Here is a 57,671-nt window from a genome sequence, read left to right on the forward strand (position 1 = left end):
CCAAGATCGCAAGATCGACGGCACCCAGACAATCCGAATGCGGGGTCAAGACCCAAACCTTGATCCCCCCCCCTTTGTCTGACGACCATAGCAGAGTGGAACCACCCCTTCCCATCCCGAACAGGACGGTGAAACGCTCCCGCGCCAATGATAGTAGGCACCTCGCCTGTGAAAGTAGGTCATCGTCAGACTCCTTATCCGTATCCCTCAGCCGAGGGATACAACAAAACCCCCTCAACTCTTGAGGGGGTTTTTTATTGCACGGAAATCCGTTTCATGTGCGGACGTCACAATTATTTATTTATTAAAATCAATAAATTAGACTGAATCTACAACTTTAGTTGTATAGCACATCCTCATTGTTGAAGGTAAGTTTGCCGCGTGGGAATAGGCCCACGGTTAAAAACTTCAGGAGGATGTATGAACAAGCTTGCTATGGTTGCATTGGTTCTGGGTGGTCTGATGGGACTTCCCGCTTATGCGGCAGTGAATATCAATACTGCTACCCAGTCGGAGCTTGAGGCGGTCAAGGGGCTGGGGCCGGCCAAGGCGAAGGCAATCATCACGTATCGCGAAGCGCATGGCAGTTTCAAGAGCCTGGACGAGCTGGATAATGTCAAAGGTTTTGGCAGTAGCAGCGTCGAGAAACTGAAGGGGGAGCTGTCGGTCGGGCCGGAAAAAGCCAAGAAATAGCCGCGCTACTTTAGACCGGAGCCGTTTTGGCTTCGATGTGTTGCTGGCGTATTCCGTAGTCTGTTAGGGCTGCGGAATACGCGACGGAATTGATCCGCAAGGGGACGGACAGGCACGATCCCCCATTCATGAGGTAATCCGGGAGGTGGATTTGCTCCCGGCCATCAGTCTCGATGCCTTCCACCGGTATAATCCCTTCCTTTCTTGGTGGTTTGTCATTCCATGTCTACCCTTGCAGTCATTCTGGTCGCAACTGCCGCGGGCAGCGTGCTGAGTTTGTTGCTGGCTGCACTACTGGCCTTTTCTGCACGGCCCAGTTGGGTGCCTGTGCTGGTGAGCTATGCCATTGGCGCCTTGCTGGGAGCCTCCTTGCTGGAAGTCCTGCCGGAAGCGATTGAAATGGGCGGAGACGTCAAGACGGTTGCCAATGCCGTACTGGGCGGCATCCTGTTGTTCTTCCTGCTGGAAAAGCTGGTGTTATGGCGCCATTGCCACGACGAGATATGCGAAGCCCACAGCAGCCATGATCATGGCCATGATCATGGGCGATCGGGCATGATGATCACGGTAGGCGATACCTTCCATAATTTTGTCGACGGTATCATCATTGCCGGCGCCTTCCTAGTCGATTTCCGCTTGGGTGCAATCACGGCGCTGGCCATCATCGCGCATGAAATCCCGCAGGAAATCGGCGATTTTCTGATCCTTTTGCATTCAGGTTATACCCGCACACAGGCGTTGGCGCTCAATTTCCTGACCGGTGTGGCAACCATGGTGGGTGCGTTGGTGGGGTATTACGCCCTGTCGATGCTGCAGGGATGGATGCCGGTGCTGCTCGGGTTGGCAGGGGCCAGCATGTTGTATGTGGCCTTGTCGGATCTGATTCCCGGTTTGCACAAGCGTGCGGAAATCGGTGCAACCCTGCAGCAGCTCACGCTAATCGGATTGGGTGTCGCGACCGTCGCTCTGGCGGGCTACTTTATCGGCGAGGGCCATTGAACGCCGGCGTCGCCGTGGCCCATCCGCGACATAGATGAACAAGGCCAGCGGCAGTATGCCCAGGAAAAACAGGACGGCCAAGGCCTTGCCGATACTGCTGGCGGTGATCGCCATCATCAGTATCACATAGGCCCAGCCAATCGCTACGATATACATCTTATTGCTCCATCAGGACTGAACGTCATGGTAACCAAAGCCAAACCCGCCCGCACGCCGACTGTCGGATTCGTTTCCCTCGGATGTCCGAAGGCGACGGTCGATTCCGAGCGGATTCTTACCCAGCTGCGCGCCGAGGGCTACGGCATTGTAGGGAGCTATGACGACGCCGACGTGGTCGTGGTCAATACCTGCGGCTTTATCGACGCAGCGGTACAGGAATCGCTCGAGGCGATCGGCGAGGCGCTGGCGGAAAACGGCAAGGTCATTGTCACCGGCTGCCTCGGTGCCAAGAGTGATGTGATACGTGAAGCGCATCCCAAGGTGCTGGCAGTGTCCGGCCCTCATGCGCTGGACGAGGTGATGGAAGCAGTGCATACCGCGCTGCCCAAACCACATGATCCGTTCGAGGATCTGATTCCGCCGGGCGGCATCAAGCTGACGCCGCGCCATTATGCCTACCTGAAGATTTCCGAGGGCTGCAACCACCGTTGTACCTTCTGCATCATTCCGTCGATGCGCGGCGATCTGGTGAGCCGCCCGATCGGCGACGTGATGCACGAGGCGGAAGCCTTGGTCAAGGCAGGGGTGCAGGAGTTGCTGGTGGTGTCGCAGGACACCAGCGCCTATGGGGTCGACGTGAAGTATCGCCCCGGGTTCTGGGATGGCCGCCCACTGAAAACACGCATGACCGAACTCGCCGCTGGGCTTGGCAGCCTCGGTGCCTGGGTGCGCCTGCATTACGTCTACCCCTACCCCAGCGTGGATGACGTGATTCCGCTGATGGCCGACGGCATCATCCTGCCTTATCTCGATATCCCGTTTCAGCATGCCAGTCCGCGCATACTGAAATTGATGAAGCGGCCCGGCGCGGTCGAGAAGACGCTGGACCGCATCCAGTCATGGCGCGCTGCCGTGCCCGATCTCACGCTGCGCTCGACGTTCATTGTCGGCTTTCCCGGCGAGACGGAGGCCGAGTTCGAGGAATTACTGGCTTTTCTCAAGGAGGCGCAGCTCGACCGCGTCGGCTGTTTCAAGTATTCGCCGGTGGAAGGGGCTGCGGCGAACGCGCTGCCCGACGCTGTTCCGGAGGCGCTCAAAGAGGAGCGCCTGGAGCGCTTCATGGACGTGCAGGCAGACATATCGGCGGCACGGCTCGATGCCAAGATAGGACGCGAGATCGAGGTGATCGTCGACGAGCAGGATGACGTTGGCACGCTTGCGCGTAGCCATGCCGACGCGCCGGAAATCGACGGGGTGGTATATCTCGAAGGTGTGTTCGATCTGAAGCCTGGGACACGCCTCAAGGTACGCGTAGAGGAAGCCGACGAACACGATCTGTGGGCGACGCCGATCTGACGTGACGGCCACAGCGGCGCGGGGCCTTTAGATTCAGGCGAGCATCGAGATCAGATCCCGGGGGCGACACCAGAATTTCCACGCATCGCTGGCCTGAAGCCGCAGCATCTTTCCGTTGACCGGATCATTCAGGCTCAGCCCCTGCGGACCACTCCTGTGCAGTGCACCCCGCAACGGAACGAACCAGTCGAGTTCCAGGCCGCGCAAGGCCTCACGCCAGCCATAGGCATCGCCGTACTGCCCCGCGTGCGTCAAATTGTCCAGCAGCATCACGCCTCCACTTTCGAGCAGGGAGATGTCCATCTGCTCAGGAAGAGGCTGTACGCGCATGGCGCAGAACGCGCCGAGTGCACGTGCATCGGCGTTCCGGGCATACAGCGGAGCGGTCGGGGTGGGAGGGGCAGGCAGACATCCGCCCCCCCACAGCCACAGTGCATTGATCGGCAACTCGCCGCGCGCCTCGCGTGCCAGATTGACCGGATGGTCGTGCAGCAGCATTTGCACTTCGTTCAACCACGCGCGGAATTGCATGGCATCGTCGCCATGCGGCAGCAAGGGATCGATATCGCAGCCAACTGCGACGGACCGTGCGCAAGTGGTCAGGCGTGGCACACGGTCGAGCCGCAGATACCAGCGTGTGGGGTGACATGCTATCGGGCTTGGATCTGCGCCAAAATGCTGACCGATTGTGGCGGTCAACGCATCGGCCTCAGGTTGCGTCAGTTCCAACGTATCGTTGTCGGCCAGGACGATGCGGTCGCGCATGACCCGAAGGTGTACCGGATCGGCACGCAGCCAGTAGGCCTCGCCGGCCGTGCCGCCATCCGCCTCAAGGCTGATCGGTGCAACTGGCCAGTCCTGCTGGCGGGTGATACCCAGCGTCTCGCACAGGGCGGCTTCCGCGCCCCCGGCCGGGCTGGGCTGGCAATGGCCACGCGCCAGCAGGGCCTGCAATGCAGGCAGATACAGATCCTGCGCCGCGGCTTCCAGCAGCCGGGCAGAGGGGAAGAGATGGGGGATGAGGAACAGCATGCGTCGAGTGTAGCAAAGCAGACTCCCGAGAAGATGTTGTCCCGCACGCACATCGCCGAGCGGGGCAATCTCTTTGAGCGCAATTCAACGCGACCTTTGCGGCCGCCTTGAGTTCGGGCCGAGATCGACACATCTCCATGAAATCAATGATGAGTTCGGCAATCTCCCTTAAGCGTCGGCCCATATATGAGGTTGCCGATTCCTCGGTGTGAAATCTTAAATGCGGGCCCCACCCTCCCCGGCTGTACTGATTTAAATGGATTTTCGGCTTATTTAGTGGGCATTTCAGCTGTGTCGTCCATCACAGACAAAAAACTCCGTGTCTTTACAGTGGGTTACTTATATGCCGGAAATTTATGTCGTCATGAAGCGACGCTGTGAGCCTCGCTAGCAGGGTGTGCTTTCCCCAACCATATGAAAAATAAAGACTTATTGTTTTGGCACGGCATCTGCTAAAGAGGGAGGGTCGCATGTCGAAAGCAGCACGCTAAAACTCCAATGCACAACATGATGAAAGAAGCCGAACAGGTGCGTATCAAGCTGACGCGCTTGGCCGGTGCCCTCCAACTCGGATTCGCTACGATCAGCCAGCTCGCGGCCGATCGCGCCGCCTGTGCCCATAACGCGGTGTGCGTGCATCGCCCTTTCAAGTCCGCCAACAGTATCAACAGTGATGGATGGCGGCACGATCCGGATCACGACGCGCGCCGTGAAACATATGAACCAAGGAGGGGTGAGTTCGAAGTGCAACTGGACGGCCCTGTAAGCCGAACGAAAAAGCAGAGTCCTCGGGTGCGTGCTGAAGAATCTCCCTCAGGGTATTCCATTGCTACCCGGGTCACGACCTGCATGTATTCATGCAGGCGAGATCCAGCACCAACGATATAAAAGCGCCCAATGTTTGGTTGCTACGAACATCCGGCTCTAAGCCTGGCCAGGCGGCTGATGAATCCCCTGATAATTTTCTTTTCTCTGATCATGGTAGTTGTATTGGAGGAACAGAAATTCGATGGCTTGTATTTGCTGTTGGGCAGCTTCGCCTTCCTGATCACTTCTCAGGTTTTCGATAATTTCGAATTTTTTGAGCCTGCGGTTTCCGACCCGGATGCTCAACGTAAACATGCATTCAGCTTGCTGATCGCTTGGCTGATCGTGCTGCTTCTACTGGGGATGGTCGGCGTACTCAGCGGCATGCTGGGTGCGTACAACACGCAGGTCTTGGTGTGGTGGAGTCTGATAACCCCCTTATTGTTGTTGTTCGGACATTCGGTTGTGCGCGGCTATCTCGAGTTTTTGCGTAGGCGTGGAAACATCCGACGTTCGGTCATCGTGGGCGCCAACGAGCTTGGTTACAAGCTGGCTCAACGGATACATCACCAGCGCAGTCTGATGATCCGGGTGGAGGCGTTCTTCGATGATCGTTGCGGTGATCGGTGCGAAACAGAACTGAAGAACGTGGTGTGCGGCGGCATAGACGATGTGACTGCTTATGTGGCGCGGCATGAAATCGACTTGGTCTACATTACGTTCCCGTTATTCAGGCATCCGCGTGTGGTCGATTTGGTCAACGCCCTTCGGGACACTACGGCGTCGATTTATTTTGTCCCGGATGTATTTGTATTCGATCTGGTTCAGGCGCGTCTGGATAACGTAAACGGAATTCCTGTGATTTCGGTGTTCGAAACGCCGCTGACGGGTATCAATGCAGTCAACAAACGTATTTTCGACATAACCGCAGCCAGTCTTATTCTGATGGCGATCACGCCGTTGTTGCTGCTCATCGCGCTGTCGGTGAAGCTTACATCCAAGGGTCCGGTCATTTTCAAACAACGTCGCTATGGCATGGACGGCGATGAGATTCAAGTTTACAAATTCCGCTCGATGAGCGTTTGCGAAGATAGCCAGACTGTCACTCAGGCTACAAAAAATGATGCGCGAGTGACCAGGGTCGGTGCCATTTTACGCCGAACGTCGCTCGACGAACTTCCGCAGTTCTTCAACGTATTGCAGGGAACGATGAGTATCGTCGGGCCACGCCCCCATGCGGTTGCTCACAATGAACACTACCGAAAGCTCATCCATGGATACATGTGGCGCCACAAGGTCAAGCCGGGCATTACCGGGTGGGCGCAAATCCATGGCTACCGAGGCGAAACCGACACGATCGACAAGATGGAAGGCCGCGTGATTTACGACATCGCGTATTTGAAGAGATGGTCGCTGAGGATGGATATAGCCATTATTTTAAAGACCTTGAAACTGGTCATCAAAGACTCTCGGGCTTATTAACGCGAGGCTATTGCTTACCTAATCGAAGCCCAAATCCTTGAGCTCGAATTTCGGGAATTCGCTATGCACATGAAAATACATCGCACTATTAGAGTCGTAGTTTGGTCGACAGCGATCCTCGCGGGGCCATCGCTGGTCGATGCGCTTGCATCCGAGATCCGGATGACTGAGTTGGGCGGAAAGTATGAAGCCTCGACTGCCGTAGCCATCTACCGCATGTCTGCAAACGCGCCCGATACGCGCTATGTCGCCCATGGTAGGGCGATGTCACCTCACGTATCTGAAGTGAATGGCTGGGCGCTCGTTTCGACGCTCCTGGGTTTGATAAACATGCGGCTATGGTACGCAGGCAAGAAACGCTTGCCGACGCTCAATTAAGGAATCCCATTCAATGCGAGTGGATTCGGATTCCATGATGAGCAATCTCCTAACCAGAGTAGGAAATACTGGATGCGGATGGAAGTGCGCCGTGCCGTTCGATGTCGCGCCGGGCGCGCGGGAGCACGAGCAAGCGTTCGATCTGGTACAGGCCGCACTACGTCGTGAAAAACTCTTGACCTACATCTTGTCCTCGCAACAACTGACGGCCACTGAAATAGGCATTTTCCTGGCGATGCTGGGCATGGTCGCGGGCCCCGCATGGGCAGCAGACACAACCGATCAGCGGCCAGACGAGACGTTCACGCCTTATGTGCGTGCGCTCTATGGCTACGACAGCAATCTGTTCCGTTTGCAAAATGATCAGGAAGCTCGCGCTGTACTGCGAACATCCAACACGGCCGAATCCTATCTGACGCTGGGAGCCGGCATGGATGCGAATTTAAAAATGAGCCGCCAGGCAATCCAGGCACACGTCGAACTCAATCAGACACGATTCAATACCTACGGCCAGCTCGATAATGATGGCCACGATGCCTACCTGAAATGGGATTGGCGGATCGGAAGCCGAGCAACGGGTGATATCAGCGCGGCGGACACGCTTACGCAGGCAAGCTATACCAATGTCAAGCAACCAGTCAAAAACCAGATACGAACACGTCGGGGGGGGGTAAATAGCGCAATCCAGCTGACCCATCCATGGCAAGTACAGTTCGGCATGGAAAGTGTGCGTACAAGCAACGATGCGGCAGCGCAGCTGCCGCAGGACGCGACGGTGGATACCTTTAATGCCGGCCTGCAGTATCGGACCGATAAGGGTTCGACCGTGGCCTGGGTCAGCCGCCGCAGTGAGGGGCGTTATCCCAACCTGCAGTTGATTGGTTTGGTGCGTGTCGACAATGATTATCAGCAGTGGGACAACGGCGTAGCCGCCGTATGGAAGCTGAGCGAGAAAACATCGATGACCGGCAAGCTGAATTTCACACAGCGCGGTTATACCGACGTTCCTCAACGCGACTTTTCCGGATTGACGGGACTATCGTCACTGGACTGGAGCGCCACCGACAAAACGACTTTGAACGCGTCGATCTATCGCAATATTGGTGCGATAGAGAACACTGCGATTGAGAACACGACGGCAAGTTACGCCCTGAATCAAGGCGTTGCTGTGGGCGCGGACTGGAAGCCTACCGCGAAGTTGACTTTCAATACGCGTCTCAGCCACGACCACATCGAGTACACCGGCGACCCAGGATTTGTCCTGTCAACGCAAGCGGTTCGAGAAGACCGACTCACGATGGCGCAGGTGGGATTGCAATACACCGTACTGCGCAATACGCAGCTTGGATTGATGCTGCGGCGCGGCGTACGTCATTCCAACGAGGCGCTCGAAAGTTACCGCTACGGCAGCGCCCTGATCAACTTGAGCAGTCAGTTCTGATGAGTATCTCCGGAATCGAGGCTGGAAAGCCTATGTGCCTATGCGACGTGATTTTTAAATTCCAGGCAAAGGTTTTGATGAGAACGATCTTGCATATGGGGCTTTTGTTGTGGGCCGCTTTCCCCTTGCCGGCTACGGCGATGGATTACCAGTTGGGGAACGGTGACATTGTTCACATCACAGTGTATGACCATCCGGAATTGCTGACGGATACGCGCGTGGATGAGCAAGGCAGGATCAGCTTTCCGTTGATAGGGGGCGTATCGGTAGCGGGGAAAACCGCCGCGGCCGCGCAGAATCTCATTGCTGATGCCTTGGAAAAAGGCGATTTCATCAAAAAACCGCAAGTTAATCTAATCGTCACGGAATACCGGAGCAAGCAGGTCTCGGTGCTGGGGCAGGTCAACAAGCCTGGAAAATATCCTCTCGATAGCGCGAGCACGGTATCCGATCTGCTCGCGCTGGCCGGCGGCGCAACGTTAGATAGCGCCGACGAGATCATCCTGATCCGTAATCAGGATGGCAAGTCGCAGCAATTCAAGATCGACACCAAGTCTTTGTTTCAGGACGGGCGAGTCGACCTGAACCATCAGGTCAAGGGCGGTGACGTTATTTTTGTTCCTCGCGCCGCTGTTTTTTACATCTACGGCGAGGTACAAAAACCGGGCGCTTATCGGCTCGCGGGAAATCTGAATGTGATGCAGGCCCTGTCGCTGGGTGGGGGAATCACGCCGCGCGGCACGCAGCGAGGCATTCAGATTCGTAGACAGGGCGCGGATGGGCAACCAGTCAAGATTCAAGCCGCGTTGACCGACCCGGTGCGGGAGAACGATGTGGTGTATGTCAAAGAAAGCCTTTTTTAATCGTGATTTCAACGGGAGGCCAATGGATATCCTGCAATTTCTGTTGATACTCAAAGCGCACAAGAAGCTGATGCTCGTGACGTTGACGCTCAGCGTTGCGCTGGTCGGCGTCGTCAGCCTGGTGTTCCCCAAGACATACAGCGCGACGGCTTCGCTGGTGGTAAACGTGAATGGCGCCGACCCGGTCACCGGGCAAGTGATGCAAAGCCAACTCGTCTCCCGTTATCTGACTACGCAGGCAGACGTCATCGGCAGCCACAACGTGGCATTGAAAGTAGTCGACAATCTGAAACTCATACAGGACGCAACGTACCGTGAAGCATTCCAGCGCAAGGCCGGTACCGTAGCATCCTTTCGCGACTGGTTGGCCGATCAGCTGCTGCGGAATCTGGATGTCAAACCATCAAATGAGAGCAACGTTTTCTACGTTACTTTCAAGGCCGACGATCCGCAACGCGCTGCGCAGTTGGCGAATTCCTTTGTACAAGCCTATATCCAGACCAATCTGGAGCTCAAGACGCAACCCGCGAGTCAGACGGCAGCTTGGTATAACACCCAATTGGGCGCGCTACGCAGCAATCTGGAAAAGAGTCAGGCCAAGTTGTCCCGTTATCGGCAAAACAACGAGATCGTCTCGTTAGACGAGAAGCTCGATGTCGAATCCACGCGCCTTGCCGAGCTTTCCAGCCAGCTGGTTGCCGCGCAGGGGCAAACCTACAACAGCCTATCGATCCAGAATCATGCCGGCAATGCGTCCGCTGGCGTCGTTAACAACCCGGTGATCCAGGAGCTCAAGGAAGAACTGGCAAAAAGCGAGACCAAACTCAGCCAACAGTCCGAACGCGTTGGCAAGAATCATCCGGATTACCAACTTGCCAAGGCAGAAGTTGACAGCTTGCGCAACAAGCTCGCAAGCGAGGTCCATACCGTACGGCAGAGCATCGATAACGATCTGAGCGTGTCGCGCCAACGCGAAAGTGCATTGCATGCGGCGCTGACTGCGCAAAAAGCGAAGGTATTGGAACTCAATGCAGAGCGCGACGTCGGGACGGTTCTGGCCGGAGAAGTCGAGAGTGCGCAGCGTATCTACGATCAGGCGCTCGAACGCTTCAACCAGACACGGATGGAAAGCCACTCGGATCAAACCGCCGTATCCGTATTGAGTGCTGCCGTCGTTCCGTTGTCGCCATCAACGCCGAATCTGCCTCTGAATACGGCGTTGTCGGTGATCCTTGGCACGCTGCTCGGCATCGGTCTTGCCCTGATCAAGGAAATGTCGAATCCGCGCGTGCGCTCTGGACGCGACGCGTTAACGGTATTAGGCGTGCCGGTGTTAGGCGTTATGGCCGCTGACAATAAAGCGTTGCCGCCGTTGCGGCGCAGATTCGGCTTGCCCGCGCCCCGGCCTGTGTGACTTTGGGTAGCAACAAGGAGTCCGGTATGTCCTATTCCCCGAAAGTTGCGAAACTCATGAGCGATTTATCGCCTGTGAATGAAGAACCCAAGAAGGTGGGCCGCTTGTTGCAAGAGGCCGGAAAGCTGACTGTCGCGGATGCAGGCCGCGTGTTGCACGCGCAAAAAACGGAGAATCTGCGGTTCGGTGAAATCGCTCTCAAGCTCGGGTTGATTAACGAAATCGACCTTCAACAGGCGCTTTCGCAACAGTTTTCCATTCCCGGCTTCGCGCCTGACGACGCACATTTCAGTGCCGACTTGGTTGCCGCTTATCAGCCTGTAGGTAGGCAGATAGAGCAATTGCGTGCTTTGCGCGGTCAGCTGATGCTACGTTGGTTTTCGAACGGGCATAAGGCTTTGGTTATTGCGGGAATCGATGCCGGCGATGGGGCGAGCTATCTGGCCGCCAATCTGGCTGTCGTGTTTTCCCAACTCGGCGTACGGACTTTGTTGATCGACGCGGATCTGCGCAGGCCGCGTCAGCATGTCCTGTTTAATCTCGGTGATCGCCCTGGGCTATCCGATTTTCTGGCGGGGCGCAACGACTCCGCCGTAACGGCTCGCATTCCCGCTTTCCCTCAGCTTACCGTACTGACCGCGGGCGCTGTGCCGCGGAACTCGGCGGAGTTGCTGGCGCGTCCCGCTACTGCTCAGCAATTGGAGGGTTTGTCGAAAAATTACGACGTAGTGTTGATCGATACGGCCGCGGCAGCCGACGGCGCCGATGGCGTGATGCTTGCGGCGCGTACTGGCGGGGCGTTGCTGGTGCTGCGCCAAGACCATACCCGGCTGGCTGCCGCAGCAGCATTCCGGGCCGACTTAGAGAGTAGCGGCACGGTGTTGATAGGTACCGTGCTGAATCAGCACTAGCGGCCTCATGCGATTCTTCCCACACTTTCCCAGCCTCTCGTTGCCTGATACCGACAGGGTGAATTCGACCAAACTGGTGTCGATGATTCTGATCGCCAGCGTGATTTACCAGGCGGTGCTCGCGCTGATCCACACCCATGTTCATCACACCTCTGCACAGGTTGTCGCACTTGCGGAATTTTTGATCTATCTCGCTTGTGTCCTTGTCTTGGCTAGACGCATCAGGCTTGAATTTGTCGCGATCGTGGCGCTGGTTTTTGCCTATCTCGTCCTCTTGTCCATTTTACGGAATGCACTGGAGCTCAAAGGGTTCAGGGATATCGTCATTCCGCTACTCTTTTTCTGGCTTGGCCGCCATGTGGCCGACATCCGGTATACAGACCGGATATTGAAAATTCTGGTCATCACCGTGGTGCTAGTGGGGCTCTTCGAATTATTTTTCCTGCCTCAATATACCCGTTTGCTGAATATCTTTTCCTATTACGTCAGTACCGGCACGGTCACCATCGACACCAATTTCATCAGCGATAGCGCGCTCAACCTGAACGGCTTGCGGCCGGAAGGCATAGGCCGCACGATTTTCCCTTCTCTACTAGGCTCCCATCGTATTTCTTCAGTGTTCTTAGAGCCGGTGTCCTTGGGCAACTTTGCAGTCATTGTGGCCGCGTGGGGCCTGTCCAAATCGACAGCTGACTACAAAAACATGTTGTTTTTTCTATTGTCCGCAATCAGCCTGGTCGCACTCAGCGATTCCCGCTACGGGCTGATCGTGGTGACGTTATTGATCGCCATGCGCATCTTCGCGAAAGGACGTTCCAATCGGGTCGTCATTGTCTTGCCGCTCATTTCGATCGCAGCGCTGCTGCTGATCGGATTGTTTTATAAGGGGGGACTTGCAGACAACGTTATGGGCCGTCTTTTCTGGACAGGCGATACCTTGTTGACCTTCGATGTTGCAAAGCTATTAGGCGTACAAGGGTTCGATATTCCTTATGGCGACATGGGCTACGCCTATCTCCTGTCTCGGTGGGGCGTGCTGCTGTGTCTGACGCTGTGGGGCGCCTTATGGATGATCAAGATGACAGGTGCGTGCGGAGAACGTTTCCGGGCCTACGCAGCCTTGTATATCTCTCTGATTCTCACGGTAAGCGGAACTTCCTTTTTCGCTCTGAAAACGGCCGGGCTGTTGTGGTTCCTGGTCGGCAGCTGTGCGGACGGATGCGCGAAGAAAGTGCCGCGTGTCTACCGAGCCGATACGCGGAAAACCGCTGAAAGCGGGCTGAACTATGCCAGTTAAAGTCGTGCACGTGGTGCGCCAATATCATCCGTCGGTGGGCGGGATGGAGGATGTGGTGCAGAACATTGCGCAACACCAAATGAAACGGCATGGCCAGTTGCCGGTCATCGTGACGCTAGATCGCTTGTTTCGCAACGCCGCCCAGCCGCTCGCCGGCGAAGAAGTGATAAACGGGATTCAAGTGGTCCGTTTGCCCTATCGGGGTTCCAGCCGATATCCCTTATGTCCTGGCGTTCTCGATCACGTGTGCGATGCGGATGTGATCCATGTACACGGCATCGATTTCTTTTTCGATTTCCTGGCGGCAACGCGGCCGATCCATCGGCGCCCCATGGTGGTCTCCACGCATGGCGGATTCTTTCACACCCGTTTTGCCTCCACGCTCAAAAAAGTTTATTTCAATACGGCTACCCGGTTGTCGTCTACTGCATACGACCGGGTTGTCGCGACCAGCGAAAACGATGGGAGGATTTTCAATGCCATTGTCCAATCGCCCAAAAAAATCGTAATCGAAAATGGAGTCAATATTGAGAAATATGCGGATCGATCAGCGCGCGAGCTGACACCGACGCTGATCTATTTCGGCCGCTGGTCGGAAAATAAAGGACTGCTGGAAACCATCGAGTTCTTCCGCCGGCTGGTATCCCGGCAACCTGCATGGAAGCTGATTATCGCGGGACGCGAATACGACCATACCCGAGCTGTGCTTGCAGATCGGATACGTCAACATCGGCTTGGCGATTCCGTTCAATTGGCCGCCAATCCTTCCGATCAGGAATTGGCATTCCTGATCGGGCAATCCAGTTATTTCATTTGTCTGTCGCATCACGAAGGTTTCGGCATCGCGCCGATTGAAGCGATGAGCGCCGGATTGACGCCCGTGTTAAGCGATATTCCCCCATTCCGGAACCTGATCGAACAAGCGAGCCAAGGGGTGCTGCTCGACAAGCGCCAGATTGAGTATGGCGTTACTGCCCTGCTGGCGCTTCACGAGCAGGGAGAACACGACTATCTGCGCAGACGGGCATTCGCCCAGTCTTTTGTCCAGCGTTACAGCTGGAAATACATCGTCGACCAATACATTGATATCTACCTATCCCTGGTTGACCCAAACCTGAGGAAAGCCGTATGCCCATGAAGACCGCATGCACGATCAAGCGAACCGTATGTTTGTTGGGCGCGCTTGCCACCATCGGGTGGGCCGCGCCGGGCGCGGCGGCAAGTTGCGATTCGAATAGGGTACTCAAGGGCGTGAATTTGGCGGGCCCGGAGTTCAATGGCGCCAAGCTGCCGGGCACGCTTTATAAGGACTATATCTATCCCAACCAGGCGGAGTTTGCGTACTTCTCCTCCATCGGGATGAATGCGATTCGCTTGCCGTTCCGCTGGGAGAGGATTCAGCCAGCTCTCTTCGGCGAGCTCGACGCCGCTGAACTGAAAAATATCGCCGCTGCCGTGGCGTTGGCCAAGGCACAGGGCATGTGCATCATTCTCGACGTACATAACTACGGTGCCTATCGCGGCAATGCCATAGGCACGAAAGACGTGCCTGTCGAGGCATTCATCGATCTGTGGACGCGACTGGCGGCTCAATTCACCGACGCTGCCACCGTCGCGTTCGGCCTGATGAACGAGCCTGCCAAGCTGCCCATCGAACAATGGGCCAATACGGCGCAACGCACGATTGTCGCAATTCGAAAAACGGGTGCGAAAAACCTCCTGCTGGCTTCAGGCGGGCGCTGGAGCGGCGTACACGAGTGGGAAAAGACAATCGGAATAACCTCGAATGCGGCGGCTTTTGCGAATTTCAAGGATCCACTGAGTCGTACCTTGCTTGAAGTCCATCAATACGCCAGCGCCGGCTACGCCGGCACTGGAAAGACGTGCGTGTCGGCCGAAAAATTGCCGCCCATGTTCGACAACATCACGCAATGGGCAAAGGCCAACAAACAGAAGCTTTTTCTGGGTGAGTTCGGCGCGTCTTCCAGCCCGGAGTGCCTGGCCGCGCTGGATACGATCCTCGGACATATGCAAGACACGAGCGTTTGGCGTGGGTGGACCTACTGGGCGGCGGGCAGCTGGTGGGGTCCATATCCTTTCAGCATCGAACCGCGAGACGGACAGGATGCGCCGCAAACCGCCATATTGAAAAAATACTTATGAAGCCGCGTGCCATGAAAATCCCACATCTCTCTTCGCCCCACTGGGCCGGCCCGACCGGCACACCGGATCGACGCGCCATCGAAGCAGGTTCGAATGGGTTGACACCGTCTTCCAAAGGGTGCCGCCATGCTCGTTGAAGATACCCATGCCTGGCAACCGCTGAGGGCCGTGCTCGAGGCCTTGGAGGCGGAGGCCTCAGGGGCGCTCAAGTATGTTCCCAACCAGGGAAATGCCGGGGATGCATTGATTGCCGCTGGAACCTGGCAATTTTTCGAAGACTGCCAGATCGCGCCCCGGTTCGCGTCCACGCGCGACATCGTGGCCGGCGACACGGCAATCTACAGCGGGGGCGGCAATCTGGTTCCCGAATACGATAATTGCCGCGATTTTCTGCTGCACTGTCTGCAGGTTGGCGTAGCGCGTGCGCTCGTGTTGCCGCACTCCATTCGCGGTCATCAGGATCTGCTCCGGCGCCTGGATGCGCGTTTCACACTGGTATGCCGCGACCTCGAATCCCTGGAGCGCGTGAAAGCCGCGGGAACACGGGCTGAGGTGATGTTCGCGCCCGACATGGCCCTCTATATCGATCCGCAACGACTCTTCGCGCAATGCAGCCGCTATGGCGGTCTACGCCTCTGGGCCCGGTTTGCGCGCCACGGTCAGCTGCACACTTATTTCGGATGGCGGATGGCGCTGCGGCGCCTACGTCCTGCGCTGGGGGGGGCCCTGTGCGTGATACGGGCCGATGCGGAAGCCACGTTCGCCGAACCCGGCGATCCGCGTCGAGATGTCCCTAGTTTTTACGGTTCACAGTACCGTTTCCGCGAGGAATCGGATCTGGTGAGCCGCGACCTGCTGGCGTTTGTGAAACCTGCTTATTTCGTATGGACCAATCGTTTGCACATCGGGCTGGCCGCCGCGCTGATGGGCTGCAACGTACGTTATCTGGATAACGTCTACGGGAAGATCCGTGCGCTTTACGACGCATGGCTCAGTCATCTACCGTCGGTGCGCTTCGAAGGCGAAAAGCAACGCACGCCGAAGTTCTCGCTGGTCATGGGCACTCTGGGCCGTACGGAAGAAGTCAGTCGCTTTCTGGCGTCGCTGAAGAGACAAGACTATCCCGCCGTCGAACTTGTCATCGTCGATCAGAATCCCGACGACAGACTGTTACCCTTGATCGAGGCGTATCGCCCGTATTTTCCTATCGAACGCGTTGTCTCACCCAAGGGGCTGTCGCGCGCACGGAATGCGGGACTGCGGCGCATTACCGGTGATCTTGTGGCTTTTCCCGACGACGACTGCTGGTATCCCGACGGATTACTGTCCTATGTCGCGTCCCGCTTTGAGTTGGACGCGGGCCTCGACGGCCTGACAGGGCACTTCGTTGACGAGAACGGCCGTGCCGAGGGGCGCTGGCTTGGACGTTCGCAAATTCTCAACCGCTATACCGTGTGGCGCGGTGCCATTTCGTTCAGCATTTTTCTTCGTCGCGGGCTGGTCGAGAGCATCGGGCCTTTCGATGAGACGCTGGGCGTGGGTGCCGGCACAGCCTGGGGCGCGGGCGAGGAAACGGATTATCTTTTGCGCGGCCTGCAGGCGGGCGGCCGGATCATCTTCGATCGCGAACTGGTTCTGCGACATCCGGTGAAAATCAGCACGTTCGACGAAGCCGCGCGTGAACGGCAAGGCCGCTACGAAAGCGGATTTGGGCGTGTGATTCGTCGCTCCGGATTTCCATCCTGGTATTTCCCTTGGGTCTGCGTGCGCACCTTGATCGGTTCGCTCGTTGCCTTGTTCGCGGGACGGCCGGCTCAGGCGCGTTTCAAGTGGCATAGCGTGCAATCCCGCATTCGGGGATGGCTTGCCGGGGCGGATCCGATCGCATGAAGATTTTCGTCTACACCGCATCTTGCTTTCGATCGATGGCTCCGCGCTTTCCCTCCGACCCGGCCGTCCGCGAAATCGCAGCGACCGCTCCTATCCAGCCTCGCGCCGCGAGGGTGCAACCATGAATGCATGGAAGGGGCAATCGGCCTGGTCTATCGCGGATAACTTCGCGCAACAGGCGCTGTCCTTCGTGATCTTCGCCGTGCTCGCCCACTGGTTGACGCCACATGAATTCGGCCTGCTCGCCATTGCCCACCTGATGGTGCAGTTTGTTCGCGTGACGCTGCTTGATGCGATCGCGATGCCGGTCGTGCGCGGCGTCGACTCGAGCGATGCATTGTTCAATTGGCTCTTCACCTTGTGCACTGTCGTGTCGTTGGTGCTAGCGGCTGCGATGGCGCTCGCGTCGCCTGTGCTGGTGCACTTCTTCGGAACTCCCGAAATGATGCCGGTACTGCTGGGCATGAGCCTCGTCATCGTGTTGTTTGGTTTGGTTCGAGCCCATGAGGCCAGATTGCTGCGCGAAGGTAACTTTCGTCTGCTGGCTATCCGCTCCCTCTGCTCGCTTAGCGCAGGGGGAGCGGTGGCGTTGTTGATGGTCTACCAGGGCGCGGGGGCGATGGCGCTCGTGGCGCAACAGCTTGCCGCGGGCGTCGTCGCGCTTTTGATTGCGGTCGCCGCCGAATGGCGTATCTGGCGGCCGCGTTGGGCGTGGTCGACCGCGCTGATCCGCAGACATGCCAGCGAGATGAACAAAGTGAGTACCTCGGCATTGTTGAACTACGCCAATACGAGCGGAGATGCCGCACTCATCAGTGTGCTGCTCGGTCCCTACGCAACCGGTTTATACAATCTGGCCAAACGTGTGCTATCGGCAGCTTATCTTGTTATCGGCGCGTCGCTGGGGCGCGTCGGCGTGACTTTGTTTGTACAGCAACAACGCGATCCAACCGCCTTGCGCCACATTTATTCACGCATGCTGGCCATGACGCTTTTGTTGCTGGCGCCGGTTTATACCATTGTCACCGCCTTGGCCGAACCGATGGTCGTCATCGTCTTTGGGGAGAAATGGCGCGCCAGCGCGCCATTGTTCGGCTGGTTGTCGGTCGCTTATATGGGGCAGGCGGTTTTCGCGCTCGGCCAGAATCTTTCGTTTGCGACGGGTCAAAGCGCACGCGTTCCCAAGCTCGCACTCGCGCAGATGTTGTTGGCGACGGCTCTGGCATGCGTGCTGGCGCGTACGAACGGCGCTATGGGTGTCGCCACCGGTTTTGCACTGGGCAGCGTGGCTGGAATGGTGGCAATGAAGTTCGCGATCGGCCGACAACTAGGCATGTCCTTGCGCAGCTTCGCGCTGACGATACTCCCCGCGGGCGCGGGCGCCGCACTTGGCGCCATCCTGATACGCCTTTTGCCGTTGACGGGAATGGAAGTCACGGAATGGCCTTCGTTGATCGTTGCCGGCATGGCCGGCTTGTTCGCCTATGGCGCCGGCGTCGCCGCAGTTCGGTGGCTGGCCGAGCGCGGACGAGGCTTGCCCAGATTCACTATGCGTTGCGGGCTGGAATACCGCGCTGCCCGCGAGGATGAGCGCACAGGGAAAGCCTTGAGGCACCCCTTGTAAAGGGGTTGAAAGCGATGATCAACGCAAACTTGAATCCGGAATTGGTTTCTGAAACGCGGGCGGAAAGATTCACGCATGTGGACACCATGAAAGCCATCGGGATTGTGTTGGTCGTCGTCGGGCATTCCCCAGGTTTGAATCCGTTCATCAAGCATGTGATCTACAGCTTTCACATGCCGTTGTTCTTCTTTATTTCCGGGCTGCTTCTGACTGAAATCAAGCTGGCCCTGTCCTATAGAGCATACTTTTTCGCCTTATGGAAAGGACTTGCGGTTCCTTACCTGTTCTTTTTCGTACTGTCCTATCTATATTGGCTGCCGACGCATGACATGGCTGCGAGTGCAGCCAAATACGTTGGGGTGAGCTGGCAAGAATCCCTAATGGGCGTTTTGGTCGGGAATGGCGACGCGCTATTCGTCAATGTGGTGTTGTGGTTTTTCACGTGTCTTTTCGCGACCTCGTTGATTTTTTTTGCTGCGAGGAAATACTTCTCGGCAGCCTTTCTGCTGGTCGCGCTGAATGGCCTGGGTTTTATTTTTACCCTTCTCTATGATCGGTCCTGGCCGCGTCTGCCTTGGGGACTGGATAACGCGGTCGTGGCTATCGCATTTTATTCGACTGGCTACTTTTTTCGCGGATATCAGAAGGCGACGTTAGATAGCGTTTCCAATACCGGCGCGGGAGTTCTTGCATTCCTGATGTTGGCCGCTGTTGCATTTCTCGCGAACATCAATGGCGATGTGGATTTGAATACGCTCCGTTTCGGCAGCCACCGGGCTCTATTTTTTCTAAGCGCTTATCTGGGGATTTTTGCGCTGCTTTACTTTTCCATCGTGTTGCCAGCCATGCGTGTTTTCCGATGGCTATCGCAAAACACCATCATTATTTTCCCCACCCATTTGCTGATGTTCAGCGTATTCACCGGCATCTCTGTCGTGGTGTTCGGCTTTCCTCGAGACTTCAAGGAATCTTCTTTTATCTGGACGTTGCTATTCCCCGCAGCAGCGTTGTTGTCGAGCTATCCAGCTTCAGTGTTCATACGGCGTTTTTTTCCTTTTGTTATAGGCAAAGGACGAACGTATCACGCCCTTCCGAAAGACATCCACAGCATCGAATTCGGGAACCTGCCCGGGACCCGTTAACGAGGATGTCCGAGCCGCTGAAAGCGGCAATCTGAAATTCCGGGCCATGCGCAATGCGCGCATGTTCACGATGGAAATTCGACCATGCCAACACAAGAGAATGTTCGAATAGGCGGTTTCGCCATTCGCAAAACCACGTCAGCCAACCTGGCAGCGCATTTACTCATGCGACGGCAGCAAGGCGAGCAGGTTGCGTTATTTTTTGCAAATACCAACTTCGTTGTGCAGTGTCGAGATTTGCGCGTGCGAATGGCGCAGGACGGGGTTGTCATTGTCAATGATGGTGTAGGCATGGATATCGCCGCTCGCTTGATGCAGGGCGAACGCTTCAAGGAAAACCTGAATGGTACGGATTTTGTGCCGTTCCTGTTCCGCCAGTCGACTACGCCGCTCAGGGTATTCATGGTGGGCGGCAAACCTGCGGTGTTGCGGCAGGCAGCGTTGTACGCAACGCGGCAACTGGGTCAGGCAGTGGTGGGAACCTGCGATGGTTACCAGTGCATTAAAACCAAGCCGAATCTGATGGACACGATCAACAGGGCACAGGCCGATATTTTGCTGGTAGCGCTAGGCAATCCGACCCAGGAAAAATGGATACTAGATCATCGTCGGCGCTTGAATGTTCCCATTCTAGCCGGGGTGGGCGCATTGTTCGATTTTTGGGCTGGTGATAAACCCCGGGCGCCGATTCTTGTACAAAAGATGCGAATGGAATGGTTTTTCCGTTTATGCCTGGAACCGAAACGGCTGGCGCAACGCTATACGGTGGATTTCGCGAAATTCCTGAAGTATTGTTATCAATATCGTTTGGACAGCCGGCGGCGGGGGTAGGCTGACGGGCAAGAAACCAGCTATGGCATACTCCGGAAATTCTTTCCGCGAGTCATGCTTTGCTTCCTTTTGAGCTTTTGATCGGCCTGCGCTATACCCACGCCAAGCGCAGCAACCATTTCATCTCCTTCATTTCCATCGTGTCCATGGCCGGGATCGCGTTGGGCGTGATGGCGCTGATCGTGGTGCTCTCGGTGATGAACGGTTTTCAGGAAGAATTGCGCGCGCGCATTCTCGGTGTGGCGGCGCATCTGGAGATCAGCGGTCCGGCCGATCGCCTTGCCGACTGGCGCAACGTGCTGGAACAGGCCCGGCAGAACAAGGAAGTCGTCTCCGGCGCCCCCTATGTCAACGCGCAGGGCATGCTGGCCAATGGCGACATGGTGCGCGGCGCCATCATCCGCGGCGTGTTGCCGGAACTGGAAAGCCAGGTGGCTGACTTTTCCCAGCACATGAAGGCGGGCAAGCTGACCGATCTCAAGCCGGGCGGATTTGGCATCGTGCTTGGTGCGGAACTGGCGCGCGCCCTGGATGTGGTTCCCGGCGACAAGCTGGTGCTGCTGACCCCGCAGGGCAACATCACGCCCGCGGGTGTGATGCCCCGCGTGAAGCAGTTCACCGTCACCGGAATCTTTGAGGCCGGCATGTTCGAATACGATTCGGGGCTCGCCCTGATCAACCTGCAGGATGCGCAAAAGCTGCTGCGGTTGGGAGACGATGTCTCGGGTGTGCGGCTGAAGCTCGACGACATGTTCCGCGCGCCATTCGTTACGCGCGAACTGGCGAACAGCCTTGTCGGACATTACTACCTGACCGACTGGACGCAGAGCCACGCCAACTTTTTCCGTGCCGTGTCGATCGAGAAACGCATGATGTTCCTGATTCTGCTGCTGATCGTCGCGGTGGCCGCGTTCAATATCGTCTCCACCCTGGTGATGGCCGTGACCGACAAGCAATCGGATATTGCCATCCTGCGCACGCTGGGGGCCAAGCCCTCATCGATCATGACCATCTTCATCGTGCAGGGTGCGTTCATCGGCGTGTTCGGCACGCTGCTGGGCGTGGCGAGCGGTGTGCTGCTCGCACTCAACGTCGAAACCGTCGTCCCTTTCATCGAGCACATGGTCGGCATGGACCTGTTCCCGGCCGACGTGTACTACATCAGCAAGCTGCCGTCCAAACTGGTATGGAGCGACGTGGGCATCATCGCCGGCGTCTCGCTCTTCATCAGCCTGGCCGCGACGCTGTATCCGAGCTGGCGCGCTTCGCGCATCAATCCGGCAGAGGCGTTGCGCTATGAGTGAGATCGTGCTGCGCTGTAGCGGGTTGGGCAAGACCTTCCGGCAGGGCAAGACCGACGTACAGGTACTGGATGATATCGATTTCGAGGTGAATGCCGGAGAATCGGTCGCCATCGTCGGTGCCTCGGGCTCGGGCAAGAGCACGTTGCTGCATCTGCTGGGCGGCCTTGATGTACCGACGCGTGGCCGCGTGGCGCTGCTGGGGCAGGACCCTTTTGCCATTTCCGAAGCGGCGCGGTGCCAGCTACGCAATACCGCGCTGGGATTCGTCTACCAGTTCCATCACCTGTTGCCTGAATTTTCCGCGCTGGAAAACGCAGCCATGCCCTTGACCATTCGCCGCCTGGGTCATGACCAGGCCATGGCACGCGCAACCGAAGTGCTGAACGAGGTAGGCCTGGGGCATCGGCTTGTCCATCGCCCCGGAGAGTTGTCCGGCGGCGAGCGCCAGCGTGTGGCCATCGCGCGCGCACTGGTCACGCAGCCCGCCTGCATCCTGGCCGACGAACCCACCGGCAACCTCGATCGTCACACCGCCAATGCCGTATTCGATCTGATGCGCGAACTCAACCACAAACACGAGACCAGCCTGGTCGTCGTGACCCACGACGTCGAACTTGCCGCGCGCATGGACCGCCAGATCAGGCTGGTGGACGGGATGTTGCAACCCCTCTGAGCGGGCGACGCGATGCGAATCACGCCCATCGCGTTCTGTTTCGGTGTCTGGCTACTGCAGCAACAGGCGGCGCTACCCTCTGCACGCTGGCTGTGGCTTTTCCCGTTGTTGTCTGCGGCGTTGTGGCTTCCACGTTTCTCCAGAGATGTACCTGAAACGCTTCGCCGTCTGGCCGTGGTGTTGCTAGGAGTTGCGTTGGGATTTGCATGGGCCGCATGGCGGGCCGACCTGCGCCTGGCCGATCGTCTGCCGGATCACTGGCAAGGGGTGGACCTTGCCGTGGTTGGTGTGGTGAACGATCTGCCTCAGGCCGACGCGCGAGGCGAGCGCTTCGTGCTGGATATCGAGCGCACCCTCACGCCCCATGGCCCTGTCCTGCATCGCATCCAGCTTGCGCGCTACTGGCCCCGCGAGGGGGCGCGCAATCCGACCGTGAAGGCGGGTGAGCGCTGGCAATTCACGGTACGGTTGAAGCGGCCCTACGGTACGCACAATCCGCACGGCTTTGACCTCGAGGCCTGGATGTTGGAACGTGACATCGCGGCCTCGGGGTATGTACGCGAAAATCCCTCTCCCCGGCGTCTGGATGCTCAGGCAGCTACGCCTGCCGCGTGGATTGCCACTACGCGTGCCGCCCTTCGCGAGCGGATCGCTGCCACCTTGGGTGACGCGCCCTACGCCGGCGTCATCGCAGCCCTGGTGGTTGGCGACCAGCGCAGCATTCCATATGACCAATGGCGCGCCTTCACCCGGACCGGGGTAAACCACCTGCTTTCCATCTCCGGCCTGCACGTCACCATGATCGCCGCACTGGCGGGTTGGGCGGTGGCGTTTGGTTGGCGGCGCTGGCCGCGCGCGGCAGAACGTCTTCCGGCCCGGCAGGCGGGGCTGCTGGCTGCCGTGTTGGCGGCGTACGCGTATGCCTTGCTCGCGGGCTTTCAGGTACCGGCACAGCGTACCCTGTTCATGCTCGGCGTGCTGGCGCTGGCATTCTGGGGACGACGCGAGCCGCGCCCGTTCTCGGCGTTGACGTGGGCCTTGTTCGCCGTACTGGTCATTGATCCATGGGCAGTGCTGTCGGCGGGTTTCTGGCTGTCGTTCGGCGCCATGGCAGCCATCCTGTGGGCGACGTTCGGGCGTGTGGGGCAAGCGGACAAGCTGCGTGCCTGGGTGACGGTGCAGGGCGCAGTCACACTGGCGCTGGCACCGGCCCTGCTGTTGCTGTTTCAGCAGGTGTCGTTGATTTCCCCGCTTGCCAATGCCGTCGCCATACCGGTCGTCAGCTGGCTGGTGACGCCGCTGGCCTTGCTGGGGGTGATCGTGCCGCCGCTGTGGCATGTGGCCGCCTGGTTGATGGCCTGGCTTGGACAGGGGCTGATCTGGGCCAGCGAACTGCCCTGGGCGATGGTATCGCGGCCTGCGCCTGAAGGGTGGGCGTTGTTGCTGGCGGTGACGGGCACGCTGTGGCTGTTGTTGCCGCACGGGTTTCCGATGCGGGCGATGGGCGGGCTGCTGTGGTTGCCGCTGATCTTCCCGCTGCGAACGAGCATCGCACCCGAGACCTTTCAGGCTGACGTGATCGACGTGGGCCAGGGTACGGCCATCCTGATCCGAACTGCGGAGCATGCGCTACTCTACGACACGGGCCCGGCGTTTGCCGGCAGCGATGCAGGCGAGCGCATCGTCGTGCCGTATTTGCGTACATTGGGCATCGGAAAATTGTCGGGTGTCATCGTCTCGCACGACGACAACGATCACAGCGGTGGCCTGCGATCGGTGTTGCGCGATATTCCAACAGGCTGGTTGCTGCATGGGTTGCCGGCGGCGAGCCCGCTTCTGACGGCGGCACCATCGCCGTCCCATTGCCACCGGGGCCAGCACTGGCAATGGGACGGCGTGCGCTTTGACATCCTGAATCCGCCTGTCGAGGCGTATACCGAGCCCGGTCGCCGGGACAATGATTACAGTTGCGTGCTGAAAGTCAGCCGGGGCGGCCAAAGCCTGCTGATCACAGGGGACGCCGAAAGGCGTGGCGAACTCGAGCTGATGGAGTCCGGCACGGATATGTCGGCGACGGTATTGGTGGCCGGACATCACGGCAGCCGCACCTCGTCGCTGGCCGAGTTCGTCGAGCAGGTGCATCCACGCTATGGGATCTTCACGGTGGGCTATCGCAATCGTTTTGGCCATCCCCACCCGCAGGTCGTGGCGCGGTTTCGCGCGCTGGATTCGAACATTCTGCGCAGCGACTCAGGGGGGCGCATCAGCCTGACGTTTGGCGAAGCCGGGGTGGTGGCCTCAGAATATCGACCATCCCATCGCCGCTACTGGCATACCGCTTTGCTTGATGAATGACACTGTCCGCCCCCGCTGCTATGAAGCCACCGATCTGGAATCGGCCCGGCAGGCGCTGGCGCGCGTGCTGCCAGTGGCGGAAAACGATCTGCCCTGGCGCGCGCTGGCGTATGCCCATGCCCAATTGGGCAGTACCCCGGCATTTGCACACAATGTAGGGGCGGCCTTGATCGTGGCCGAGTTGCGGGTTGGGGCCGATGCCGTCGCCGCTGCTTTGTTGCATGCCTGTCTGGGCGACACATCCGATTTCGATACCACTTTCGGCACGGCCGCCCGGCTGGCCCGCGGCGTGGCCGCGATGGTCCGCATCGAGACGTTGGCCGCCAGTGCGACCGACAAGCGCGTCGATCCGCATGCCCAGCTCGAGGCCTTGCGGCAGATGGTGCTGGCGATGGTGGAGGATATTCGCGTCGTATTGGTCAAGCTGGCAGAGCGCACGCATGCCCTGCGTTGCGCTGCGAGTCAGGACGCCGCCACGCGCGAGGCACTCGGCCAGCAGGCGCGCGAACTCTTCGCTCCGCTGGCCAACCGACTCGGCGTGTGGCAGATCAAGTGGGAAATGGAAGACTGGGCGTTCCGCTATCTGGAACCCGATACCTATAAGACCATCGCCGCGCAGCTTGACGAAAAGCGGGCCGACCGCGAGGCCTACATCAAGGGCATCATCGAGCGCCTGCAGGCCGAACTCGCGCTGCACGGCATCGAGGCCGAAGTCAGCGGCCGTCCCAAGCATATCGCCAGCATCGTCAACAAGATGCGGCGCAAACGACTTTCCTTCGAGCAGTTGTACGACATCCGCGCGGTGCGCGTGCTGGTGAAGCACGAGATCGACTGCTACACCGTGCTGGGCCTGGTGCACAATCTGTGGCAACCGATCCCGGGCGAATTCGACGACTATATTTCGCAGCCGAAGAGCAACGACTACCGTTCGCTGCATACGGCTGTGATCGGGCCGGAGGACCGGGCGCTCGAAGTGCAGATCCGCACGTTCGACATGCACCGCCATGCCGAACTCGGCGTCGCCGCACACTGGCGCTACAAGGAGGGCGGCCGCCAGGACACACTGTACGAGGAAAAGATCGCCTGGCTGCGACGCATCCTGGAGTGGAAGGACGACGTTGCCGACAGCAGCGAGTTTACCGAACAGTTCAAGACCGAGCTGTTCCAGGACCAGGTCTATGTGCTGACGCCGCAGGGCAGGGTTGTGGCGCTCGACCGGGGTGCCACGCCGGTGGATTTCGCCTATGCGCTGCACACCGACCTGGGGCATCGCTGCCGCGGCGCCAAGATCAACGGTTCGATGGTGCCGCTTAATACCGCACTCGAAAACGGCCAGCGCGTCGAGATCGTCACGGTGAAAGAAGGCGAACCAAGTCGCGACTGGCTCAATCCGGCGCTGGGCTACCTGGTCACCCACCGCGCACGATCCAAGGTGCGCACCTGGTTTCGCCAGCGCGATGTCGGCGAGCAGGTGAGCCTCGGTCGCAGCCTGCTGGAAAAGGAACTCAAGCGTCTGGGCGTGGGCGATACGAACCAGGAGAAGCTCGCGCAGCGGCTCAAGTTCGGCAAGGTGGACGAGTTCCTGGCTGCACTCGGGCGGGGCGATGTCGGTCAGCGCGATCTGGTCAACGCCCTGCAGGAACCGGGCAAACCTTCGCTGGCGCTGACGCCCACCGCCAAACCGCGTGCGCGCGCCCGATCGGGCAATCCCGTTACGATTCCTGGCTTGGGCGACGTGCCGCTGACGCTGGCCCGTTGCTGCAAGCCGCAGCCGCCCGACGACATTGTCGCCTACACCACGGTCGGGCGCGGACTGACCGTGCATCGTCACGACTGCGCCTCGCTCAAGCGTGCCAATCCTGCCCGCATGCTGCCGGCGGAATGGGTGCTCGACGCAAATGCCGCCTTCGAGGTGGATATCCGCCTCAAGGCCTTCGACCGGCAAGGCCTGCTGCGCGACGTGTCCGACGTCATCGCCAAGGACAGGCTCGACGTGCTGCGCGTGAATACCGAGAGCCGTGGCGAATATGCCCATATGCAGCTCACCGTGCGTATTCGGGAACTGCAGCAACTGGCTCGGCTGCTGGCGCGCCTGCAGCATGTACAGAACATGATTGAGGTGAGCCGCGGCTGAGCATGCCGGGCCGCCGCTCTTGTTTGTCCCTTTATCGGTGATCGCTTTCCCGCCATGACAGCCCAGCCCGCCATTTTCGATCCCATTCCCATTCACGAACGGCATCTGTTCTTCGATCTGGAGTCTGGGGCCGATTGCCGGTCTGCCCTGCACGCGCTGGCCGCGCACTGCGACGGCCACTCGGCCGTGCTGGGTGTCGGCCTGGACGTCACCCAGGCCCTCGGCGTGCAGCTTGAGGGCTTGCGCGGTTTTCCTGTTTTGCCGGATGCACGTCCCCCGATTCCGGCGACACAGCATGCACTCTGGCGGTGGCTGCGCGGCGATGAGCCAGGCGATCTGCTGTTGCGCGGCCATGCCTGGCAGGCGCTGGTTGCGCCTACCTTCAAATTGACGCAGGCGATTGTCAGCTTCCGCCACCAGGATTGCCGTGATCTGACAGGCTACGAAGACGGCACCGAAAATCCCAAGGATGAGGATGTGGTCGAGGCTGCGGTGGCGCAGGGGCAGGGCGCGGGTATCGATGGTTCCAGTTTTGCGGCGGTGCAGCAGTGGCTGCATGATTTCCCCGGATTCGATGCAATGTCCCGTGCCGAGCAGGACAACTGCTTCGGTCGTGAACGCGACAGCAACGAAGAGCTCGACGACGCGCCCGAATCGGCGCACGTCAAACGCACCGTGCAGGAGGGTTTCGAACCCGAGGCCTTCGTGGTGCGCCGTTCCATGCCGTGGGTGGCAGGCGCAGATGCGGGACTCGTGTTCCTGGCGTTCGGCAAATCGTTCGATGTCTTCGAAGCGCAGTTGCACCGCATGACTGGCCACGACGACGGCATCATCGATGCGCTGTTCCGCTTCACCCGCCCGCTTACCGGCGGGTATTACTGGTGTCCGCCACGGGGCAGTGCGGGCATCGACCTGCGGGCCTTGGATCGTTGAGCATGGCCGGGCCGGCGGGCGATCCGGGGGAGCCGTCCGCGCGGCTGCCATGGTGGCGCAACTGGAAGGTGATGCTGCCGTTGTGGTGCGCGATCGGCGGGCTGGTGTGGCTGGGACTGTATTTCAATGTCGACCGCGGCGTGATCGCAGCCAGCGTGGTGGCCGTGGGGTTGATCTCCAATGCCTTTGTCTGGCTGCTGGGCGTCATCGCGCTGGTGCCGGTGATTGGCCCGGTCATCGTCAAGATACTGTCGATCGGCTTCATCTGGCTGCTCAACGCGATCGGCTATCTGGTGTCCTACGTCGCCATCCGGCGTGGCTATTCGAAGGACGTCCTGACTTATCGCGGGCTGACCATCGCAGTCATCATCGGCATCGTGATCGGTTTCGTGCTCGGGAAGCTGCTCTAGGGCGGAGGAAGATACCTAGGCGGCGGCCAGAATCGTGCGCGCCAGTTGCTGCAGCCCACTGGCCGACAGATCGTCCGTGTGGAAGAGCTGATCAGAAGGCGAAGCTGCGTAGTTTTTCGCAAGCGATTTGAGATAGGTCGGGTCGTAATGCTGGTCGAGCAGGGCGGTCACCAGTTCGGGCCACGCCCGTTCATTGGCCAGCGTCTGCCATGTCGCCACAGTCTCGTTGCCGCGCAAGGGAGTGAGGTAGGCGAGTTGGCGATTGATCGTCCCGGGGTCGTGCAGGAAATGCATGTAATCCTCGGTCAGCAACCGGACCCGTGCTGCCAGGGGCACCTCCAGCCGCAGGCAGGTGCTGGCGCGCATGGCAACGATCAGCGCATCGGGGACGCGCAGCGCGCCGATCTTCTTGCTTTCCGATTCGACGAATACAGGGCGCGCCAAGTCGAAGCGGCTCAGCGCGAACCAGATCGCGCTTTCGAAGCTTTTTTGCGATGGTTGAGGCTGGCCCGGGAGCGCGCCCAGCAGCGAACCCCGGTGCGCCGCCAGCGCCTCGAGATCGAGTACCTGGGCGCCTGCGTCAGCCAGGGCTTGTAGCAGGCGACTTTTTCCGCTGCCAGTCGGGCCGCATACCACGCGATAGGTCAACAGCGCCGGCAGGCGGTCGAGCTCGGCCGTCACATGACGCCGATAGGCCTTGTAGCCCCCTTCGAGCTGCACGGCGCCAAAGCCGATTTTCTGCAGGACATGCGTCAGCGAACCGCTGCGGCTACCGCCGCGCCAGCAATAGACGAGCGGGCGATACGATTTGGGCTTGTCAATGAACCAGGCGTCCAGATGTTTCGCGATGTTGCGCGACACCAGCGCCGCGCCGACCTTCTTCGCTTCGAACGACGATATCTGCTTGTACAGCGTACCCACACGCTCGCGCTCGGCGTCGTCCAGTACCGGCAAATTGATCGCGCCAGGAATATGATCCTCAGAAAATTCGCCGGGGGAACGGACGTCGATGATGTCAGTGTAGGCGGGAAGGTCAGCTACGGTGACAGGCAAACTGGACTCAACTTTCGGGGAAAACGAGGGGACGGGCTGGAATGTCGCCATTGTCACATGGCTGTCAGTGCGGTGGCAAAGCCTGATCCGTCACAGCCAGGAAGGGCAGGTCACGAATCGATCGCGAGGAGGGGCGATATGGGAAAACGCGGGAGAGGCCTCGGCTACAACCGGGGACAGGACAAACGTCTTGGCGCGCAGCGCGCCAAGACGTCGGATCAGACGGATTTCAGTGTTGCGGGTTTGCGATCTTCGGCACGCCGGCTCGTCGCCTTGCGGCGATCGGCCATGATCTGGGGGGGCAGTGCTGCGTCACGCGGGGCAACCCGACGGTCACCCAAACGGCGTTCCAGCGGGATGAACTCGACGTCGTAAACGGGAAGAGCCGACATGGGAATTCCTTGGTTGTCGATATGTTGACAATTGTAGTCGACAATTCGACAGGAGCACAAGGGAATACCCGACCGATAAGCGGATTATTTCATCCGTTGGTCGGCGCTATATCCCGTATAGACGTTAGCTGGCGCGAATGAGGCGCTGCTTCTCGCGTTGCCATTCGCGCTCTTTTTCCGCCGCACGCTTGTCGTGTTGCTTCTTGCCCTTGGCCAGCCCGATTTCCAGCTTGATGCGGCCTTTCGAGTAATGCATGTCGAGCGGCACGAGCGTGAAGCCGGCGCGTTCGGTCTTGCCGATCAGCTTGTTGATTTCCGCCGCGTGCAGCAGCAGTTTGCGCGAGCGCGTGGGGTCGGGGTGGATATGGGTGGAGGCGGTGGGCAGCGGACTGATGTGGCAACCGATCAGATACACCGCGCCGTTCTTGACGACGACATAGGCCTCCTTCAGTTGCACCCGGCCGGCACGGATGGCTTTCACTTCCCAGCCTTCGAGTATGAGGCCGGCCTCGAATTTTTCCTCGATGAAATAATCGTGAAAGGCTTTTTTGTTGTCGGCGATGCTCATGGCGGACCGGGTTGCGTACAATTCTCGATTTTACAAGGCTTTAGGTATCCATGGCGCGTGTGGAAAAAAGTGTGCTGGTGGCACACAGCCCGGAACGCATGTTCGAGCTGGTTGATCGGGTCGAGGATTACTCCGATTTTCTGCCGTGGTGCGGCGGCACCGAGTTGAAAGTCCGCGACGAACACCGCACGGTGGCGACCATCCATATCGCCTATATGGGTATCCGCCAGAGCTTCACCACCGAAAACACCAAGATGCCTCCGAGCGAAATGCGGATCAGGCTCCAGGACGGCCCGTTTTCCGAACTGGAGGGCGCCTGGTCGTTTCTCCCGCTGGGGGACGATGCCTGCAAGGTGGAATTTCGCCTGCATTATGTCTTCTCCAGCCGTATGCTGGAAACCATCCTGGCACCTGTTTTCAGCCACATCACCAACACTTTTGTCGATGCCTTCGTGCGTCGCGCTGACGAGGTGTATGCCGTATGAATACCGCCACGATCAACGTCGAGGTCGTTTATGCCTTGCCCGAGCAACAAACCCTGCTGCAGGTACAGCTTGCCGAAGGTGCGAGCGTGGGAGATGCGATACGCCAATCCGGCGTGCTGGAGGCCTTTCCCGACATCGATCTCGCCAAGAACAAGGTCGGGATTTTCAGCAAGCTGGTCAAGCTGGACGAGCCACTACGCGACAAGGACCGGGTGGAAATCTACCGTCCCCTGATTGCCGATCCCAAAGAGGTGCGCCGCAAGCGCGCAGAAGAAGGCAAGGTTACCAAGAAGGGTGGGGGCGAAGCTCCCAGCGAAAAGGCTCCGGAAGCAGGCGCACCCGAAGCGGCGGCGTAATCCCGTTCGGGCTGTCTAGGCCTTATTTACAGAAGTCAGATACGGCCTTCTGGCTGTTTGCCAGCGCACTGACGCGCGCGGCATCGTCCATATAGGTGCGTTGTCCGGCGGCATCTGTTGTGTAGACGCGCGAGTTGTTTTGCAGGGTGCTGAGGTTGTTGCGCGCCTTGTCGCAGTTTTCGCGCTGTACGCGCGCCTGTTCGGCTTCCTTGTCGGCCTTGGCGCGCGCTTCGTCGGCTTCCTTGCGGCGTTTCTGGTAGGCCTGGTCCTTGGCGTCAAGCGATTGCGTGGCTTGGGACGTGATGTCAGCCTGCCCCGCTGTGCTGTTCTTGATGACCTGCGCCTTCAGCGTCGGCGGCTGGTCGGTGTAATGGACTTTGCCCTGGGCATCCGTCCATTTGTAGAGTTCTGCGTGCGCGTGGGTCGAGACTGCCAGCGCGCCCAAAAACAAAAGCCTTCCGGCATGAATCCGGAAGGCCTTGTTACTCAGTCGGGACAATGACAATTCAGTCACCGACCTTGAGCATCGGGTAGTTGAGTTGGGCCATGCCTTTCTGGACCTGATCGCTGGCACGCTTGGCATCTTTCAGCACGGCTGCGCTGTCACCTTTCTCGGCAGCGGCTTCGGCGGCCTTGAGTGCGTCTGCTGCAGTGGTCCACAAGGCATTCTTGGCCTTGGCAGCCTTGACGTCGGCCTGGGCCGTGCTGAGCGCGGCCTGGGCTTCGGCGCTGATGGCGGCTTTGGCCGGGGTGGACTCGCTGCTCGACGGTTTGGCATTCATATCGGCACAGCCGGACAGACCAAGCAGGGCTACGGAAGTCAGGACAAGCAAAGCTTTGGACATTGTTTTATCTCCTCGAGTTGTATGGCGTTCAGGGGTCGGGCTTCCAACCGTATACCCTAGCAGATGGAATGCTGACGCAAAGTTAGCTGCATCACAGGCGCGAGTCAACCGCTTGACGTGCGATGCATCTTAGTAGATTACGACCAAACAGGCATACGGGCGTTTCCCGTTTGTGCAGGGGTGGCGCGCGCGCGTATAATTCCGCTTTGCGTTAAGGAAAGCCCATGCGTGTTCTGCAAAAAGCGCTGACGTTCGACGACGTTCTGCTCGTTCCCGCCCACTCTGCCGTCCTCCCCCGCGAAGTCAGCCTCTCCACGCAGTTGACCCGCACGATCACCCTGAATCTTCCTCTGCTGTCGGCCGCCATGGATACGGTGACCGAGGCGCGCCTGGCCATTGCTCTGGCGCAGGAAGGCGGCCTCGGCATGATCCACAAGAACATGAACATCGAGATGCAGGCAGCCCAGGTGGCGGCAGTCAAGCGTTTCGAGTCGGGCGTGGTCAAGGATCCCATTACCGTCGCGCCGCAGATGACCGTACGCCAAGTGCTCGAGATCACGCGTGCGAAGCGTATTTCCGGCCTGCCAGTGATCGATGGCGGCAAGGTGGTCGGTATCGTCACCAACCGAGACCTGCGCTTCGAGCCGAGCCTCGACCAGCCGGTGGCCAATATCATGACGCCGAAAGAGCGGCTGGTGACGGTTAAGGAAGGCGCCAACCGCGACGAAGCGATGGCCCTGCTGCATAAGCACCGGCTGGAGCGCGTGCTGGTGGTCAATGACGCGTTCGAACTGCGCGGCCTGATCACCGTCAAGGACATCCAGAAGTCCAGCGAGCACCCGCTGGCGTGCAAGGACGCGATGGGCCGTCTGCGCGTGGGCGCCGCCGTCGGCACCGGCGAGGGCACCGAGGAACGCGTGGCCGCGCTGGTGGCAGCCGGGGTCGACGTGATTACGGTCGATACGGCGCATGGCCATTCCAAGGGCGTGCTCGAGCGGGTGCGCTGGGTCAAGCAAAACTTTCCCGAAGTGCAGGTCATCGGCGGCAACATCGCCACCGCGGCAGCTGCCGCCGCACTGGTCGAGCACGGCGCGGATGCGGTCAAGGTCGGCATCGGCCCCGGCTCCATCTGTACCACGCGCATGGTCGCCGGCGTCGGCGTGCCGCAGATCACCGCGGTCGCCAACGTGGCTGATGCCCTGGCGGGCAGCGGCGTGGGCGTGATCGCCGATGGCGGCATCCGCTATTCGGGTGACATTTCCAAGGCGCTGGCGGCCGGCGCCAACTGTGTCATGCTGGGCGGCCTGCTGGCCGGCACCGAGGAAGCGCCGGGCGATATCGAGCTGTTCCAGGGCCGTTCCTACAAATCCTATCGTGGCATGGGCTCCCTGGGCGCCATGCAGCAGGGTTCCTCCGACCGCTATTTCCAGGACACCGAAAAAAGCGCCGAGAAGCTGGTTCCCGAAGGCGTCGAAGGCCGCGTGCCCTATAAGGGCAGCGTGCTGGCGGTGATTCACCAGCTGATGGGCGGCCTGCGCTCCAGCATGGGCTATCTGGGCGTTTCGAGCATCACCGAGATGCACGCGAAGGCCGAATTCGTCGAAATCACCGGCGCCGGCATCCGCGAGTCGCACGTGCACGACGTGCAGATCACCAAGGAAGCACCCAATTACCGCGTCGAATGACATGAATTCACGCCGGATAGTCGAGGCGCTGCTGCTTGCCGTTGGCATAGTTGTGGCTGCCTGGGTGCTGGGACAGTCCTTGCTGCAATTCAAGCAGGCCGACCGCAGTGTCGAAGTCAAGGGGCTCGCCGAACGCGAAGTCCCGGCCGATACCGCCATCTGGCCGGTTGCGTTCAGCGAAGCGGACAACGATTTGCCCAAGCTGTATCAGGCCCTGCAAGAAAAGAACGCGAAAATTGCCGCCTTCCTCCAGACCAGCGGCTTCAAGCCTGAGGAGATTTCAGTTTCGGCGCCGTCGATCACCGATCGCCAGGCGCAGGACTATGGCAACGCTCAGCTGGCGGAGCGCCTGCGGTATAGCGGCAAATCGACGCTCACCGTCTATACCCGGCAGGTCGACCGCGTGCGTGAGGCGATGGCGCGCCTGGGCGAACTTGGCAAGCAGGGCATCGCCCTGTCGCCCGAGAACTATGAAAACCGCACGCAGTTCCTGTTCACCGGCCTCAATGCGCTGAAACCGGCCATGATCGAGGAAGCGACCAAGAATGCGCGTATCTCGGCTGAAAAATTCGCCAAGGATTCGGATAGCCGTCTGGGCAAGATCCGGCGAGCCAATCAGGGCCAGTTCTCCATCGAAGACCGCGACGCCAGCACGCCCTACATCAAGAAAGTGCGCGTGGTGTCTTCGGTCGAATACCGCCTCATCGATTAATCCTCACCGGGCCAGCCCGGCCAGCCATGCACCAGAAAATCCTCATCCTCGACTTCGGTTCCCAATACACCCAACTCATCGCCCGCCGTGTGCGCGAGGCAGGCGTGTACTGCGAACTGCATCCCAACGACGTGACCGAAGCGTTCGTGCGTGATTTCGCGCCGGCCGGCATTATTCTCTCCGGGGGACCGAATTCGGTGTACGAGGACGAAACGCCGCGCGCACCCGATGTCGTGTTCGCGCTCGGCGTGCCGGTGCTGGGCATCTGCTACGGCATGCAGACCATGGCGGCCCAACTCGGCGGCAAGGTCGAAAACGCCACCAAGCGCGAGTTCGGCTACGCCGAGATCCGTGCGCGCAGCCATACGGCGCTGCTGCGCGACATCCAGGATCGCGTCAACGACGAGGGTCACGGTCTGCTCGACGTGTGGATGAGCCATGGCGACAAGGTGACCGCGTTGCCGTCCGGCTTCAAGGTGATGGCGAGCAATGCCGCCACGCCGATCGCCGCGATGGCCGACGAAGACCGCAAGTTCTATGGCGTGCAGTTCCATCCCGAAGTCACCCACACGCTGCAGGGCAAAAATATTCTCAACCGCTTCGTGCGCGACCTGTGCGGCTGCGCGGGCGACTGGAACATGCCCGATTATGTCGATGAAGCCATCGGCAAAGTGCGTTCCGAGGTCGGCAGCGACGAGGTCATCCTTGGCTTGTCGGGCGGGGTCGACTCCTCCGTGGTCGCGGCGCTACTGCATCGCGCCATCGGCCAGCAGCTCACCTGTGTGTTCGTCGACAACGGCCTGTTGCGGCTGAACGAGGCCGAACAGGTGATGCAGACTTTCGCCGACAACCTTGGCGTCAAGGTCATCCACGTCGACGCGCGCGACCGCTTCATGGACGCGCTCGCCGGCGTGTCCGACCCCGAACAGAAACGCAAGATCATCGGCCGCGAATTCGTCCACGTGTTCCAGGAAGAGGCTGAGAAGTTGCCGAGCGCCAAGTGGCTGGCGCAGGGCACCATCTATCCCGACGTCATCGAATCGGCCAGCGCCAAGACCAAGAAGGCGCACACCATCAAGAGCCACCACAACGTCGGCGGGCTGCCCGATACCTTGCATCTGAAACTGCTGGAGCCGCTGCGCGAACTGTTCAAGGACGAAGTGCGCGAACTCGGCATCGCGCTGGGCCTGCCGCACGACATGGTCTACCGTCATCCTTTCCCTGGACCGGGACTGGGTGTGCGCATCCTCGGCGAAGTGAAGCGCGAATACGCCGATCTGTTGCGCCAAGCGGATGCGATCTTCATCGACGAACTGCGGGCCTCCGGCTGGTACGAGAAAACCAGCCAGGCCTTCACCGTGTTTCTGCCGGTCAAGTCAGTCGGCGTCATGGGCGACGGCCGTACCTACGATTACGTCGTCGCCCTGCGCGCCGTCGTCACCAGCGATTTCATGACCGCCCACTGGGCCGAACTGCCCTACACCCTGCTTGGCAAAGTTTCCAACCGCATCATCAACGAAGTACGCGGTATCAACCGCGTTGTCTACGATATCAGCGGCAAGCCGCCGGCTACGATTGAGTGGGAGTGAGCCTTTCGAGGCGTTGGGCGAGGAGCACCGCAACGCGGGGATCGACCCGCCGAGGAAGGCTGGCCGCGACGCGCTAGCCGTGGTTTTGCCCCGCACTGCCAGAGCGGACCCTTTTGAGCTCCGCATCCCATGACAAGTGTCGCTGTAATCGGTGGCGGTCCGGCCGGCCTGATGGCTGCCGAAGTCTTGGCACAGGGTGGGTTTCAAGTCGACCTCTACGATGCCATGCCGTCGATCGGCCGCAAGTTCCTGCTGGCCGGAGCGGGGGGCATGAACATCACCCATTCGGAGCCTTCAGACGCCTTTCTCTCGCGCTATGGCGCGCACGCGTCCGCGATCAAACCGTTGCTTGACGCTTTCTCCCCCAGCACGCTGTGCGAATGGATTCATGGGCTGGGGATCGAGACCTTCGTCGGGTCGTCCGGGCGGGTTTTTCCCAAGGACATGAAGGCTGCACCGCTGTTGCGCGCTTGGCTGCATCGGCTGCGCGAATCCGGCGTGCGCATACACGTACGGCATCGCTGGCTGGGATGGACAGATGATGGGGCGCTGCATTTCGCCAGGCCGGAGGGCGAGTTTGCCGTGAAAGCCGACGCAGTGGTGCTGGCGCTCGGCGGCGCCAGCTGGCCGAAACTGGGATCGGATGGCGCCTGGGCGCCGCTGCTTGCCGGGCGCGGGGTCGAGGTCGCGCCGCTCGAGCCATCGAACTGCGGTTTCGACGTGGCCGGCGGCTGGAGCACGCACCTGCGCAGCCGCTTCGCCGGGCAGCCATTGAAAACCGTAGCATTGCGCTTCACTGACGCGGCAGGCCACACGCACCAGCGCAGGGGCGAGACGATGCTGTCCGACACCGGCATCGAGGGCAGCCTGATCTATGCACTGTCGGCGCCGTTGCGTGACACGATCAAGGCATTGGGCTCGGTGACCGTGCTGCTTGATCTGGCACCGGATAAAACCCCGGATCGGGTCTTGGCCGAAGTGAACCATCCTCGTGGCGCACGTTCGCTGTCCAGCCACCTGCAAAGCCGGGCCGGGATCCGGGGCGCGAAAATGGCGCTGCTGCGTGAAGCGTTGTCGGCGGAGCAATTGAACGACCCGGTCAAGCTCGCGCACGCGATAAAATCGCTGCCACTTGTACTGGCTGCGCCGCGCCCCATCGAGGAGGCGATCAGCAGCGCCGGCGGCGTGCGCTTCGAGGGTCTTGATGACCATCTGATGCTGCGCGGTTCCCCCGGCGTATTCTGCGCGGGCGAGATGCTCGACTGGGAGGCACCTACCGGCGGCTATCTGCTCACCGCCTGCTTTGCCAGCGGCCGTGCGGCGGGGCAGGGCGCATTGAATTACTTATATCACCATGCTGCGACTGACTGAACTCAAATTACCCCTCGACCATCCTGCAGATGCCTTGCGTGCGGCAATTCTGAGGCGCCTGGAACTGGCGGATGGCGACCTGCTCGGCTACAGCATCTTCAAGCGCAGCTACGATGCGCGCAAGAAGCACGCGCTGCTGCTGGTCTACGCGGTCGATGTCGAGGTGCGGAACGAGGCGGCGCTGTTGAAGAAATTCCGCAACGACCGCCACCTCGCGCCGACGCCCGACATGGCGTATCACTTTGTCGCTCACGCGCCGGAGCCGCTGGTGGAACGCCCGATCGTCGTCGGCTTCGGCCCGTGCGGCATCTTCGCGGCGCTGGTGCTGGCGCAGATGGGCTTCAAGCCCATCGTGCTGGAACGCGGCAAGGCGGTGCGCGAGCGCACCCAGGACACCTGGGGCCTGTGGCGCAAGAAGGTGCTCAACCCGGAATCCAACGTGCAATTCGGCGAAGGCGGGGCAGGCACGTTTTCGGACGGCAAGCTCTACAGCCAGATCAAGGATCCCCGGCACTATGGCCGCAAGGTATTGACCGAATTCGTGAAGGCGGGTGCGCCGGAAGAAATCCTGTACGTCGCCAAGCCGCACATCGGTACCTTCCGTCTGGTTGGCATGGTCGAGGCCATGCGTCACGAGATCGAGAAACTGGGTGGCGAGATCCGCTTCCAGCAGCGCGTCACCGACGTGCTGATCGAGGATGGTCCCAAGGGTAAAGCGATCCGCGGCGTAGTGCTGGCCAGCGGCAAGACACTCGCCAGCAGCCATGTCATCCTTGCGCTCGGCCACAGCGCCCGCGATACCTTTGAGATGCTGCATGCGCGCGGCGTGTACATGGAGGCCAAGCCATTTTCCATCGGTTTTCGCATCGAACATCCACAATCGCTGATCGACAAGGCCAGGCTGGGCCCGAATGCCGGCAATCCGCTGCTTGGCGCGGCGGACTACAAACTGGTCCACCACGCGAAGAACGGCCGCTCGGTATACAGCTTCTGTATGTGTCCGGGCGGGACGGTGGTGGCGGCTGCCTCCGAACCGGGCCGCGTGGTGACCAATGGCATGAGCCAGTATTCGCGCAACGAGCGCAATGCCAACGCCGGCATCGTCGTCGGCATCACGCCCGAAGACTATCCTGGCGGACCGCTGGCCGGCATCGAACTGCAGCGCAAGCTGGAGACGCGTGCGTTCGAACTCGGCGGCGGCGGTTACGAGGCCCCCGGCCAGCTGGTTGGCGATTTTCTCGAAGGCAAGCCGTCCACCCGACTCGGCAGCGTCGACCCTTCCTACAAGCCTGGCGTCCACCTGACTGACCTGGCCTCTGCGCTGCCGGATTACGCAATCGAGGCGATCCGAGAGGCGCTGCCGGCGTTCGACCAGCAGATCAAGGGTTTCGCCATGAAGGACGCAGTGCTGACCGGGGTCGAGACGCGCACCTCCTCGCCCGTGCGCATTACCCGCGGCGACGATTTTCAGAGCCTCAACGTCAAAGGCCTGTATCCGGCGGGCGAGGGGGCGGGCTATGCGGGCGGCATCCTGTCCGCAGGAGTGGACGGCATCAAGGTCGCCGAGGCGGCGGCGCGCGACATGCTCGGGCTGGAATCGGCGGGATCCGGCGCGCAATCGGGGCCTGGTTGCGGCTACTGAGCCCTGCGTTCGGAGGGGCGAACCGCCTCTCGACCTTTCCGCAGGCAATCTGAAAACATGAGCGGAGGGTACTTGCTTTTGTTTCTATATTTCGATTATTATCGAAAAATGGAAACGAAAGCCGTCGTCACTGCACTCGCTGCCCTGGCCCAGGATTCCCGCCTGGCCATCTTCCGCGCCCTGGTCCAGGCCGGTCCGGCCGGCCTTGCCGCCGGCCGCATCAGCGAGCTCACCGGCATTCCGCCATCTTCGCTGTCGTTCCACCTGAAGGAGTTGTCGCATGCCGGCATGGTGGATTCGCAGCCGTCCGGGCGCTTCGTCATCTACACCGCCAACTTCACGACCATGAACGCGCTGCTCGGCTTTCTTACCGAGAACTGCTGCGGCGGCAATCCCTGCTCGCCGGTCTGCACGCCAGCCTGCGACCCCGAACAATCCCATGTCACCGAAAAGGAGCCAACATGAAACGCCTCCATGTACACGTCGCGGTCGCTGACCTCGCCGCCAGCATCCGTTTTTATTCGGCGATGTTTGCTGCCGAGCCGACCGTCACCAAGGACGATTACGCCAAATGGATGCTCGACGACCCGCGGGTGAATTTCGCCATTTCGGCACGCGGCGCCACACCCGGGCTCAACCATCTGGGCGTGCAAGTCGAATCGGCCGACGAACTGGCCGAAATGAGCGAACGCCTGCAGAAACTGGACACCGACGTGGTGGAGGAAATGGGCACCGCCTGCTGCTACGCCAAATCGGACAAATACTGGGCGACCGACCCGCAGGGCATCGCCTGGGAAACCTATCACACGCTCGACAGCATTCCCGTGTTCGGCGGGCAGCAGGAAGGCGAATGCTGTGTGCCTGAGCCCGTCGTGGCAAAGGTTCCCGGTTGCATCCCGGTCAAGGCCAAGCCGACCGCAGGCGGTTGCTGCTGAGTTTCATTTTTTACAATCCAAGGATCCATCGTGGCTGAAAAAACCTACACCGTACTGGTGCTGTGCACCGGCAATTCCTGTCGCTCGCAAATGGCAGAAGTACTGCTGAACCATGACCTTGCCGGCCAGGTGCGCGCGCTGTCCGCCGGTACCCGACCGCAGCCGAAAGTGGCCGACGGCGCCATCGCCGCGCTGAAGGCGGCGGGTCTCAACACCGATGGCCTGCATCCGAAGGACATCGACGCCGTGATGAACGAGGACATCGATCTGGTGGTCACCGTATGTGACAACGCCAAGGAAGCCTGTCCGATCTTTCCGAAGCCGATTCCAGCTATTCACCTGCCGTTCCATGACCCGCATGGCGAACCGCTGGAGAGCTTCCTTGCGGTTCGCGACGATATCCGTACCCGGCTGGTTGCCGCCGTGCGCGAGAAGCTCGGCCAGCAAACTGCTGCAGCCTGAATCGACGGAGACGAGGCCATGGCCGAACCGGTCTACAACGTGCTGTTTCTGTGCACAGGCAATTCAGCGAGGTCGATCCTGGCCGAATCGCTGCTCAATCAACTCGGCAAGGGGCGATTCAGGGCATATAGCGCAGGCAGCCATCCGGCCGGGCGGGTCAACCCGTTTGCGCTGGAATTGCTGGAAAAGAACCATTTTCCCACCGGCGAACTGCGCAGCAAGCTGTGGGACGAGTTCGCACAGCCCGGCTCTCCACAACTCGATTTCGTCATCACCGTGTGTGACAAGGCCGCGGGCGAAGTCTGCCCGGTGTGGCCCGGCCAGCCGATGTCAGCGCACTGGGGGATTCCTGACCCGGTTTCGGTCGAAGGCAGCGACGAGGTCAAGCGCCATGCCTTCGTCGACGCAATGAACCAGATGCAGCGGCGCGTTTCCATGTTCGTCAGCCTGCCGTTCGCCACGCTGGACCGGATCAAGCTGCAGCAGGCGGTACAACTTATCGGGAAGGCAACGTGAGCGCGCCAACTTTGATGGAGTTCGCTCGATGAGCGCACAGTGCGAAGTGACGGGCAAGCGCGCTGCCGGCGCACCGATGAGCGTGTTCGAGCGCTGGCTTACGCTATGGGTGGCACTGTGCATCGTCGCCGGGGTGCTGCTGGGTCAATTGTTGCCCGCACCGTTTCAGGCGCTCGGAAGCATGAACGTGGCGCAGGTGAACCTTCCGGTCGGCCTGCTGATCTGGGTCATGATCATTCCGATGCTGATGAAGATCGATTTCGGTGCCCTGCATCAGGTGAAGTCGCACTGGAAGGGCATCGGCGTCACGCTGTTCGTCAATTGGGCAGTCAAGCCGTTTTCGATGGCACTGCTGGCGTGGCTGTTCATCCGCCACTGGTTTGCGCCTTATTTGCCTGCTGAACAACTCGACAGCTACGTCGCCGGCCTGATCCTGCTGGCCGCCGCACCCTGCACCGCGATGGTGTTCGTGTGGAGCCGGCTGACCGGTGGCGACCCGTATTTCACGCTATCTCAGGTGGCGCTGAACGACACCATCATGATCGTGGCCTTTGCGCCCATCGTCGGCCTGTTGCTCGGGTTGTCGGCGATCGTGGTGCCGTGGGACACATTGTTTACTTCGGTGGTGCTGTATATCGTCATTCCGGTGGTGCTGGCGCAGTTGTGGCGCAAAATCCTGTTGCAGCGGGGACAGGCAGCATTCGACGCGACGATGGCGCAACTCGGCCATGCTTCCATCCTGGCGCTGCTGGCGACGCTGGTGCTGTTGTTCGCCTTCCAGGGCGAGGCGATCATCGCGCAGCCGCTGATCATCGCACTACTGGCCGTGCCCATCCTGATCCAGGTGTTCTTCAACTCGGCGCTGGCCTACTGGCTCAATCGCAAGGTGGGCGAAAAGCACAGCGTTGCCTGTCCGTCGGCGCTGATTGGCGCGTCCAATTTCTTCGAGTTGGCGGTGGCGGCGGCAATCGCGCTGTTCGGTTTCCAGTCGGGCGCGGCGCTCGCAACAGTGGTCGGCGTGCTGATCGAGGTGCCGGTGATGCTGCTGGTGGTGAAGATCGTCAACCAGAGCAAAGGATGGTATGAAAGCGGCTTGCCTGCGCGACGGATTTAATCATATTCGATGGGATGCCATGCATAAATTCCTGCTTGCACCGCTAGTTCTCTCCGGACTTCTGGTCGTATCCCATGCCCTTGCCGAGGGCGACGGCCGTATCGCGGTCGAGATGCCGGCGATGATGCAGGATCACATGCGCGCGAACATGCGCGACCATCTGCTCTCCATCAATGAAATCCTGGGCTTGCTGGCTGTCGGGAAATACGATGCCGCCGCCGATATTGCCGAGAAGCGCATTGGCATGAGCTCGCTCGAAGCACACGGGGCGAGCCATATGGCCGGCTTCATGCCGAAGGGTATGCAGGAGACGGGCACGGCCATGCACCAGGCCGCCAGCCGTTTTGCCGTGACGGCACAGGAGGCCGGTGTGACCCGCGATCTGACTCGTGCCCTGGGCGCGTTGAACCAGGTCACCATGCAATGCGTGGCCTGCCATGCCGGCTATCGCCTGCAATAGGGATTGGTTGGATATGCGTGCGCTGTTCACACCACTGCTCATCGTGCTCGCCCTGATGACCTCTACCGCCCAGGCTTTTCAGCTCAAGGCTGAACGTGTCGTCGACAACGTCTACGCCCTGATCGGTCCGCTGGGTCAGCGCAGCGCCGACAACGATGGGCTCAATGCCAATTTCGGTTTCGTCGTCACGCCCGAGGGCGTGATCCTGATCGACACCGGGGCCAGCCGCCTGGGCGCCGAGAGGATCGCGGCCACCATCGGCGAGGTGACGGACAAGCCGGTGCGCTGGGTCATCAATACCGGCAGCCAGGATCACCGTTGGCTGGGCAACGCGTTTTTCGCCGAAAAGGGCGCCGAGGTTATCGCGCTCACCCGAACCGCCGCCACCCAGGCCGAATTCGCCACGCAACACATGGCGTCGATGAAACGCTTTCTCGGCACGCGCATGCAGGGTACGAGGCCGCTGACTGCACCCGACACCCTCACGGGCAATTCGGCTACGCTGGAACTGGGAGGTGAAACGCTGGTGCTGGCCTACACCGACGCGCATTTTCTGGGCGACGCCTGGGTCTGGCTACCCAAGCGGCGCGTGATGTTCAGTGGCGACCTGGTCTTCGTGGATCGCCTGCTGGGCGTGTTGCCCTGGTCGAGCGTGAGGAACGGTCAGCAGGCCTTTCGCGCACTGGTTGCCCTGCAACCGGCGTACATCGTTCCCGGTCACGGCCGTGTCTGCGATCTGGCGCAGGCGCAGCGCCAGACCGGCGACTACTATGACTTCCTGGCCGACAAGGTGGGGGCCGCTGCGCGCGAAATGGAGCCGATGGAGGCGACCCTGGACCGTTATGCCGACTTGCCTGCGTTCAGCCGTCTGGAAAACTACGGCGACCTGCACCGGGCCAACATGAATCGCGCGTTCACTGAGTTCGAGTCTCAGTAATTCGGTATATGCAGGCGGGCCGGCGCATGACGGCCCGGCAACCGTCGCCCGAAGTGGCCGGCAGGACGGTATTTTCAATTTCTTAAAGCCTGTCGCCTTTTATCCGTAATTACACGTAGCGATTTAAGAGCATCTTGCGCCGTGTTTGCAGAACATGCTGCATCCCTCGGCTTGGCATGGCCAGTTCAACTCTACTAAAGATAATGGCGCTTTCATCTTTCGGAGCAGTCGGCAAGGAAAAACGGCGTTATGCACGGCTGCCTACGCTGCAGACTGCGCACGTCCGGTTCGGCGAAGGCGCGGCCATCCCTTCCGAAATCCGGGACTACTGCCAGAACGGCCTGTACGTGGCTTTTCTCGAAGAAGAGACACTGGACGCTGCGTTGCCTTCGCTGGTTGGTACGCCGGTACGAGTGGAATTCTCGGTTGCCGGCTCGGCAACATACGGATGCAATGGCCATGTCGCTCGCGTTTCTCCCGGTGGGATCGGGATATTCGTTGCGGCCATGCAGGAAGATGCGCTGCACGCCCTGCGCAGGTCGAGCGCGCGCCTGGTTCAAACCCGCCCCGCCCAAGGCAGCGCCAAGCTGAACCCGCATCAGACACAGGCACTGCAACTGGAATGCACCAACCTCTTCCGCAGCTTTCTCAATGCCGTGATGCAGGATTTTTTCCAGTGGGCGGTGGAGCGTCTGGGCCAGGCTGGACAGGACGAGTCGAGTTTCCTGGAACGCTCGCGCTACGACTACGGTGCCCAGGAACTGATGCAGCGCCGCAGCCGGATCGAGGACGACTTCTACAATGCCATTCGCGATCGCATACAGGATATCGGACCTGTTCAGGAAGCGTCCTGCGGGGCGTCCGCAGACAATCCGCTCGCCCTGGTCGAGGAAGCGGAATTCGAGGACTGGCTGAATCTGTCGTCCGTCATCCGGCAGGTCGAAGCGGACGTCGCCCTCCAACTGGGCACGTTTGAGCAGCGTTACAGCCTGTTGGCAGGCACTCCGATCGACCGGAAGAACAATCCTTTCGGCCCGGAAATGATCGGCCGTACCTTTCAGATCGCCATTCAGGGACTGGATTTTTCCAATCCCATGCGGACGGTTCTTTACAAAGCGCTTGGGCAGGCCATATCGGGCCATGCCGCGGCGCTTTACCAGCAGCTCAATCAGACCCTGATTGCCCTGCAGCCCGCCGAAACGGTCAAGCCTGCACATGCATCCGGCTCCGGGGCATCGACGTCCAAACCGGCGTCAGCCGCAACACACAGCGACGGCAGCGCCCGGCCCAAGCCGGATCTGGCCGAAATCGCCGATACGTTAAATGCGCTCTACAAGCAGGACCAGACCGGCATCGCCCAGGCGCCAGAGAGCGCCGAATACAGTCTGGACCGTATTCTGGTCGGTCTTGAGCAGACCCAGCGGCGCGCTCCCCAGGCAGCGGTGAGCCCGCTGCCGGCACAGGCCCTGTACCCGAGCGGCGCTGCCATGCCGCAGGCCGTACGCCCCGAGGTGCTGCAGGTGGTGAACCGTCTGCAGCAGGCGGCCCGGCAGCTTGCTGGCCGCGAGGGGCCGTTGCCGCAGTCCGGCGGTACGCCGCGCAATGGCGGGGCAGCGTTGCAGGAGGCCCGCTTGCCTGATCTGCTGCTTGCTCTGGATGGCCTGCCGATGGCAAGTCAGCCGGCAGCCGGCATGCCGTCTTTGGCCGATCAGCTCGCCGCGCGTATCGCCTCTACAGGAGGAAATACCCGTCAACTGGCGCCGACCCATCGGCAGATCCTGGATACCACGGCCGATCTGTTCGCGCGGGCGCGGGCAGATGTCGTCCCCCGTTCGGACATCGAATCGCTGGTGAAGCGGCTCGAACGCCCACTGCTGAAACTGGCGTTGCAGGATACCCATTTCCCCAATTTGCCCGACCACCCGGCCCGCCAGGTGCTCGATCTCATCGAGCAGTACGCGGTAGCGGCAGATGACAAGGGCAGATTCTTCGATACCAAGCTGCAGCGGTTTCTCTATTTGCTGGTAGATCGCGTGTGCAGTCAGGCCGACAACGATCCCGGCATTTTCGGGATGGTTCGCGACAGCCTCGAGAAAGTGTTGCTGCCGATCCTGCAGATTCGCAGGACACGGGTGGCGCGCCTGCAGGAGGCCTGCGAGGGCAAGGAGCGCATTCGCTCGGCACGTACCCGCGTCAACGCGGCGCTCGAGCAGCGCCTGGCCGGACGCGAAGTGCCTGGCATGCTGCTGCGTCTGCTGGATGCCGGCTGGCGCCAGTATCTGGTGTTGCTGGAGATGCGCCAGGGCGCGCAGGGCGATGCATGGAATGCGGCGCTGGCCGTGCTCGACCAGTTGTTCGGGTGGTTCGGTCCCACGCCTGCGGATGCGCCGCGCAGCACCGAGTCGGCGCAGATGTTGCTGGCTGAAATCGAGCGCGCTCTGGCAACGGTCAATGTGGATGCCAAATTGCTCGCCGCATTCGTGGACGAACTAGGCGCCAGTCTGGCTGACGGCGCGACGCAACCTGTTCCGGGACGGGCGATGGTTCGTGTGCCCCCGGGCCGGCTGGCTTCGTCGGGCGAACGGGGCGTCGTGCCCGCGCATCGCCAGCTGGCGGATAGCCTGCGGGTGGGTGACTGGTGGGATTTCAACGCGGACGGCAACCGGATACCGATGCAACTCATCTGGATCAGCCAGCCGCCTGCGAACTGCACCTTTGCCAACCGATCGGCTACCAGCAAGACCGATTTCACTCTGGCCGAACTGTCCCGGCAGATGCAGCGCGGTACGGCGAAGCCGGGCAAGGATCTGGATCTGCCGCTGATCGAGCGTTCGGAGCAGTCTCTGTTCGACGACACCTATCAGCGTGTGATGCAACAGGCTATGCACGATCCGGTGACCGGACTGCTCAACCGCAAAGGCTTCCTGCAGCACCTGAACCGGATGGCGATGCCGGATCAGGCGGACAGGACGCATGCCGTCGGCATCATCGAGTTCGACCAGTTCCGCATGATCGTCAACACTTGCGGCGAGGACGCCGCGGAAAAACTGACGCGCAGCCTGGCCAGCGAAGTCGGGGCGCATATCAGTCCCGATGCCGTACTGGCCTCGTTTCGTGACGACACCTTCGCGCTCATGCTGCCCAACTGTAAGCGGGTCGAAGGCTGCAGTGCCATCGACAGCCTGCTCGACCGGGTGAAGGACTACTCGTTCCAGCACGGACAGCACAGTTACAGCATCGGCTTCAATGTCGGCATCACCGAGTTTGCCCCGGACCGACTCAGCGCAGCCGAGGCGATCCGGCGCGCCGATTCGGCCTGCATCACGGCAAAATCGCAAGGTCGCAACCGGATGCAGATCTATGACCAGGCCAGCCCCCAGCTGCAGTCGCAGGAATCCTTGATGGACTGGGCGGGCCGGATCGATTCCTTCCTCAAAGGCAGCGGGCTGCACCTGCGCTGCCAGCAAGTGATGCCGCTCGGCGGGGGCAACGCCCGGCTGCCCTATTACGAAGTGCTGCTGGGGATAGAAGGCGAGGGCGGGGTGGAAATCCTGCCGGGGCATTTCATCCCGGCCGTGGAACGGTTGCAGCGCGCGCACGAGGTGGATATCTGGGTGATGCGGAACGTGTTCGAATGGATCGCCGCCAACCGGTCGGAGTTTGCCTCCGTAGGGGGATTCGCCATCAACCTGTCAGCCACTTCGCTCAGCAATCCCGAGGTGATGCGCTACCTGCAGGAGATGCTGCCGGTCAGCGATTTCCCCACCGAGAAGATCATCTTCGAAATCACGGAAAGTGCTGCCATCGAAAGCTACGGGGCCGCGCAGGATTTCATCCGGGAAATACGCCGCTACGGTTGCAAGTTCTCGCTGGACGATTTCGGCAGCGGATTCACATCCTATGCCCACCTGAAGAATCTGCGTACCGATACCCTCAAGATCGACGGCAGCTTCGTCAAGGACATGATGCAGAATTCCAGCGACTTCGCCATGGTCAAGTCGATGAACGATATCGGCCATTCATTGGGCTTGCTTACTGTGGCCGAATACGTGGAGTCCGAGACGACGCTGGAGGCGCTGCGGGGAATAGGTGTCGACTATGTCCAGGGCTACGCCATCCACAAGCCGTGTCGTATCGATGACATCCTGTCGATGGCGGCCTAGGCCGGGAGGCGCGACCAGAAAAAACGCCGCTCATTGAGCGGCGTCTTTTTTACAACTGGTGCGGCGATCGGAATCGAACATCAGCCTGTATGCCGCATGAATGCTTGATGTAGTGTTTCGCTATTCTAAAGATACCAACGTAAGTACCAACAAACTTTTCCAGTGCTACCGTTTCGCGTCTGTTCTCAGCTAACGCCTTACGCGCCGAGCGGTTAAGAAACCCGCTTCCGCATATCCCAGACTGGAGGAGTTCCCCTTATCTTGGGGGTCTCCAGAACGAGCCACCAAGAATGAATGACAGGGCCCACAGTGATGCGGTGAGGATAAGGAATATCGCCGGGGAGTAATCGACATCTCGCTCACAAATCCGCACCTTTTCACGAAATGCGGGTGTATCTCTCGGGTCTGGAGGCGTGGGCGGTGCTTTCAGGTCGGCTGCGATGCTGTCCATAATGTCACTTACGGAATCTGACCTTGGCCGCTGGAACAAAGCGGCTTGTTTGTCGTCGATTGCCTTCGCCAAGGCTATATTCTGATCACAGTTAGCTCTATCGCTTACCTGTAACCCAATCACCAACGCCACCAAGAGGGCGGCAACAGCGCCGAGCCACCACGCAACAATGCCAATGCGTTTTAACATCTTGTGCCTTTCCCTGTCGGGTAGTCGGGTAGCCTGGCAATTGTACCTAGTATGCGACGATAAGGCCGTTAGTCCTCGGCATCGCGCTCAACGTGTCCACACAGGCGAGCCATAGCCTTAACGTAACGCGCAGCCTCGATAGTCTTGCGCGAACGTGAGCCATGCTTCAGAGCATTCTGCGCAGCTTGGGCCTTCCCGTCACCCGTGCGTGGGCCGCTCGATTGCTCCCACGGTCGCCAATTCCTGATTAGCTCCGCCTGCCGCTGCCGTTCCTCGGTTGTCCAGTGTCGAGCCATGCTCAATCCCTTCACTTAATAGTTCGTTTGATTGAATTGGTTTTTCCTCGCGTGCGTGCGCGTGCGGAACGTTGCTCGATACGCCATTGTTCACCTGTTGCGGCCCGTGAGCGATGTTGGCCTGCTTAGCAAAGATTACAGGCGGGTTCTTGATCGCCGATAGCGTTTCAAGCGTTGTGCGACATTGACTCTGGGCTTTCAAGGCCAACCGCAAATAGGTTTCGGTCGCCTGCATGTATTCGCCCATGTTGAGGGCGGCCCGGCGCGCCAGTTCGTTGAAAATCGCGTCAAGGGCCATCGCCTGAGCCATCAGCATACCCTCGCCTTCCGAGAGGTCGCCGCTTCTAGCCCTCTTTGCTTGCTCGGCCATCACAGCCGCCGATTCCGTGAAATCAAGTTCGCCGAATATTCCGCGTGCGAAAGTCCGAGCTGTATAGGCGCTGGCAAGAGGTGAAGCGATAGCCGCCTCCGCCATCGCTCGTTCGTCGCTCTTGTCTTTCTCGCGCTTCAAGGTCAGCGTGTTTGTCTTCGATGCGTTTGCGCCTGCTGCTGCCTTCTTGGCCTTGCCTGTCATCAATCGCTCCCTGTCTCGATCATCCAGACCGAAAAGAATTTGCGCGTAGTGAGTGGTAATACATTCATTGTTACCGGCTGGCGGTACAGTGAACGCACCAAATAATCCCGTTTCCGTACCTGCTCACGGTACAGTCAGGCTGTCGCCTGTACCGGCTGGCGGGAGTGTGCTGTACCGGCTAGCGGTATTGCCTTTACCGGCTGGCGGGCTGGTGTTCGCGTTTTTGTTGGCGATGGGCAAGGCATCCATAAAGCCCCATGCGCCGGGGTGGTAGTCCTTTCGCTCAATCTCCAATCCAACGAAATTTGAGATATGCAGCCAGGTCAGCCCATAACGCGACGCACCGATATTCAATCCACCCTGCCGCGTCTGAATCAGCAGGCCGCGCTGCATGAGTTCATCCTTGGCCCGCTGGATCACGTCGCGCGATTTCCAGCCCCGGCCCTGCAACCATGAAAACGATAGGTGCAGGTGCCCGTTATTGCTCCCGCTGTGCTGGCGCATCAATTCGAACAACAGGGCTTTGGCTGGATAGCTCGCGCCCTTGAACGCAGTGCTATCAAGAACCGTGTGAGGAATCGCACTGTATAGGCCGCCGATAGATTCAACAGGCCGCTTCTGTTTTTTTTCGGCCATGGCTCACCCATCCACCAGCCGGGACAGGTGGCAATACAAGCCCCACAGTTCGATTAAAGACAGGGCAGCAAGGTCAGCCCCTATGCCCAGGTAAGAAAACCGCTCACACAGCGTTTGCAGGCGTTCCAGCCAATCGCTATTCATGGCGCTGCCTTTCTCATCACGTAGCGGGCAACGCGATGCTTGCGCCCGCACTCGGTCAGGTCATCCGTCCATATCGTCGCAATGTCGAAACCTCTCGCGCGCAGCTCGAACACGCGGGCGGCCGGCATCAGAATATCCAGATCGCGCCGGGCTTCGATGGTGGTGAGGGAATGCCGTGTCTCGAACGCTGCCAGCAAACGCAGGCGTTGAGTGTGGGCCGAGTTGTCGTTATGATCGCCGTGTGTGATTTGGGCTGCCTGCGGGTGGCCTTTTTCTTTTTCCATGGTCGCCTCCGCTCAGGCTGCCAGCTTGGACAATGCGGCGCGAACTTCACCAACGCGCCAGCGGGTAGTCCCTTCACCTAGGCGATGCGGCTTGGGCAGCCGTCCAGATTTCGACCAGCGCCATATGGTTGTCGCGCTGGTTTCAAGTGCGGCGGCGAGCGTGTTACAGGAAATGAAGCCAGAGTCCGGCAGGGTGTCGAGGTTGGGCGCGGTTTGATTCGCCATGCTGTTTTCCTTTCTTGGAAAAGCAGCCAAGCACAGAAGGTGGCTTGGGGCTGCATGGCGTAATTTTTATGACATGTGCAGCAGGGCACGGAAATGGGTCATGGTGCGCTATTTCGTGTCCTCATTCAGATTCACCAATAGCATCCGGCTTAATGATCTTGGCGATAGTCTTGGCATCCCTTGATGGCTCATTACCTGGATCGCCTTGTTTCCCCCAGCCTAGCGCCTTATCGATCTCTCTGGCGATATTGACCTGCTTGGGCAGCCGTTTAGGGTCGAAGCTTGACCAATTGTTCCCCATGATCTCGAACACGGCAGAAAGTGCCTTGTTCATATGCGGAAGACTGATGGTTACGGAATTGGCGACATCACTCGAATCAACTGCCGAAGCAAGCTCATGGCCTGAATCTAACCCCACAAGGTTGTCTCCGTGGTGTAGTCCGGCATCAGCTAAACCGGGGATACAGCCCATCCTTCGCTGAGTTTCACGGATTACCGCCTCGGACTTTAGCCGTTTTGTTTTCTCATAATCGTCGCCGTCGTTGTTATACCAGAGTAGTTTGTAGGCCTCGAAATTCTCCCGCCCAAGAAACAGCTCTTCTGCCCAAGTCGGTGCTGTCGCAAATATCAAATCAGATACCGAGTTTTCTTTGTTTAATCTGCGAACGAAGTCGTAAGCCGCATCTCCGGGCTTTGCTACGCGAAATCCCCCAGACCCGTCTTGAACAAAAAACAACAACCCTTCTGCCTCTTCATAATAGATGTAACGCCCTGTGCAATCGGCCAACTCCCTTTGTGCAGCGCGCTCCCACTTATCATATTCATAAAAGTTGCCGGTTCGGACGAACTCTTCACGTCCAATTTGCGCCAAGCTCTTAAAGCTCCATGGCTTCAAGGACGAGGCCATAATCTGTTCGCTTGCCAAGATCAATTCGACGAGCGGCGCGGTATAAGCGTTGCTCCGCGCTTCATAAAGCTTCGAGAAGGGGAAACCTTTTTTTGACAATCGCTCAAGAATTGTTGAAGGCTCTTTTTTCACATTGCGCTCCCATTCGCGCCCCTTGATCAGAAGCCACGCCAGCCGGGTAAGGGTGTCCCGGTTTTCGCCCCGTCGGGCTAGGCGCGGCTAACTCGTTATGCGTTTCGGTGTAGTGGTATCACTTCCGCCCCGGCTTTCAGCTTGTCCAGATAGTCCGCCCATTGCTGCATCATCTTGCGCCGCTCAGCCAGGTGCGCAGTGCGGTTGTAGGCGCGTCCGTTCGGGTCTTTCACGGCGTGAGCAAGCTGGTGTTCGATGAAGTCAGGACGGAAGTTCAGCACTTCATCCAGGATCGTGCGCGCCATTGCGCGGAAGCCGTGCGCGGTCATCTCTTCCTTGGGGTACCCCAAGCGCCGCAGCGCTGCGTTGATGGTGTTCTCGCTCATGACTGCCGACTTGCCGCGCTCCGACTGAAACACATACCTGTCACTCCCGGTCACGGCGTGCAGCTCGCGCAGGATCGCCACGGCCTGCGTGGACAGCGGTACGATATGGTCAGATTTCATCTTCATCTTGCTGCCCGGAATATTCCACGTCGCGCCGTCAAGATCGAACTCCGTCCACTCAGCATGGCGTAGCTCACCCGGTCGAACGAAGCTCAGGGCGGACATTTTCAGCGCGCACAAGGTAGTGAAGCTGCCCGTAAAGCTGTCGATGGCGCGCATCAGCCCGCCTACGGCTAATGGGTCGGTCAGGGCGGCATGGTGTGCCGTCTCGCGCCGGGTTAGGATCAGCTTCAGGTCGATGCTGGCGGATACGTCACGCGCCACCAAACCCCGGCTATCAGCATAGCGCAGCACGCGCCCGACGTAATTGAACACCCGCTTGGCGGTATCCACCGCATCGCGCTGCGCAATGCGTTCGATCACGTTGAGGACGTGCGCCGACTCAACCCGGGATATGGGCATTGCACCAATGACCGGAAACACGTCCTGTTCCATTCGCGTCATGGTCTTCTCACGGGTGCTGTCAGCCCGGTCGGCGTACGCCTTGGCAAACCATTCGCGCGCGATCGCTTCAAAACTGTTGGCTGCACGTTCGGCCCGCTGGGTCTTGGTGGCCTTCCTGAGTTCTCCGGGGTCTATATCGTCGGCAATCAGCTTGCGGGCCTCATCGCGTTTCTCGCGGGCGCGGGAAAGGGGTACGTCTGGGTAAACGCCAAGCGCCAGTGTCTTTTGCTTGCCGCCGAAACGATAGGCCAGCCGCCAATACTTCCCGGCTTGATTGACCAGCAGGAAAAGTCCCTTCTCGTCGGCCAGCTTATAGGGCTTGTCTGTAGGCTTGGCCTTCTTGATGGCGGGATCGGACAGCGGCATGGCGGATACCTTTCGCGCTTTTGTTGGTATCTGTTTTGTTGGTACGCGAAGTGCCAACATAAATACCAACAAATTGATGGTATTTCCATGGTATGCCGTGACACGGCGTGACGCAAATAAAAAACCCGCAATCCATTACTAGATGCGGGTTTTGGTTGCTGCATGATGCTTGGTGATACATGTAACTGGTGCCGGCGATCGGAATCGAACTGACGACCTTCGCATTACGAATGCGCTGCTCTACCAACTGAGCTACGCCGGCGAAAAACAGCGCGCATTATAGCGGAATCGGTCAGGCTTGTGCGGCCTGCAGCCCCGCTTTCAGACGATCGAGCACTTTGTCACGCCCGATCAGTTCCAGGGTGGCATCGATCGCCGGGGTCTGTGGTTCGCCGGTCACCAGCACACGTACCGGCATCGCCAGTTTGGGCATCTTGAGGCCATGCGCGGCGAGGGTTTCCTTGAGCGCGGCGTTGAGTGCGCTGCGTTCCCAGTCCAGGGATTCCAGGCGGGTAACCAGATCGGCCAGCGCCGGCAGGATCTCCGGGGTGACGTGCTGCGCCAGGAGTTCGGGCGTCGGATGCAGCGTGCGGTAGAACAGCGTGGCGGCATCGGCCAGTTCCACCATCGTTGCGGCACGTTCCTTCACCAGGGCGCACACGGCCGCGAGGTCGGGACCATCGTCCGGTGAGGCGCCATTGCGGACCAGGAAGGGCCGCACGAGTGCTGCCAGCCGTGCGTCGTCGGCCGCCTTGATGTATTGCTGGTTCAGCCAGCGCAGCTTCTCGGTGTTGAACTGCGCGGCCGAGGGCGTGATGTGGTCGAGATCGAACCACTGCACGAACTGCTCGCGGCTGAACAACTCGGCATCGCCGTGCGACCAGCCGAGCCGGGCCAGATAGTTGATCACGGCTTCGGGCAGGTAGCCTTCGTCGGCATACTGCATCACCGACACCGCGCCGTGGCGCTTCGACAGCTTGGTGCCGTCGTCGCCTAGGATCATCGACAAGTGGGCGTACTGCGGGACGGTCGCGCCGAGTGCCTTGAGGATGTTGATCTGGCGCGGCGTATTGTTGACGTGGTCGTCGCCGCGGATGACGTGGCTGATCTGCATGTCCCAGTCGTCGACTACCACGCAGAAATTGTAGGTGGGGGTGCCGTCGCCGCGCGCGATGATGAGGTCGTCGAGTTCGGCGTTGGCGAATTCGATCGTGCCCTTCACCAGATCCTTCCACGCCACCGTGCCCTCGGTGGGATTGCGAAAGCGGATCACCGGCTGGATGCCCGACGGCGGCACCGGCAGCGTCTTGCCCGGTTCGGGGCGCCAGCGGCCGTCGTAGCGCGGCTTTTCGCCACGCGCACGCTGCCCCTCGCGCATTTCGTCGAGTTCTTCTGGGCTGCAATAACAGTAATAGGCCTGGCCATTTGCCAGCATCTGTTCGATCACTTCCTTGTAGCGATACAGCCGCTTGGTCTGGTAGAACGGACCCTCGTCGTGATTCAGGTCGAGCCAGGCCATGCCGTCGAGAATCGCCTGTACCGCCTCGGGCGTAGAGCGCGCGATATCGGTGTCCTCGATGCGCAGGATGAACTGGCCGCCGTGATGACGCGCAAAGGCCCATGAGAACAGCGCGGTACGTGCGCCGCCGATATGCAGATAGCCGGTGGGGGAAGGGGCGAAACGGGTGCGGATCATGGCGAGACCGAATGGAAAAAGCCGCTATTTTACCCGGCCGCGTTTCATGCGGCCGGCCGCGCTGGAATTGACCGGGTCCGCCAGGATGTGGTTTAATTCGCGCCGCTTCGGGGCAGTTAGCTCAGCGGTAGAGCATCGCCTTCACACGGCGGGGGTCACAGGTTCAAACCCTGTACTGCCCACCACCCGGACATCGAAACAAGGATCGGCATGTGCCGGTCCTTTTTCATTTCCGCATGGCTTCGGCAGAAAAGCATTGCTGCACCCGAAACCAGCCGGTATAGTGCGGGCTCCCGCACCCTGCCAATCGGTGCGCGGTTCCATTATCCGTGATCTCACGATCCCCTATTCGTCTGCCTCGATTGGTGTTGCCACAAGCGCAACAGGCCGTCGCAGGAAAAAACTAAATGACTACTGAAACTACCTTTGCCAGCCTTGAGCTGGCCGAACCCATTTTGCGTGCCATTGCCGATGCCGGCTACACCACGCCCACCCCGATCCAGGCGCAGGCGATCCCGCAGGTGCTGGCCGGCGGCGACCTGCTCGCTGCGGCTCAGACCGGTACCGGCAAGACCGCCGGCTTCACGCTGCCGATCCTGCATCATCTGTCGACGCGTGCCGCGCAGGCACCCAAACCGGGCCGGCCGCGCTGCCTGATCCTTGTGCCGACGCGCGAACTGGCCGCGCAAGTCGAGGAATCGGTCAAGACCTACGGCAAGTACCTGTCGCTCACCTCGATGGTGATGTTCGGCGGCGTCAACATCAATCCGCAGTTCAAGGCGCTGAAGTCGCGCGTGGACATCCTGGTGGCGACGCCGGGCCGCCTGCTCGATCACCTCGGGCAAAAGACGGTGGACCTGTCCGGCGTCGAAATCCTGGTGCTCGACGAAGCCGACCGCATGCTCGACATGGGCTTCATCCGCGACATCAAGAAAGTGCTCGCCGTGCTGCCGAAGCAGCGCCAGAACCTGCTGTTCTCGGCGACCTTCTCCGACGAGATCCGGACGCTGGCCAACGGGCTGCTGCACAACCCGAAGAGCGTCGAAGTCGCACGCCGCAACACCACGGTCGAGATCATCGAGCAGTCGATGCACCGGGTGCCGCAGGCGCACAAGCGGGACTTGCTGACGCATTTGATCAAGCGCCACGACTGGCAGCAGGTGCTGGTGTTCACCCGGACCAAGCACGGTGCCAACAAGCTGGCCGAGAAGCTGATCAAGGACGGCATCACCGCCGCCGCGATCCACGGCAACAAGAGCCAGTCGGCGCGTACCAAGGCGCTGGCGAATTTCAAGGATGGCAGCGTACGCGTGCTGGTGGCCACCGACATCGCCGCACGCGGCATCGACATCGATCAGCTGCCGCAGGTGGTGAATTTCGAGTTGCCCAACGTGCCGGAAGACTACGTGCACCGCATCGGTCGCACTGGCCGCGCCGGCACCACCGGCTCGGCATTGTCGCTGGTGGACGACGAGGAAATCGGCTATCTGCGTGATATCGAAAAGTTGATCAAGCGTTCGATCGTGCGCGTCGAAGTCGAAGGTTTCACCCCACCGCCCAAATCCGAATTGATGTCCGACGAACGCCCGCCGCGCCCGCCGCAGGGGCGCGGCGGGCAACGCCAGGGACAGAACGCCGGGCAGCGTCCCGGTCAGGGCGCCAGGCAGACGCAGCCGGGTAACCGCAGTGCGTCGGGCCGCACACCACAGGGAACGCCTGCCGCAGGTAGCGCAAAACCCGCCGCCCGACCCGCGCCCAACCGGGCCGCACCGAATAATCAGTCGCAGCCGCGCAAACCGCGTCCGCAGGCAGCCCTGTTCTCGGCCAAACCCGGTTCGCGCGGGCATTGATCGGGCTTGAGCGGCTTGGGCCGGGCTGGGACAATCGTCGTCATGGATACGCTCGCCAGCTACGACGAACTGCCCTACGACAGCCTGCCCCTGCCTGAAACCCAGCCGGATTTCCTCGCTGCGGTTGCGAAACTGCATGGCTTCGATGCGCCCGATCCGGCGCAGGCACGCATTCTCGAGCTCGGATGCGCCTCCGGCGGCAACCTGATCCCCTTGGCGTGGCGTTGTCCTGGGTCCGAATGCGTGGGCGTGGAATTGTCGCGCGTGCAGGCAGAGGCGGGGGCCGATTTCATTCGCCATCTGGGACTGTCCAATATCCGCATCGTGCATGGCGACCTTGCCGCGCTGCCTGCTGATCTGGGCGAATTCGATTACATCATCGCGCATGGTGTGTTTTCCTGGGTGCCGCCGGCGATTCAGCGTGCATTGCTCGACGTGTGCCGGTGCCATCTGGCGCCGCATGGCGTGGCCTATGTCAGTTTCAACGTCACGGCGGGCTGGACGCGATTGATGCCCCTGCGCACGGCGCTGATCGAGCGTACTGCGGCCGACCTGGCTGCACCTGAGCGTTTTGCGGAAGCCCGGCGTGTATTGGCCGACCTGGAGGCCGAATGGACTGATCCGGTTCTGCTGAAGGAAATCGCTTATCTGAAATCAGCTGCCCCGTCTTACCTGTTTCATGAATATCTTGCTGAATTCAACACGCCAACGCGGTTTGCCGAATTCGCGACGCAACTCGATGACCATGGGCTGCGCTACGTCGGCGAAGCCGGGCCGCGCCACGCGGTGGTCGAGCTCGAGGATGCCTGGGGCCTGATCCCCGAAAGCATGGCCGGCCGCTGGCTGGATGCCGAGGCGGCGCTCGACGAGGCACACGCCATCCGTTTCCGCCGTGCATTGATCGCGCGCGCCGATGCGCCATGCGCCCAGCCGCCTCAGGCCGACGCACTGCGCCAACTGGCATTTCATGCGGATCTACGTAGCGATGACGAAATCGATCTCGAGGCGATGGGCGAACAGGCTTTCGTCAACCCGGCAGGCGGCGCATACCCAGTCGCCCACCCTGCAATGAAGGCGGCGGCAATGATCCTGTCGGCCGCCTATCCTGCCGCACTGACTTATCCGGAACTGCTGGCGTCCACCAAACACGCGATGACCGACTATGACGCCGCCGGGGACTTCGACGAGGCGGCGTTTCGGAATGCCTTGTTTCCGTTGGTAATGGCGCATGGCGTGACGCCCAGCGTGGATACGATGCCGTCCGCGACCGAACCGATCGATCGGCCCCGCGCGCACGCCCTGGCGCGATTGCAGGCAACCTCACCCGGCTGGACGGTGAGCGGTGCGCGTCATGTGGCACTGGAGCTCGATGCGCCTGGGCGTATTCTGCTGAGC

The 57,671-nt window shown here is 60.1% G+C and carries 53 protein-coding genes, 2 tRNA genes and 1 rRNA gene (1 of these 56 running past the window's edge); 41 read left to right on the forward strand and 15 right to left on the reverse strand.

Features of this window, described 5'->3' with window-relative positions; genetic code table 11:
- Positions 1-77 precede the first annotated feature (77 nt).
- The 4 genes from rrf (at position 78) to rimO (ending at position 3,207) form a co-directional block, all read left to right on the forward strand.
- Positions 78-191 (forward strand): 5S ribosomal RNA (gene rrf, locus B058_RS0111670).
- Positions 192-420: 229 nt separating this feature from the next.
- Complete coding sequence (locus tag B058_RS0111675) at positions 421-693, forward strand: ComEA family DNA-binding protein (RefSeq protein ID WP_018508673.1); 273 nt, start codon at positions 421-423, stop codon at positions 691-693.
- A 222-nt stretch (positions 694-915) separates the two neighbouring features.
- Positions 916-1,692 carry a ZIP family metal transporter gene (locus B058_RS0111685; RefSeq protein WP_018508675.1) on the forward strand — a complete coding sequence of 259 codons (777 nt, stop codon included), beginning with the start codon at positions 916-918 and terminating at the stop codon, positions 1,690-1,692.
- A gap of 183 nt (positions 1,693-1,875) precedes the next feature.
- Positions 1,876-3,207 (forward strand): 30S ribosomal protein S12 methylthiotransferase RimO, encoded by a 1,332-nt coding sequence (gene rimO / locus B058_RS0111695; protein ID WP_018508677.1) that lies wholly within the window; start codon positions 1,876-1,878, stop codon positions 3,205-3,207.
- Positions 3,208-3,240: 33 nt separating this feature from the next.
- Here the strand turns inward: rimO and B058_RS0111700 are convergent, their stop codons facing one another.
- Both B058_RS0111700 and B058_RS0111705 read right to left on the reverse strand, forming a co-directional pair.
- Positions 3,241-4,239 (reverse strand): hypothetical protein, encoded by a 999-nt coding sequence (locus B058_RS0111700; protein WP_018508678.1) that lies wholly within the window; start codon positions 4,237-4,239, stop codon positions 3,241-3,243.
- A gap of 429 nt (positions 4,240-4,668) precedes the next feature.
- Positions 4,669-4,938, reverse strand: a complete 270-nt coding sequence (locus B058_RS0111705) for a hypothetical protein (RefSeq protein ID WP_157265810.1) — start codon at positions 4,936-4,938, stop codon at positions 4,669-4,671.
- A 246-nt stretch (positions 4,939-5,184) separates the two neighbouring features.
- On the opposite strand from B058_RS0111705, the gene B058_RS0111710 reads away from it, so the two are divergent.
- From B058_RS0111710 to B058_RS0111800, 19 genes are all read left to right on the forward strand, one after another.
- Positions 5,185-6,528 carry an undecaprenyl-phosphate glucose phosphotransferase gene (locus tag B058_RS0111710; protein WP_157265813.1) on the forward strand — a complete coding sequence of 448 codons (1,344 nt, stop codon included), beginning with the start codon at positions 5,185-5,187 and terminating at the stop codon, positions 6,526-6,528.
- 69 nt (positions 6,529-6,597) lie between these two features.
- A complete protein-coding gene (locus tag B058_RS18050) occupies positions 6,598-6,906 on the forward strand; it encodes a hypothetical protein (protein ID WP_169335097.1) in 309 nt (102 codons plus the stop codon).
- Between the two features lie 91 nt (positions 6,907-6,997).
- Positions 6,998-8,347 (forward strand): XrtB/PEP-CTERM-associated polysaccharide biosynthesis outer membrane protein EpsL, encoded by a 1,350-nt coding sequence (gene epsL / locus B058_RS0111720; RefSeq protein ID WP_018508682.1) that lies wholly within the window; start codon positions 6,998-7,000, stop codon positions 8,345-8,347.
- Positions 8,347-9,210, forward strand: coding sequence for a polysaccharide export protein EpsE (gene epsE / locus B058_RS0111725; protein ID WP_018508683.1), 864 nt, complete (start codon positions 8,347-8,349; stop codon positions 9,208-9,210). The genes epsL and epsE overlap by 1 nt, the downstream gene beginning before the upstream one ends.
- Positions 9,188-10,624, forward strand: a complete 1,437-nt coding sequence (gene epsF / locus B058_RS0111730; RefSeq protein WP_157265817.1) for a chain length determinant protein EpsF — start codon at positions 9,188-9,190, stop codon at positions 10,622-10,624. Before epsE ends, epsF begins: the two co-directional genes overlap by 23 nt.
- 26 nt (positions 10,625-10,650) lie before the next feature.
- Complete coding sequence (gene epsG, locus B058_RS0111735; protein ID WP_018508685.1) at positions 10,651-11,535, forward strand: chain length determinant protein tyrosine kinase EpsG; 885 nt, start codon at positions 10,651-10,653, stop codon at positions 11,533-11,535.
- 40 nt (positions 11,536-11,575) lie between these two features.
- Positions 11,576-12,832 (forward strand): polysaccharide polymerase, encoded by a 1,257-nt coding sequence (locus B058_RS0111740; protein WP_169335098.1) that lies wholly within the window; start codon positions 11,576-11,578, stop codon positions 12,830-12,832.
- Positions 12,822-13,970, forward strand: a complete 1,149-nt coding sequence (locus tag B058_RS0111745; RefSeq protein ID WP_026240872.1) for a glycosyltransferase family 4 protein — start codon at positions 12,822-12,824, stop codon at positions 13,968-13,970. Before B058_RS0111740 ends, B058_RS0111745 begins: the two co-directional genes overlap by 11 nt.
- Entirely contained in the window at positions 13,961-14,995 is a 1,035-nt protein-coding gene (locus B058_RS0111750) for a glycoside hydrolase family 5 protein (protein ID WP_018508688.1), read from the forward strand. Before B058_RS0111745 ends, B058_RS0111750 begins: the two co-directional genes overlap by 10 nt.
- A 126-nt stretch (positions 14,996-15,121) precedes the next feature.
- Positions 15,122-16,885: a glycosyltransferase gene (locus tag B058_RS17575; RefSeq protein ID WP_018508689.1), complete on the forward strand. Its 1,764-nt coding sequence runs from the start codon at positions 15,122-15,124 to the stop codon at positions 16,883-16,885.
- Between the two features lie 121 nt (positions 16,886-17,006).
- Positions 17,007-18,509, forward strand: a complete 1,503-nt coding sequence (locus B058_RS16900; protein WP_157265823.1) for an oligosaccharide flippase family protein — start codon at positions 17,007-17,009, stop codon at positions 18,507-18,509.
- Positions 18,510-18,523: 14 nt separating this feature from the next.
- Positions 18,524-19,651, forward strand: a complete 1,128-nt coding sequence (locus B058_RS0111765) for an acyltransferase family protein (RefSeq protein ID WP_018508691.1) — start codon at positions 18,524-18,526, stop codon at positions 19,649-19,651.
- An 84-nt stretch (positions 19,652-19,735) separates the two neighbouring features.
- The gene (locus B058_RS0111770) at positions 19,736-20,482 is read left to right on the forward strand and encodes a WecB/TagA/CpsF family glycosyltransferase (protein ID WP_018508692.1); all 747 of its coding nucleotides are present in this window, start codon (positions 19,736-19,738) and stop codon (positions 20,480-20,482) included.
- Between the two features lie 59 nt (positions 20,483-20,541).
- On the forward strand, positions 20,542-21,786 hold the full coding sequence (locus B058_RS0111775) for a lipoprotein-releasing ABC transporter permease subunit (RefSeq protein WP_018508693.1): 1,245 nt from the start codon (positions 20,542-20,544) through the stop codon (positions 21,784-21,786).
- Positions 21,779-22,459 carry a lipoprotein-releasing ABC transporter ATP-binding protein LolD gene (gene lolD, locus B058_RS0111780; RefSeq protein ID WP_018508694.1) on the forward strand — a complete coding sequence of 227 codons (681 nt, stop codon included), beginning with the start codon at positions 21,779-21,781 and terminating at the stop codon, positions 22,457-22,459. The genes B058_RS0111775 and lolD overlap by 8 nt, the downstream gene beginning before the upstream one ends.
- 12 nt (positions 22,460-22,471) lie before the next feature.
- Positions 22,472-24,814, forward strand: a complete 2,343-nt coding sequence (locus tag B058_RS0111785; protein WP_026240874.1) for a DNA internalization-related competence protein ComEC/Rec2 — start codon at positions 22,472-22,474, stop codon at positions 24,812-24,814.
- Positions 24,807-26,948 carry a RelA/SpoT family protein gene (locus B058_RS0111790; protein ID WP_018508696.1) on the forward strand — a complete coding sequence of 714 codons (2,142 nt, stop codon included), beginning with the start codon at positions 24,807-24,809 and terminating at the stop codon, positions 26,946-26,948. The genes B058_RS0111785 and B058_RS0111790 overlap by 8 nt, the downstream gene beginning before the upstream one ends.
- 54 nt (positions 26,949-27,002) lie before the next feature.
- Positions 27,003-27,881, forward strand: coding sequence for a Dyp-type peroxidase (locus tag B058_RS0111795; protein WP_018508697.1), 879 nt, complete (start codon positions 27,003-27,005; stop codon positions 27,879-27,881).
- Between the two features lie 2 nt (positions 27,882-27,883).
- The gene (locus tag B058_RS0111800) at positions 27,884-28,291 is read left to right on the forward strand and encodes a hypothetical protein (protein ID WP_018508698.1); all 408 of its coding nucleotides are present in this window, start codon (positions 27,884-27,886) and stop codon (positions 28,289-28,291) included.
- Between the two features lie 15 nt (positions 28,292-28,306).
- Here B058_RS0111800 and mnmH read toward each other — a convergent pair whose 3' ends face one another.
- From mnmH to smpB, 3 genes are all read right to left on the reverse strand, one after another.
- A complete protein-coding gene (gene mnmH / locus B058_RS0111805) occupies positions 28,307-29,344 on the reverse strand; it encodes a tRNA 2-selenouridine(34) synthase MnmH (RefSeq protein WP_018508699.1) in 1,038 nt (345 codons plus the stop codon).
- Positions 29,345-29,562: 218 nt separating this feature from the next.
- Positions 29,563-29,736 carry a hypothetical protein gene (locus B058_RS18055; RefSeq protein ID WP_018508700.1) on the reverse strand — a complete coding sequence of 58 codons (174 nt, stop codon included), beginning with the start codon at positions 29,734-29,736 and terminating at the stop codon, positions 29,563-29,565.
- 124 nt (positions 29,737-29,860) lie between these two features.
- Complete coding sequence (smpB, locus tag B058_RS0111815) at positions 29,861-30,304, reverse strand: SsrA-binding protein SmpB (RefSeq protein WP_018508701.1); 444 nt, start codon at positions 30,302-30,304, stop codon at positions 29,861-29,863.
- Between the two features lie 50 nt (positions 30,305-30,354).
- Here smpB and B058_RS0111820 point away from each other — a divergent pair, with 50 nt between their 5' ends.
- Both B058_RS0111820 and B058_RS0111825 read left to right on the forward strand, forming a co-directional pair.
- Entirely contained in the window at positions 30,355-30,789 is a 435-nt protein-coding gene (locus B058_RS0111820) for a type II toxin-antitoxin system RatA family toxin (RefSeq protein ID WP_018508702.1), read from the forward strand.
- Complete coding sequence (locus B058_RS0111825; protein ID WP_018508703.1) at positions 30,786-31,145, forward strand: RnfH family protein; 360 nt, start codon at positions 30,786-30,788, stop codon at positions 31,143-31,145. Before B058_RS0111820 ends, B058_RS0111825 begins: the two co-directional genes overlap by 4 nt.
- 22 nt (positions 31,146-31,167) lie before the next feature.
- On the opposite strand, the gene B058_RS0111830 is transcribed toward B058_RS0111825, so the two are convergent.
- Both B058_RS0111830 and B058_RS0111835 read right to left on the reverse strand, forming a co-directional pair.
- The gene (locus tag B058_RS0111830) at positions 31,168-31,596 is read right to left on the reverse strand and encodes a DUF4124 domain-containing protein (protein ID WP_018508704.1); all 429 of its coding nucleotides are present in this window, start codon (positions 31,594-31,596) and stop codon (positions 31,168-31,170) included.
- 55 nt (positions 31,597-31,651) lie between these two features.
- A complete protein-coding gene (locus tag B058_RS0111835; protein WP_018508705.1) occupies positions 31,652-31,990 on the reverse strand; it encodes a hypothetical protein in 339 nt (112 codons plus the stop codon).
- A 224-nt stretch (positions 31,991-32,214) separates the two neighbouring features.
- Here B058_RS0111835 and guaB point away from each other — a divergent pair, with 224 nt between their 5' ends.
- From guaB to B058_RS0111900, 13 genes are all read left to right on the forward strand, one after another.
- Positions 32,215-33,675 carry an IMP dehydrogenase gene (gene guaB, locus B058_RS0111840; protein WP_018508706.1) on the forward strand — a complete coding sequence of 487 codons (1,461 nt, stop codon included), beginning with the start codon at positions 32,215-32,217 and terminating at the stop codon, positions 33,673-33,675.
- 1 nt (position 33,676) lies between these two features.
- On the forward strand, positions 33,677-34,387 hold the full coding sequence (locus B058_RS0111845; RefSeq protein ID WP_018508707.1) for an SIMPL domain-containing protein: 711 nt from the start codon (positions 33,677-33,679) through the stop codon (positions 34,385-34,387).
- Between the two features lie 26 nt (positions 34,388-34,413).
- Positions 34,414-35,976: a glutamine-hydrolyzing GMP synthase gene (gene guaA, locus B058_RS0111850; protein WP_018508708.1), complete on the forward strand. Its 1,563-nt coding sequence runs from the start codon at positions 34,414-34,416 to the stop codon at positions 35,974-35,976.
- A gap of 129 nt (positions 35,977-36,105) precedes the next feature.
- The gene (locus tag B058_RS0111855; RefSeq protein WP_018508709.1) at positions 36,106-37,347 is read left to right on the forward strand and encodes a TIGR03862 family flavoprotein; all 1,242 of its coding nucleotides are present in this window, start codon (positions 36,106-36,108) and stop codon (positions 37,345-37,347) included.
- On the forward strand, positions 37,331-38,989 hold the full coding sequence (locus B058_RS0111860; protein WP_018508710.1) for an NAD(P)/FAD-dependent oxidoreductase: 1,659 nt from the start codon (positions 37,331-37,333) through the stop codon (positions 38,987-38,989). The genes B058_RS0111855 and B058_RS0111860 overlap by 17 nt, the downstream gene beginning before the upstream one ends.
- Before the next feature lie 108 nt (positions 38,990-39,097).
- The gene (locus B058_RS0111865; protein ID WP_040724426.1) at positions 39,098-39,454 is read left to right on the forward strand and encodes an ArsR/SmtB family transcription factor; all 357 of its coding nucleotides are present in this window, start codon (positions 39,098-39,100) and stop codon (positions 39,452-39,454) included.
- Positions 39,451-39,924 carry an ArsI/CadI family heavy metal resistance metalloenzyme gene (locus B058_RS0111870; protein WP_018508712.1) on the forward strand — a complete coding sequence of 158 codons (474 nt, stop codon included), beginning with the start codon at positions 39,451-39,453 and terminating at the stop codon, positions 39,922-39,924. The genes B058_RS0111865 and B058_RS0111870 overlap by 4 nt, the downstream gene beginning before the upstream one ends.
- Positions 39,925-39,954: 30 nt before the next feature.
- Complete coding sequence (locus B058_RS0111875; protein WP_018508713.1) at positions 39,955-40,386, forward strand: arsenate reductase ArsC; 432 nt, start codon at positions 39,955-39,957, stop codon at positions 40,384-40,386.
- A gap of 18 nt (positions 40,387-40,404) precedes the next feature.
- Positions 40,405-40,902 carry an arsenate reductase ArsC gene (locus B058_RS0111880; protein ID WP_018508714.1) on the forward strand — a complete coding sequence of 166 codons (498 nt, stop codon included), beginning with the start codon at positions 40,405-40,407 and terminating at the stop codon, positions 40,900-40,902.
- A 28-nt stretch (positions 40,903-40,930) separates the two neighbouring features.
- Positions 40,931-42,016, forward strand: a complete 1,086-nt coding sequence (gene arsB / locus B058_RS0111885) for an ACR3 family arsenite efflux transporter (RefSeq protein WP_018508715.1) — start codon at positions 40,931-40,933, stop codon at positions 42,014-42,016.
- A 19-nt stretch (positions 42,017-42,035) separates the two neighbouring features.
- The gene (locus tag B058_RS0111890) at positions 42,036-42,476 is read left to right on the forward strand and encodes a hypothetical protein (protein WP_018508716.1); all 441 of its coding nucleotides are present in this window, start codon (positions 42,036-42,038) and stop codon (positions 42,474-42,476) included.
- A gap of 13 nt (positions 42,477-42,489) precedes the next feature.
- Entirely contained in the window at positions 42,490-43,413 is a 924-nt protein-coding gene (locus B058_RS0111895; RefSeq protein WP_018508717.1) for an MBL fold metallo-hydrolase, read from the forward strand.
- Positions 43,414-43,616: 203 nt separating this feature from the next.
- Positions 43,617-47,576: a DUF1631 family protein gene (locus tag B058_RS0111900; protein ID WP_018508718.1), complete on the forward strand. Its 3,960-nt coding sequence runs from the start codon at positions 43,617-43,619 to the stop codon at positions 47,574-47,576.
- 838 nt (positions 47,577-48,414) lie between these two features.
- On the opposite strand, the gene B058_RS0111910 is transcribed toward B058_RS0111900, so the two are convergent.
- The 8 genes from B058_RS0111910 to gltX all read right to left on the reverse strand — a co-directional run bounded on the left by B058_RS0111910 (position 48,415) and on the right by gltX (position 54,426).
- Positions 48,415-49,086 carry a hypothetical protein gene (locus B058_RS0111910; RefSeq protein WP_018508720.1) on the reverse strand — a complete coding sequence of 224 codons (672 nt, stop codon included), beginning with the start codon at positions 49,084-49,086 and terminating at the stop codon, positions 48,415-48,417.
- Between the two features lie 123 nt (positions 49,087-49,209).
- Positions 49,210-49,722 (reverse strand): hypothetical protein, encoded by a 513-nt coding sequence (locus tag B058_RS17300; protein ID WP_018508721.1) that lies wholly within the window; start codon positions 49,720-49,722, stop codon positions 49,210-49,212.
- 140 nt (positions 49,723-49,862) lie between these two features.
- Complete coding sequence (locus tag B058_RS0111925; protein ID WP_018508723.1) at positions 49,863-50,150, reverse strand: helix-turn-helix domain-containing protein; 288 nt, start codon at positions 50,148-50,150, stop codon at positions 49,863-49,865.
- 12 nt (positions 50,151-50,162) lie between these two features.
- A complete protein-coding gene (locus tag B058_RS17580; RefSeq protein ID WP_081616790.1) occupies positions 50,163-50,375 on the reverse strand; it encodes a helix-turn-helix transcriptional regulator in 213 nt (70 codons plus the stop codon).
- A gap of 121 nt (positions 50,376-50,496) precedes the next feature.
- The gene (locus B058_RS17305) at positions 50,497-51,414 is read right to left on the reverse strand and encodes a hypothetical protein (protein WP_157265829.1); all 918 of its coding nucleotides are present in this window, start codon (positions 51,412-51,414) and stop codon (positions 50,497-50,499) included.
- A 95-nt stretch (positions 51,415-51,509) separates the two neighbouring features.
- Positions 51,510-52,730: a tyrosine-type recombinase/integrase gene (locus B058_RS0111935; RefSeq protein WP_026240875.1), complete on the reverse strand. Its 1,221-nt coding sequence runs from the start codon at positions 52,728-52,730 to the stop codon at positions 51,510-51,512.
- A 186-nt stretch (positions 52,731-52,916) separates the two neighbouring features.
- A tRNA-Thr gene (locus tag B058_RS0111940) sits at positions 52,917-52,992 on the reverse strand.
- Between the two features lie 30 nt (positions 52,993-53,022).
- A complete protein-coding gene (gene gltX / locus B058_RS0111945) occupies positions 53,023-54,426 on the reverse strand; it encodes a glutamate--tRNA ligase (RefSeq protein ID WP_018508726.1) in 1,404 nt (467 codons plus the stop codon).
- 110 nt (positions 54,427-54,536) lie between these two features.
- On the opposite strand from gltX, the gene B058_RS0111950 reads away from it, so the two are divergent.
- From B058_RS0111950 to B058_RS0111960, 3 genes are all read left to right on the forward strand, one after another.
- Positions 54,537-54,611 (forward strand) — tRNA-Val (locus B058_RS0111950).
- Positions 54,612-54,833: 222 nt separating this feature from the next.
- On the forward strand, positions 54,834-56,276 hold the full coding sequence (locus B058_RS0111955) for a DEAD/DEAH box helicase (RefSeq protein WP_018508727.1): 1,443 nt from the start codon (positions 54,834-54,836) through the stop codon (positions 56,274-56,276).
- A gap of 42 nt (positions 56,277-56,318) precedes the next feature.
- Positions 56,319-57,671: the 5' portion of a class I SAM-dependent methyltransferase gene (locus tag B058_RS0111960; protein ID WP_018508728.1), read on the forward strand. Its footprint extends 177 nt past the window's final position; the window shows 1,353 of its 1,530 coding nt (coding positions 1-1,353); it begins with the start codon at positions 56,319-56,321; its stop codon lies beyond the right edge, outside the window.

The sequence above is a fragment of the Thiobacillus thioparus DSM 505 genome, from assembly GCF_000373385.1.
Taxonomy (GTDB): domain Bacteria; phylum Pseudomonadota; class Gammaproteobacteria; order Burkholderiales; family Thiobacillaceae; genus Thiobacillus; species Thiobacillus thioparus.

Excerpts from the sequence above, each read along its gene's own strand:
- B058_RS18055 (WP_018508700.1), bottom strand. The coding sequence starts at position 29,736 with ATGTCGGCTCTTCCCGTTTACGACGTCGAGTTCATCCCGCTGGAACGC.
- B058_RS0111750 (WP_018508688.1), top strand. The coding sequence starts at position 13,961 with ATGCCCATGAAGACCGCATGCACGATCAAGCGAACCGTATGTTTGTTG.
- B058_RS0111745 (WP_026240872.1), top strand. The coding sequence starts at position 12,822 with ATGCCAGTTAAAGTCGTGCACGTGGTGCGCCAATATCATCCGTCGGTG.
- B058_RS18050 (WP_169335097.1), top strand. The coding sequence starts at position 6,598 with ATGAAAATACATCGCACTATTAGAGTCGTAGTTTGGTCGACAGCGATC.
- epsE (WP_018508683.1), top strand. The coding sequence starts at position 8,347 with ATGAGTATCTCCGGAATCGAGGCTGGAAAGCCTATGTGCCTATGCGAC.
- B058_RS0111865 (WP_040724426.1), top strand. The coding sequence starts at position 39,098 with ATGGAAACGAAAGCCGTCGTCACTGCACTCGCTGCCCTGGCCCAGGAT.
- B058_RS0111845 (WP_018508707.1), top strand. The coding sequence starts at position 33,677 with ATGAATTCACGCCGGATAGTCGAGGCGCTGCTGCTTGCCGTTGGCATA.
- B058_RS0111675 (WP_018508673.1), top strand. The coding sequence starts at position 421 with ATGAACAAGCTTGCTATGGTTGCATTGGTTCTGGGTGGTCTGATGGGA.
- B058_RS0111900 (WP_018508718.1), top strand. The coding sequence starts at position 43,617 with ATGGCGCTTTCATCTTTCGGAGCAGTCGGCAAGGAAAAACGGCGTTAT.
- epsF (WP_157265817.1), top strand. The coding sequence starts at position 9,188 with ATGTCAAAGAAAGCCTTTTTTAATCGTGATTTCAACGGGAGGCCAATG.
- B058_RS0111860 (WP_018508710.1), top strand. The coding sequence starts at position 37,331 with ATGCTGCGACTGACTGAACTCAAATTACCCCTCGACCATCCTGCAGAT.
- B058_RS0111765 (WP_018508691.1), top strand. The coding sequence starts at position 18,524 with ATGATCAACGCAAACTTGAATCCGGAATTGGTTTCTGAAACGCGGGCG.
- B058_RS0111795 (WP_018508697.1), top strand. The coding sequence starts at position 27,003 with ATGACAGCCCAGCCCGCCATTTTCGATCCCATTCCCATTCACGAACGG.
- B058_RS0111835 (WP_018508705.1), bottom strand. The coding sequence starts at position 31,990 with ATGTCCAAAGCTTTGCTTGTCCTGACTTCCGTAGCCCTGCTTGGTCTG.
- B058_RS17575 (WP_018508689.1), top strand. The coding sequence starts at position 15,122 with ATGCTCGTTGAAGATACCCATGCCTGGCAACCGCTGAGGGCCGTGCTC.
- B058_RS17300 (WP_018508721.1), bottom strand. The coding sequence starts at position 49,722 with ATGGCCGAAAAAAAACAGAAGCGGCCTGTTGAATCTATCGGCGGCCTA.
- B058_RS0111890 (WP_018508716.1), top strand. The coding sequence starts at position 42,036 with ATGCATAAATTCCTGCTTGCACCGCTAGTTCTCTCCGGACTTCTGGTC.
- B058_RS0111955 (WP_018508727.1), top strand. The coding sequence starts at position 54,834 with ATGACTACTGAAACTACCTTTGCCAGCCTTGAGCTGGCCGAACCCATT.
- B058_RS0111925 (WP_018508723.1), bottom strand. The coding sequence starts at position 50,150 with ATGGAAAAAGAAAAAGGCCACCCGCAGGCAGCCCAAATCACACACGGC.
- B058_RS0111685 (WP_018508675.1), top strand. The coding sequence starts at position 916 with ATGTCTACCCTTGCAGTCATTCTGGTCGCAACTGCCGCGGGCAGCGTG.
- guaA (WP_018508708.1), top strand. The coding sequence starts at position 34,414 with ATGCACCAGAAAATCCTCATCCTCGACTTCGGTTCCCAATACACCCAA.
- B058_RS0111700 (WP_018508678.1), bottom strand. The coding sequence starts at position 4,239 with ATGCTGTTCCTCATCCCCCATCTCTTCCCCTCTGCCCGGCTGCTGGAA.
- rimO (WP_018508677.1), top strand. The coding sequence starts at position 1,876 with ATGGTAACCAAAGCCAAACCCGCCCGCACGCCGACTGTCGGATTCGTT.
- B058_RS17580 (WP_081616790.1), bottom strand. The coding sequence starts at position 50,375 with ATGGCGAATCAAACCGCGCCCAACCTCGACACCCTGCCGGACTCTGGC.
- B058_RS0111785 (WP_026240874.1), top strand. The coding sequence starts at position 22,472 with ATGCGAATCACGCCCATCGCGTTCTGTTTCGGTGTCTGGCTACTGCAG.
- arsB (WP_018508715.1), top strand. The coding sequence starts at position 40,931 with ATGAGCGCACAGTGCGAAGTGACGGGCAAGCGCGCTGCCGGCGCACCG.
- smpB (WP_018508701.1), bottom strand. The coding sequence starts at position 30,304 with ATGAGCATCGCCGACAACAAAAAAGCCTTTCACGATTATTTCATCGAG.
- B058_RS0111825 (WP_018508703.1), top strand. The coding sequence starts at position 30,786 with ATGAATACCGCCACGATCAACGTCGAGGTCGTTTATGCCTTGCCCGAG.
- gltX (WP_018508726.1), bottom strand. The coding sequence starts at position 54,426 with ATGATCCGCACCCGTTTCGCCCCTTCCCCCACCGGCTATCTGCATATC.
- B058_RS0111910 (WP_018508720.1), bottom strand. The coding sequence starts at position 49,086 with ATGACAGGCAAGGCCAAGAAGGCAGCAGCAGGCGCAAACGCATCGAAG.
- B058_RS0111820 (WP_018508702.1), top strand. The coding sequence starts at position 30,355 with ATGGCGCGTGTGGAAAAAAGTGTGCTGGTGGCACACAGCCCGGAACGC.
- B058_RS0111880 (WP_018508714.1), top strand. The coding sequence starts at position 40,405 with ATGGCCGAACCGGTCTACAACGTGCTGTTTCTGTGCACAGGCAATTCA.
- B058_RS0111935 (WP_026240875.1), bottom strand. The coding sequence starts at position 52,730 with ATGCCGCTGTCCGATCCCGCCATCAAGAAGGCCAAGCCTACAGACAAG.
- B058_RS0111870 (WP_018508712.1), top strand. The coding sequence starts at position 39,451 with ATGAAACGCCTCCATGTACACGTCGCGGTCGCTGACCTCGCCGCCAGC.
- B058_RS0111770 (WP_018508692.1), top strand. The coding sequence starts at position 19,736 with ATGCCAACACAAGAGAATGTTCGAATAGGCGGTTTCGCCATTCGCAAA.
- guaB (WP_018508706.1), top strand. The coding sequence starts at position 32,215 with ATGCGTGTTCTGCAAAAAGCGCTGACGTTCGACGACGTTCTGCTCGTT.
- B058_RS0111800 (WP_018508698.1), top strand. The coding sequence starts at position 27,884 with ATGGCCGGGCCGGCGGGCGATCCGGGGGAGCCGTCCGCGCGGCTGCCA.
- B058_RS0111895 (WP_018508717.1), top strand. The coding sequence starts at position 42,490 with ATGCGTGCGCTGTTCACACCACTGCTCATCGTGCTCGCCCTGATGACC.
- B058_RS0111855 (WP_018508709.1), top strand. The coding sequence starts at position 36,106 with ATGACAAGTGTCGCTGTAATCGGTGGCGGTCCGGCCGGCCTGATGGCT.
- B058_RS0111790 (WP_018508696.1), top strand. The coding sequence starts at position 24,807 with ATGAATGACACTGTCCGCCCCCGCTGCTATGAAGCCACCGATCTGGAA.
- B058_RS0111710 (WP_157265813.1), top strand. The coding sequence starts at position 5,185 with ATGAATCCCCTGATAATTTTCTTTTCTCTGATCATGGTAGTTGTATTG.
- epsG (WP_018508685.1), top strand. The coding sequence starts at position 10,651 with ATGTCCTATTCCCCGAAAGTTGCGAAACTCATGAGCGATTTATCGCCT.
- B058_RS16900 (WP_157265823.1), top strand. The coding sequence starts at position 17,007 with ATGAATGCATGGAAGGGGCAATCGGCCTGGTCTATCGCGGATAACTTC.
- lolD (WP_018508694.1), top strand. The coding sequence starts at position 21,779 with ATGAGTGAGATCGTGCTGCGCTGTAGCGGGTTGGGCAAGACCTTCCGG.